General features: G+C 60.3%; 59 protein-coding genes, 1 tRNA gene and 1 pseudogene (1 of these 61 cut by a window edge). 29 read left to right on the top strand and 32 right to left on the bottom strand.

What is annotated here, in order from left to right:
• Both mgtE and EFB14_RS13710 read right to left on the bottom strand, forming a co-directional pair.
• A protein-coding gene (gene mgtE, locus EFB14_RS13715) for a magnesium transporter (protein ID WP_126826001.1) crosses the window boundary here: on the bottom strand, window positions 1–379 show its start. Its footprint begins 995 nt before the window's first position; the window shows 379 of its 1,374 coding nt (coding positions 1–379); its start codon is at window positions 377–379; its stop codon lies off the left edge, out of view.
• Between the two features lie 275 nt (window positions 380–654).
• Window positions 655–1,668, bottom strand: a complete 1,014-nt coding sequence (locus EFB14_RS13710; protein ID WP_126825999.1) for a zinc-binding alcohol dehydrogenase family protein — start codon at window positions 1,666–1,668, stop codon at window positions 655–657.
• 103 nt (window positions 1,669–1,771) lie between these two features.
• Between EFB14_RS13710 and EFB14_RS13705 the strand changes: the two genes are divergently transcribed.
• The gene (locus tag EFB14_RS13705) at window positions 1,772–2,176 is read left to right on the top strand and encodes a winged helix-turn-helix transcriptional regulator (protein WP_125846190.1); all 405 of its coding nucleotides are present in this window, start codon (window positions 1,772–1,774) and stop codon (window positions 2,174–2,176) included.
• Here EFB14_RS13705 and EFB14_RS13700 read toward each other — a convergent pair.
• A complete protein-coding gene (locus EFB14_RS13700) occupies window positions 2,135–3,364 on the bottom strand; it encodes an MFS transporter (RefSeq protein ID WP_126825996.1) in 1,230 nt (409 codons plus the stop codon). The genes EFB14_RS13705 and EFB14_RS13700 overlap by 42 nt on opposite strands.
• A gap of 300 nt (window positions 3,365–3,664) precedes the next feature.
• Between EFB14_RS13700 and EFB14_RS13695 the strand changes: the two genes are divergently transcribed.
• Window positions 3,665–4,609: a diacylglycerol/lipid kinase family protein gene (locus EFB14_RS13695; RefSeq protein WP_126825994.1), complete on the top strand. Its 945-nt coding sequence runs from the start codon at window positions 3,665–3,667 to the stop codon at window positions 4,607–4,609.
• Between the two features lie 18 nt (window positions 4,610–4,627).
• Here EFB14_RS13695 and EFB14_RS13690 read toward each other — a convergent pair whose 3' ends face one another.
• Complete coding sequence (locus tag EFB14_RS13690; protein ID WP_126826634.1) at window positions 4,628–5,980, bottom strand: glutamine synthetase family protein; 1,353 nt, start codon at window positions 5,978–5,980, stop codon at window positions 4,628–4,630.
• Between the two features lie 83 nt (window positions 5,981–6,063).
• Between EFB14_RS13690 and EFB14_RS13685 the strand changes: the two genes are divergently transcribed.
• Complete coding sequence (locus tag EFB14_RS13685; RefSeq protein WP_126825991.1) at window positions 6,064–7,431, top strand: aspartate aminotransferase family protein; 1,368 nt, start codon at window positions 6,064–6,066, stop codon at window positions 7,429–7,431.
• A 6-nt stretch (window positions 7,432–7,437) separates the two neighbouring features.
• On the opposite strand, the gene EFB14_RS13680 is transcribed toward EFB14_RS13685, so the two are convergent.
• Both EFB14_RS13680 and EFB14_RS13675 read right to left on the bottom strand, forming a co-directional pair.
• Window positions 7,438–7,644 carry a hypothetical protein gene (locus tag EFB14_RS13680; protein ID WP_125846186.1) on the bottom strand — a complete coding sequence of 69 codons (207 nt, stop codon included), beginning with the start codon at window positions 7,642–7,644 and terminating at the stop codon, window positions 7,438–7,440.
• Between the two features lie 38 nt (window positions 7,645–7,682).
• Entirely contained in the window at window positions 7,683–8,213 is a 531-nt protein-coding gene (locus tag EFB14_RS13675) for an A24 family peptidase (RefSeq protein ID WP_126825988.1), read from the bottom strand.
• Window positions 8,214–8,472: 259 nt separating this feature from the next.
• Here EFB14_RS13675 and EFB14_RS13670 point away from each other — a divergent pair, with 259 nt between their 5' ends.
• From EFB14_RS13670 to EFB14_RS13605, 14 genes are all read left to right on the top strand, one after another.
• On the top strand, window positions 8,473–8,670 hold the full coding sequence (locus tag EFB14_RS13670; protein ID WP_125846184.1) for a Flp family type IVb pilin: 198 nt from the start codon (window positions 8,473–8,475) through the stop codon (window positions 8,668–8,670).
• 98 nt (window positions 8,671–8,768) lie between these two features.
• The gene (gene cpaB / locus EFB14_RS13665) at window positions 8,769–9,686 is read left to right on the top strand and encodes a Flp pilus assembly protein CpaB (RefSeq protein WP_125846183.1); all 918 of its coding nucleotides are present in this window, start codon (window positions 8,769–8,771) and stop codon (window positions 9,684–9,686) included.
• A gap of 56 nt (window positions 9,687–9,742) precedes the next feature.
• Complete coding sequence (locus EFB14_RS13660; protein WP_126825985.1) at window positions 9,743–11,230, top strand: type II and III secretion system protein family protein; 1,488 nt, start codon at window positions 9,743–9,745, stop codon at window positions 11,228–11,230.
• Window positions 11,211–11,516: a hypothetical protein gene (locus EFB14_RS13655; RefSeq protein WP_125846181.1), complete on the top strand. Its 306-nt coding sequence runs from the start codon at window positions 11,211–11,213 to the stop codon at window positions 11,514–11,516. Before EFB14_RS13660 ends, EFB14_RS13655 begins: the two co-directional genes overlap by 20 nt.
• 94 nt (window positions 11,517–11,610) lie before the next feature.
• Entirely contained in the window at window positions 11,611–13,212 is a 1,602-nt protein-coding gene (locus EFB14_RS13650) for a TadE/TadG family type IV pilus assembly protein (protein WP_125846180.1), read from the top strand.
• A complete protein-coding gene (locus EFB14_RS13645; RefSeq protein WP_125846179.1) occupies window positions 13,209–13,688 on the top strand; it encodes a TadE/TadG family type IV pilus assembly protein in 480 nt (159 codons plus the stop codon). The genes EFB14_RS13650 and EFB14_RS13645 overlap by 4 nt, the downstream gene beginning before the upstream one ends.
• The gene (locus tag EFB14_RS13640) at window positions 13,682–14,305 is read left to right on the top strand and encodes a TadE/TadG family type IV pilus assembly protein (RefSeq protein ID WP_126825981.1); all 624 of its coding nucleotides are present in this window, start codon (window positions 13,682–13,684) and stop codon (window positions 14,303–14,305) included. The genes EFB14_RS13645 and EFB14_RS13640 overlap by 7 nt, the downstream gene beginning before the upstream one ends.
• 29 nt (window positions 14,306–14,334) lie before the next feature.
• Window positions 14,335–15,477: a response regulator/pilus assembly protein gene (locus tag EFB14_RS13635; RefSeq protein WP_125846177.1), complete on the top strand. Its 1,143-nt coding sequence runs from the start codon at window positions 14,335–14,337 to the stop codon at window positions 15,475–15,477.
• The gene (locus EFB14_RS13630; protein WP_125846176.1) at window positions 15,474–16,046 is read left to right on the top strand and encodes a L,D-transpeptidase; all 573 of its coding nucleotides are present in this window, start codon (window positions 15,474–15,476) and stop codon (window positions 16,044–16,046) included. The genes EFB14_RS13635 and EFB14_RS13630 overlap by 4 nt, the downstream gene beginning before the upstream one ends.
• A 19-nt stretch (window positions 16,047–16,065) precedes the next feature.
• Complete coding sequence (locus EFB14_RS13625; protein ID WP_125846175.1) at window positions 16,066–17,499, top strand: TadA family conjugal transfer-associated ATPase; 1,434 nt, start codon at window positions 16,066–16,068, stop codon at window positions 17,497–17,499.
• A complete protein-coding gene (locus tag EFB14_RS13620) occupies window positions 17,496–18,449 on the top strand; it encodes a type II secretion system F family protein (protein ID WP_126825978.1) in 954 nt (317 codons plus the stop codon). The genes EFB14_RS13625 and EFB14_RS13620 overlap by 4 nt, the downstream gene beginning before the upstream one ends.
• 7 nt (window positions 18,450–18,456) lie before the next feature.
• Entirely contained in the window at window positions 18,457–19,401 is a 945-nt protein-coding gene (locus EFB14_RS13615) for a type II secretion system F family protein (protein ID WP_126825975.1), read from the top strand.
• A gap of 15 nt (window positions 19,402–19,416) precedes the next feature.
• Window positions 19,417–20,721, top strand: a complete 1,305-nt coding sequence (locus EFB14_RS13610; protein WP_126825972.1) for an ATP-binding protein — start codon at window positions 19,417–19,419, stop codon at window positions 20,719–20,721.
• Window positions 20,722–20,781: 60 nt separating this feature from the next.
• Window positions 20,782–21,357 carry a hypothetical protein gene (locus EFB14_RS13605; RefSeq protein ID WP_126825969.1) on the top strand — a complete coding sequence of 192 codons (576 nt, stop codon included), beginning with the start codon at window positions 20,782–20,784 and terminating at the stop codon, window positions 21,355–21,357.
• A 116-nt stretch (window positions 21,358–21,473) separates the two neighbouring features.
• On the opposite strand, the gene EFB14_RS13600 is transcribed toward EFB14_RS13605, so the two are convergent.
• Window positions 21,474–21,995, bottom strand: coding sequence for a tetratricopeptide repeat protein (locus EFB14_RS13600; protein ID WP_125846377.1), 522 nt, complete (start codon window positions 21,993–21,995; stop codon window positions 21,474–21,476).
• A 258-nt stretch (window positions 21,996–22,253) separates the two neighbouring features.
• On the opposite strand from EFB14_RS13600, the gene EFB14_RS13595 reads away from it, so the two are divergent.
• Complete coding sequence (locus tag EFB14_RS13595; RefSeq protein WP_126825966.1) at window positions 22,254–22,754, top strand: hypothetical protein; 501 nt, start codon at window positions 22,254–22,256, stop codon at window positions 22,752–22,754.
• 76 nt (window positions 22,755–22,830) lie between these two features.
• Here EFB14_RS13595 and EFB14_RS13590 read toward each other — a convergent pair whose 3' ends face one another.
• The 4 genes from EFB14_RS13590 to EFB14_RS13575 form a co-directional block, all read right to left on the bottom strand.
• Window positions 22,831–24,315, bottom strand: a complete 1,485-nt coding sequence (locus EFB14_RS13590) for an ArnT family glycosyltransferase (RefSeq protein WP_126825963.1) — start codon at window positions 24,313–24,315, stop codon at window positions 22,831–22,833.
• Between the two features lies 1 nt (window position 24,316).
• The gene (locus tag EFB14_RS13585; protein WP_126825961.1) at window positions 24,317–25,816 is read right to left on the bottom strand and encodes a glycosyltransferase family 39 protein; all 1,500 of its coding nucleotides are present in this window, start codon (window positions 25,814–25,816) and stop codon (window positions 24,317–24,319) included.
• Between the two features lie 12 nt (window positions 25,817–25,828).
• Window positions 25,829–26,845, bottom strand: a complete 1,017-nt coding sequence (locus EFB14_RS13580) for a glycosyltransferase family 2 protein (protein ID WP_125846167.1) — start codon at window positions 26,843–26,845, stop codon at window positions 25,829–25,831.
• 148 nt (window positions 26,846–26,993) lie between these two features.
• Window positions 26,994–28,481: an ArnT family glycosyltransferase gene (locus EFB14_RS13575; RefSeq protein ID WP_126825957.1), complete on the bottom strand. Its 1,488-nt coding sequence runs from the start codon at window positions 28,479–28,481 to the stop codon at window positions 26,994–26,996.
• A gap of 171 nt (window positions 28,482–28,652) precedes the next feature.
• On the opposite strand from EFB14_RS13575, the gene EFB14_RS13570 reads away from it, so the two are divergent.
• A complete protein-coding gene (locus tag EFB14_RS13570; RefSeq protein ID WP_125846165.1) occupies window positions 28,653–29,615 on the top strand; it encodes a lysylphosphatidylglycerol synthase domain-containing protein in 963 nt (320 codons plus the stop codon).
• Here the strand turns inward: EFB14_RS13570 and EFB14_RS13565 are convergent.
• From EFB14_RS13565 to EFB14_RS13550, 4 genes are read right to left on the bottom strand one after another with little or no spacing between them, the layout of a single operon-like run.
• The gene (locus tag EFB14_RS13565) at window positions 29,583–30,824 is read right to left on the bottom strand and encodes an RNA polymerase sigma factor (RefSeq protein ID WP_125846164.1); all 1,242 of its coding nucleotides are present in this window, start codon (window positions 30,822–30,824) and stop codon (window positions 29,583–29,585) included. The genes EFB14_RS13570 and EFB14_RS13565 overlap by 33 nt on opposite strands.
• A gap of 9 nt (window positions 30,825–30,833) precedes the next feature.
• Window positions 30,834–31,193 (bottom strand): YciI family protein, encoded by a 360-nt coding sequence (locus EFB14_RS13560; RefSeq protein ID WP_126825954.1) that lies wholly within the window; start codon window positions 31,191–31,193, stop codon window positions 30,834–30,836.
• A gap of 3 nt (window positions 31,194–31,196) precedes the next feature.
• Entirely contained in the window at window positions 31,197–31,556 is a 360-nt protein-coding gene (locus tag EFB14_RS13555; RefSeq protein WP_126825951.1) for a YciI family protein, read from the bottom strand.
• 10 nt (window positions 31,557–31,566) lie between these two features.
• Window positions 31,567–31,926 carry a YciI family protein gene (locus EFB14_RS13550; protein WP_125846161.1) on the bottom strand — a complete coding sequence of 120 codons (360 nt, stop codon included), beginning with the start codon at window positions 31,924–31,926 and terminating at the stop codon, window positions 31,567–31,569.
• Window positions 31,927–32,081: 155 nt separating this feature from the next.
• Here EFB14_RS13550 and EFB14_RS13545 point away from each other — a divergent pair, with 155 nt between their 5' ends.
• Complete coding sequence (locus EFB14_RS13545; protein ID WP_125846160.1) at window positions 32,082–32,297, top strand: hypothetical protein; 216 nt, start codon at window positions 32,082–32,084, stop codon at window positions 32,295–32,297.
• A gap of 9 nt (window positions 32,298–32,306) precedes the next feature.
• On the opposite strand, the gene EFB14_RS13540 is transcribed toward EFB14_RS13545, so the two are convergent.
• From EFB14_RS13540 to EFB14_RS13530, 3 genes are all read right to left on the bottom strand, one after another.
• A complete protein-coding gene (locus EFB14_RS13540) occupies window positions 32,307–33,809 on the bottom strand; it encodes an AMP nucleosidase (RefSeq protein WP_125846159.1) in 1,503 nt (500 codons plus the stop codon).
• Between the two features lie 88 nt (window positions 33,810–33,897).
• Complete coding sequence (locus tag EFB14_RS13535) at window positions 33,898–34,077, bottom strand: hypothetical protein (protein WP_125846158.1); 180 nt, start codon at window positions 34,075–34,077, stop codon at window positions 33,898–33,900.
• Window positions 34,078–34,293: 216 nt separating this feature from the next.
• On the bottom strand, window positions 34,294–34,632 hold the full coding sequence (locus EFB14_RS13530; RefSeq protein WP_125846157.1) for a DUF2147 domain-containing protein: 339 nt from the start codon (window positions 34,630–34,632) through the stop codon (window positions 34,294–34,296).
• 445 nt (window positions 34,633–35,077) lie between these two features.
• Here EFB14_RS13530 and EFB14_RS13525 point away from each other — a divergent pair, with 445 nt between their 5' ends.
• The gene (locus EFB14_RS13525) at window positions 35,078–35,344 is read left to right on the top strand and encodes an SEL1-like repeat protein (protein ID WP_125846155.1); all 267 of its coding nucleotides are present in this window, start codon (window positions 35,078–35,080) and stop codon (window positions 35,342–35,344) included.
• Between the two features lie 132 nt (window positions 35,345–35,476).
• On the opposite strand, the gene EFB14_RS13520 is transcribed toward EFB14_RS13525, so the two are convergent.
• From EFB14_RS13520 to EFB14_RS13510, 3 genes are all read right to left on the bottom strand, one after another.
• On the bottom strand, window positions 35,477–36,592 hold the full coding sequence (locus EFB14_RS13520) for a pyridoxal phosphate-dependent aminotransferase (protein WP_125846154.1): 1,116 nt from the start codon (window positions 36,590–36,592) through the stop codon (window positions 35,477–35,479).
• 104 nt (window positions 36,593–36,696) lie between these two features.
• Entirely contained in the window at window positions 36,697–37,098 is a 402-nt protein-coding gene (locus EFB14_RS13515) for a PilZ domain-containing protein (protein WP_125846153.1), read from the bottom strand.
• Between the two features lie 206 nt (window positions 37,099–37,304).
• Window positions 37,305–37,706 carry a DUF2177 family protein gene (locus tag EFB14_RS13510; RefSeq protein WP_126825948.1) on the bottom strand — a complete coding sequence of 134 codons (402 nt, stop codon included), beginning with the start codon at window positions 37,704–37,706 and terminating at the stop codon, window positions 37,305–37,307.
• Window positions 37,707–37,867: 161 nt separating this feature from the next.
• Between EFB14_RS13510 and EFB14_RS13505 the strand changes: the two genes are divergently transcribed.
• Entirely contained in the window at window positions 37,868–38,314 is a 447-nt protein-coding gene (locus EFB14_RS13505) for a baeRF12 domain-containing protein (protein WP_125846151.1), read from the top strand.
• Window positions 38,315–38,366: 52 nt separating this feature from the next.
• Here EFB14_RS13505 and EFB14_RS13500 read toward each other — a convergent pair whose 3' ends face one another.
• On the bottom strand, window positions 38,367–39,233 hold the full coding sequence (locus EFB14_RS13500) for a LysR family transcriptional regulator (RefSeq protein ID WP_125846150.1): 867 nt from the start codon (window positions 39,231–39,233) through the stop codon (window positions 38,367–38,369).
• 91 nt (window positions 39,234–39,324) lie between these two features.
• Here EFB14_RS13500 and EFB14_RS33415 point away from each other — a divergent pair, with 91 nt between their 5' ends.
• Entirely contained in the window at window positions 39,325–39,576 is a 252-nt protein-coding gene (locus EFB14_RS33415; RefSeq protein WP_126826631.1) for a hypothetical protein, read from the top strand.
• Here EFB14_RS33415 and EFB14_RS13490 read toward each other — a convergent pair.
• Window positions 39,527–39,859, bottom strand: coding sequence for a hypothetical protein (locus tag EFB14_RS13490; RefSeq protein WP_125846149.1), 333 nt, complete (start codon window positions 39,857–39,859; stop codon window positions 39,527–39,529). The two genes, EFB14_RS33415 and EFB14_RS13490, sit on opposite strands and share 50 nt — an antisense overlap.
• 356 nt (window positions 39,860–40,215) lie before the next feature.
• Between EFB14_RS13490 and EFB14_RS13485 the strand changes: the two genes are divergently transcribed.
• Together EFB14_RS13485 and EFB14_RS13480 are read left to right on the top strand one after the other, a co-directional pair.
• Window positions 40,216–40,656, top strand: coding sequence for a glyoxalase superfamily protein (locus EFB14_RS13485; protein ID WP_125846148.1), 441 nt, complete (start codon window positions 40,216–40,218; stop codon window positions 40,654–40,656).
• Between the two features lie 86 nt (window positions 40,657–40,742).
• Window positions 40,743–42,110, top strand: coding sequence for an MATE family efflux transporter (locus EFB14_RS13480; RefSeq protein WP_125846147.1), 1,368 nt, complete (start codon window positions 40,743–40,745; stop codon window positions 42,108–42,110).
• 44 nt (window positions 42,111–42,154) lie between these two features.
• Here EFB14_RS13480 and EFB14_RS32880 read toward each other — a convergent pair whose 3' ends face one another.
• From EFB14_RS32880 to EFB14_RS13445, 9 genes and pseudogenes are all read right to left on the bottom strand, one after another.
• Complete coding sequence (locus EFB14_RS32880) at window positions 42,155–42,316, bottom strand: hypothetical protein (protein ID WP_164737525.1); 162 nt, start codon at window positions 42,314–42,316, stop codon at window positions 42,155–42,157.
• A gap of 97 nt (window positions 42,317–42,413) precedes the next feature.
• The gene (locus EFB14_RS13475) at window positions 42,414–43,250 is read right to left on the bottom strand and encodes a helix-turn-helix transcriptional regulator (protein WP_126825945.1); all 837 of its coding nucleotides are present in this window, start codon (window positions 43,248–43,250) and stop codon (window positions 42,414–42,416) included.
• A gap of 72 nt (window positions 43,251–43,322) precedes the next feature.
• The gene (locus EFB14_RS13470; RefSeq protein ID WP_125846145.1) at window positions 43,323–43,550 is read right to left on the bottom strand and encodes a DUF1127 domain-containing protein; all 228 of its coding nucleotides are present in this window, start codon (window positions 43,548–43,550) and stop codon (window positions 43,323–43,325) included.
• An 89-nt stretch (window positions 43,551–43,639) separates the two neighbouring features.
• The gene (gene iolB, locus EFB14_RS13465; RefSeq protein WP_125846144.1) at window positions 43,640–44,437 is read right to left on the bottom strand and encodes a 5-deoxy-glucuronate isomerase; all 798 of its coding nucleotides are present in this window, start codon (window positions 44,435–44,437) and stop codon (window positions 43,640–43,642) included.
• A gap of 44 nt (window positions 44,438–44,481) precedes the next feature.
• Window positions 44,482–44,577: pseudogene (locus EFB14_RS33880) on the bottom strand (endonuclease domain-containing protein); the annotation flags it as partial.
• A 30-nt stretch (window positions 44,578–44,607) separates the two neighbouring features.
• A complete protein-coding gene (iolE, locus tag EFB14_RS13460) occupies window positions 44,608–45,525 on the bottom strand; it encodes a myo-inosose-2 dehydratase (protein ID WP_125846143.1) in 918 nt (305 codons plus the stop codon).
• A 66-nt stretch (window positions 45,526–45,591) separates the two neighbouring features.
• Complete coding sequence (gene iolD / locus EFB14_RS13455; protein ID WP_126825942.1) at window positions 45,592–47,442, bottom strand: 3D-(3,5/4)-trihydroxycyclohexane-1,2-dione acylhydrolase (decyclizing); 1,851 nt, start codon at window positions 47,440–47,442, stop codon at window positions 45,592–45,594.
• Between the two features lie 177 nt (window positions 47,443–47,619).
• Entirely contained in the window at window positions 47,620–49,554 is a 1,935-nt protein-coding gene (locus tag EFB14_RS13450; protein ID WP_125846141.1) for a bifunctional 5-dehydro-2-deoxygluconokinase/5-dehydro-2-deoxyphosphogluconate aldolase, read from the bottom strand.
• Between the two features lie 92 nt (window positions 49,555–49,646).
• Window positions 49,647–50,522 carry a MurR/RpiR family transcriptional regulator gene (locus EFB14_RS13445; protein ID WP_125846140.1) on the bottom strand — a complete coding sequence of 292 codons (876 nt, stop codon included), beginning with the start codon at window positions 50,520–50,522 and terminating at the stop codon, window positions 49,647–49,649.
• Between the two features lie 210 nt (window positions 50,523–50,732).
• Here EFB14_RS13445 and EFB14_RS13440 point away from each other — a divergent pair, with 210 nt between their 5' ends.
• The 4 genes from EFB14_RS13440 to EFB14_RS13425 all read left to right on the top strand — a co-directional run.
• Complete coding sequence (locus EFB14_RS13440) at window positions 50,733–51,848, top strand: Gfo/Idh/MocA family protein (RefSeq protein WP_126825939.1); 1,116 nt, start codon at window positions 50,733–50,735, stop codon at window positions 51,846–51,848.
• An 87-nt stretch (window positions 51,849–51,935) separates the two neighbouring features.
• Window positions 51,936–53,153, top strand: a complete 1,218-nt coding sequence (locus tag EFB14_RS13435) for an NAD(P)/FAD-dependent oxidoreductase (protein WP_125846138.1) — start codon at window positions 51,936–51,938, stop codon at window positions 53,151–53,153.
• A gap of 257 nt (window positions 53,154–53,410) precedes the next feature.
• Window positions 53,411–53,501, top strand: a tRNA-Ser gene (locus EFB14_RS13430).
• Window positions 53,502–54,067: 566 nt separating this feature from the next.
• The coding region (locus EFB14_RS13425) for a porin (protein WP_164737524.1) at window positions 54,068–54,574 on the top strand (507 nt) is incomplete at its 3' end.

Genomic DNA, 54,574 nt, shown 5'->3' with positions numbered 1-54,574 from the left:
CCGTGCGCGGCGGATAGCCCATCAGGTGCTGGATGGCGATGCGCACCGGCTCGTCGAGGCTGGAGAACAGACGAGCGCGGGCCTCGCCGTCGAGTTCGAGCAGCACGTCGGCGACGCGGTCGTTGGACATGCCATGTAGCAGCCGGGCAGCGTCCTCCGCGCCCATGAGCGCAAGGATCTGTGCGGCGTTGCGAAGCTCCGGCCGGTCGAGAATGTTGACGGCATAGTCCAGCGGCATGCCCGACAGCACGCGCCCGGCGTCCTGGACGCTCAGCGCATTCAACGCATCGACGTGTTCGGCGATCGTTGCGCCGCGGCTGTTGTTGATGAAGGCACGGGCGGCATGGCCTGCCCGAAGAGGGAAGCGATTGATATTCATTTGAGGCTCGCCTTTCCGTCGATCCGCCGTAGCGTCCGACGAGCGAGCCGACAGGAGTCGGTCAGCGCACGAGGGCCGCGTACGGCAAAGGCAATCGACTGCTACTGTCGCTTGGCATCGTTAAGATGACTCCGTTGAAATCCGCGGAAGACAAGTGCCGTCCACGTGGGATGCTAGGTGGTCCCGAACGCGGAAAAAGTCAAGCGGGGTAAATGCTTAACGCCAGAATGTCGCACCCCGCGATGCGGCATTCAACACCCGCCCAGCTGGCGACCTCAGAATCCTGTAAGCACCGCTTTGCCCTTCATCTTGCCGCTTTCGATCATGGCATGCGCCTTCTTGAGATTCGCAGCATTGATCGGCCCGACGATCTCCGAAAGCGTCGTGCGGACCTTTCCGGCGTCGACGAGTTCGGAAACCTTGTTCAGCAGCTTGTGCTGCTCGATCATGTCAGGCGTACCGTAGAGCGGACGGGTGAACATCAGTTCCCAATGAACGGAGACGGCTTTGCGCTTGAAGGGCACGATGTCGAGCGTCTTCGGGTCGTCGATCAGCGCGAAGCGGCCCTGCGGCGCAATCGCCTCGACGATGTCGCCGATATGGCTGTCGGTATTGGTGGTCGAAAATATGAATCCCGGCGCGCCGATGCCGAGTGCTGCCACCTGCGGCGCGATCGGTTTGGAATGGTCGACGACGTGATGCGCGCCGAGTTCTTTCACCCAATCCTGCGTTTCCGGCCGTGACGCGGTCGCGATTACGATGAGATCGGTCAGCGCCCTGGCGATCTGGATGGCGATCGAGCCGACGCCGCCCGCGCCGCCGATGATCAGTATGGAGCGTGCCGCTCCCGAAACCGCATCCTGCACCTTCAACCGGTCGAAGAGAGCTTCATAGGCGGTGATCGAGGTCAGCGGCAGGGCGGCCGCGGCCGCGAAATCGAGGCTTTTCGGTTTGGTGCCGACGATGCGCTCGTCGACGAGATGGAATTCGGCATTGCTGCCCGGTCGGCTGATGATGCCGGAGTAGAATACCTCGTCGCCAGGCTCAAACAGCGTGACCTCCGCTCCAATCGCCTTGACGATGCCGGCAGCGTCCCAGCCGAGCACCTTGAGCTCGTCTGCAGGTGGTGCGGAATGGGCGCGGACCTTCACATCGACGGGATTGACCGAAATGGCCCTGATCTCGACCAGCAGATCGTGACCCTTGGCCTCCGGCATCGGCAGCTCGACATCGATCAGCGAGGTCTCGGCAGAAATCGGTTGTGGCGTTTTATAGGCGACGGCGCGCATGGGGAACTCCTGTGTTCGTTGCACGGAAGCTAGATGCGCATTATGTTCTGACAACGCAAGAATGCACAAATTCTGTACGTAGTACCTAAAAGGATACTGTAAAATGTCGTTGCCGCGCGCCAAGCTCGTCAAGAACTTTCCCGGCTGTCCGGTCGAGGCGACGTTGAGTTATCTCGACGGCAAATGGAAAGGCGTGATCCTCTTCCATCTGATGGAAGGTACCCTGCGTTTCAACGAACTGCGCCGTAAATTGCCGGCCGTGACCCAGCGCATGCTGACCAAGCAACTGCGCGAACTGGAAGAGGCCGGCCTATTGTCGCGCGCGGTCTTTCCGGTGGTGCCGCCGCGCGTCGAATATGCAATGACGCCGCTTGGCATGACGCTGAAGCCGGTCATTCGAGCGCTCGCCGCCTGGGGCGACGACTATGTCTTCTGCAGCCCGGAAGGCCGCGAGCTCCGCATGGCCTCAGACGGCCTGTGTGCTCCGGTCGCGACGCTCCAGACGTAGCGAGGCTGCAAAGACGAAGAGCCCGAGGAAGGAGAGCGCTGCGCCGACATAACCGGTTGCCGCAAAGCCGTAACCCCAGGCAATGACGAGGCCGCCGAGCCAGGCGCCGATCGCATTGGCGATGTTGAAGGCGGAATGGTTGGACGCAGCGGCAAGCGTCTGCGCATCGGCGGCGACATCCATCAGCCGCGTCTGCAGCGCCGGGCCGGCCGCAAAACCACAGCCGACGAGGAAAACGCAGAGGCCGAGCATGTAAGGGTTGGCCGCCGTCAGCGAGAAGGTGGTGAGTACGACGATATTATAGACGAGCGAGCCGCCGATCGTGCCGAGCAGCGACTTGTCGGCGAGCCAGGAGCCGATGAAATTGCCAGCATTCATGCCGACGCCGAAGAGGATCAGCATGGCCGGAACTGCGCTTGCCGGCAGCATCGCCACCTCGGTCGTCGTCGAGGCGATATAGCTGAACATCGCGAACATGCCGCCATAGCCGACGGCGGCAATGCCGAGGGTCAGCCATACCTGCGGCCGGCGGAAGGCGCCGAGTTCGCGCAGGAACCCCGCCTCCTCGGAAACCCTGTCCTTCGGAACGTAGAACCAGATCAGTGCGACCGTCAGCAGGCCCAGCACGCCGACGGAGAAAAACGCCACCTGCCAGTCGAGCGACTGGCCGAAGAACGTCGTCAAGGGCGTACCGACAAGCGTGGCGACGGTGAGGCCGAGCATGACACGCCCGACCGCGCGGGCGCGCCGATGCACCGGCACCATCGAGGCGGCGACGAGGGCCGCGACGCCGAAATAGGCACCATGCGGCAGGCCGCTGATGAAACGCAGGAACGTGAAGGTCTCGAAGGTCGGGGCCACGGCGCTGGATATATTGCCGGCGGCAAAAACGAGCATCAGCGTCAAAAGCAGCGTGCGGCGCGCCATCTTGGCGGCGAGCACGGCGATGACGGGCGCGCCGATGACGACGCCGAGTGCATAGGCGCTGATGACGTAGCCGGCCTGCGGTGTCGTCACCGAGAAAGTCTCGGCGACATTGGGCAGCAGCCCCATGATCGCGAATTCGCCGGTACCGATGCCGAAGCCACCACAGGCGAGCGCCAGTTGAACCAGCGCTACTGTCGTCGCCGACGGCAGCAGCTCTTCGTCCCGGCTATCGATGGAATCATTGACTGTGATCTCACTCACGAGAGCTCCTCGAGGCGGTTTTCTGCTTGGCAAAGGCCCTCTGGCGCGGGCGTGGCCGCAGGGCGATCGTAAAATAGCGGGAGGTGGAGACGATCTCTCCGATATCTGATCTATCCGTGATATATCGGCAGGCGTCGAGTGCGTTTTTCGCAGTGCAGCGTCCTGCTATGTGCATATGTCCGTTGCAATATTTGCATTTCGGCCATGTCGCGGGAGAAGCGCCGGCGCTTGAAATCGCCCATACAGCAACCATCTCAAGGGCAAGGCAGGATCTTTTCCGCGCCAGAGACGGGAGCCCTCATGAAGCTTGTAGGCTTTTTCAATCGCGACGGCGGTACCTTCAAGACCACCGACATGCTGGCCTACGAGAAGCGGGCGGAGGCGGCTTTCCGCGAAGCAGGGCACGATTTCGACGCCATCGTTTTCTCAGGAAAGGAAATCATTCCCGCCATGGAGCGGGCCGCCAAACGTGATGATATCGATGGCATCGTCGCCGGCGGCGGCGACGGCACGATTTCGGCGGCGGCGTCAATCGCCTGGAGGAACGGCATTGCCCTTGGTGTCGTGCCTGCCGGCACGATGAACCTCTTTGCCCGCTCATTGCGTGTGCCGCTCGATATCTGGCAGGCGCTCGATGTGCTCGCCTCCGGCGAGGTCGACAATGTCGATATCGCCAGTGCCAATGGCCGGCCCTTCATCCATCAGTTTTCCGCCGGTCTGCACGCCCGCATGGTGCGCTACCGCAACGCCTACAGCTATCGCTCCCGGCTAGGCAAGATCAGGGCGAGCACGAAGGCGGCCTTGGGCGTCGTGTTCAATCCACCGGAATTCGAGGTCGAGTTCGAGGCGGCAGGCACGCGGGAGCGCCGCTGGGTATCGGCGATCTCGGTCTCCAACAATCCCTTCGGCGAGAACGCGCTGCTCTACGCCGATAATCTGAGAAGTGGTGAACTCGGCTTCTATACGGCAAATCCGCTGAAGCCTCTTGGGGTTGCCCGTCTCGCCATCGATATGCTGCGCGGCAAGGTCCGCGAGAACGCTGACGTCATGGTGATGCATCCGGCCGAGGTGCATCTGCACTTCCCGAAACTGCGTTCCAAGGCCAATTGCGTCATGGACGGCGAGTTGCTGCCGCTCCAACGCGATGTCTCGATCCGGCTGCACCCGGGCGAATTGAAGGTCCTCGTCAAGCAGGGTCTCGCAGCCCAGGTGGACGCAAGCGAACGCCGCGAGCCCGCTGCCTAGGTCGCCGCGGCATAGGCTTCAGAGCCGCGGCAGATAGGTGCGGTAGTCGAAATCCGAGACCGTGCGCAGATGCGCCAGCGCTTCTTTGCGCTTGGTGTCGCCATAGAGCGCCTGGTAACGCGGGCCGAAGATGTCGGCGATGAAGGGCGAGGTGCGGAAGGCCTCGACAGCGCTGAGGAAATCATGCGTCAGCCGCGCCGTGTTCGCAGGCGTATACGAGGGCGTCGTCTCTTCGCCGGGGTCGAGTTCGCCGTCGAGACCGGAGAGCATGCCGCCGAGGATCGCAGCCAGCAACAGGTAGGGATTGGCGTCGGCGCCGGCGACGCGATGCTCGATGCGCGCGGCCGGTCCGTCCGTATCGGGTATGCGGATTGCCGTGCCGCGATGGCCGCTGCCCCAGGTCAGGTCGACTGGTGCGAAGGAGCCTGGCTGGAAGCGCCGGTAGGAGTTGGCGAAGGGGGCGAAGATCAGCTGCGCCTCGCGCATAGTATTGAGCAACCCTGACGTGACCGATTTGATGAGCTTAGGCTCGCCGCCCTTGGCATCGAGGATGTTGCGGCCTTGCCTGTCGATGATGCTCGCATGCACATGCAGGCCGGAACCCGCATGTCCGGAATAGGGCTTGGCCATGCAGGTCGATTTCAGCCCGTGGCGTCGCGCCGCTTGCTCGGCGATACGCTTGAGATAGAGGCAGTCGTCGGCGGCCGCCAGCGCGTCGGGACGGTGCAGCAGGTTGACCTCGAACTGACCGGGACCGAACTCCGCCGTCGTCGCATCCGCCGGCAGTCCCTGTGCCTTTGCATAGGCTCTCAGCGTGCCGAGGTAGTCATCGAGCGCGTCGACGGCGTTCATGTCGTAGAGCTGAAAACCGTTCGGCTCGCCGCGATAGGTGAGGCTTTCGGGCGGGGAGGGACGCCCGGTTTCGCGCCAATCCCCTGACATGACATAGAATTCCAGCTCGGTCGCCACGACAGGCGTCAATCCGCGCGTGGCATAACGTTCCAGCACCGAAGCGAGGATGGCGCGCGGGTCCATGAAACTCGGACTGCCGTCGAATTCGTGCATGGTGGCGAGCACCTGCATCGAGCCTTCGGGCGCCCATGGCATCGGTGTGAGGCTGCGCCGGTCGGGAATGAGCTTGCCATCGGGATCGCCGATCGTCAGCGACACGCCGGTGATGTCATCATTGTCGTCGCCCCAGATGTCGAGCGATTGCGTCGAGGCCGGCAGGCGGACGTCGCCGCTCCAGACCTTGTCTTCGGCGCCAGGCGGAAGCTGCTTGCCGCGCAGGTCGCCATTCATGCCGACGACCAGGATTTCGAAACGCGGGTCGCCGCCTTCGGCCTTGCTGTCCATCCTGTCGCTCACCATGACCTTGAAAATCCTCTGGGACAAGGCCAAGCTCCTACCCCATCGACAGCAGCCTTTCAATCCACGAGGGTTTTTCACCAGCCATGCCCGATACTTACCCGCTTTCGAATCTCGCCGCGATCGACGCCGCGCATCACCTGCATCCCTTCGCTGACATGAAAAAGCTGAATGCCGAAGGCACGCGCGTCATTCAGCGCGGCGAGGGCGTCTACATCTTCGACAATCACGGCAGGAAATATCTCGACGGCTTTGCCGGTCTCTGGTGCGTCAATGTCGGTTATGGCCGCCGGGAGATCACCGAAGCCGTCGCGCGGCAAATGAACGAACTGCCCTATTACAACACCTTCTTCGGCACGACCTCGACGCCGACCGCGTTGCTTGCCGCGAAGGTCACCTCTCATGCTGGCGCACGTTTCAACCATATCTTCTTTACCGGCTCCGGCTCGGAAGCGAACGACACATGGTTCCGCATGGCCCGAGTCTATTGGAGCGCCGTCGGCAAGCCGTCGAAGAAGATCGTGATCGCGCGGAAGAACGGCTATCATGGCTCGACCGTCGCCGGTGCCAGCCTCGGCGGCATGAAATACATGCACGAGCAGGGCGGCCTGCCGATACCAGGCATCGTCCATATCGGTCAGCCTTACTGGTACGGCGAGGGCGGCGATCTCTCGCCCGATGAATTCGGTCTGAAGGTCGCACGCGAACTCGAAGCCAAGATCGACGAACTGGGCGAGGAAAATGTCGCCGCCTTCGTCGCCGAGCCGGTGCAGGGGGCCGCCGGCGTCATCATCCCTCCCGAAACCTACTGGCCGGAGATCGACCGGATCTGCAAGGCGCGCAATATCCTGCTCGTGACCGACGAAGTGATCTGCGGTTTCGGTCGCCTGGGTTCCTGGTTCGGCCATCAGCATTTCGGCGTCGAGCCGGATCTCGCGCCGATCGCCAAGGGACTTTCCTCGGGCTATTTGCCGATCGGCGGCGTGCTCGTCAGCGACCGCATTGCAGATGTGCTGATCAACGAGGTCGGCGATTTCAATCATGGCTTCACCTATTCCGGCCATCCGGTCTGCGCTGCCGCGGCGCTCGAAAACCTGCGCATCATCGAGGAGGAAAGGCTGGTCGAACGCGTGCGCGACGATATCGGCCCGTATTTCGGCAGGGCCTGGGCAGCACTGGCTGAGCATGATCTCGTCGGCGCGGCTGACAGCATCGGCCTGATGGGCGGGTTGCAGCTTGCCGCCGAGAAGAGCACGCGCACCCGTTATGAAAAGCCCGATCAGATCGGTTCGCTGGTGCGCAACCACGCGCTGGCAAACGGCCTTGTCCTGCGCGCCACAGGTGACCGCATGCTGGCCTCGCCGCCGCTCGTCATCAGCCATGCGGAGGTGGATGAGATGGCGAGAATCACCAAGCTGGCGCTGGATGCAGCCTGGAAGGAACTGAAATCCTGATTTCGTTCAGCCCGGCTGGCTGATCCAGGCGTAGCCAAAACGGTAGCTGTCGCCGCCGCGCCCACAGAAATAGGGCACGTCGATCACGAATGCCTCAGGCGCGGATGCGCCGAGATTGGCCTGCCATTGAGCCATGGCTGGCTGCAGCGCTTCGCTTTCGCCAGCCGGATCGAAGATCCGCGGCCGCAGGCGCGCAACGTCCTGCTTTGGCAATGGGGCGCTTGCGAGGAAGCAGCTATGTCGATGCAAGGTCACCCTAGCTGCTGTCGGATAATGGGCAAAGCCAAGGTGAGGAGCGCGGCGAAAACCATGACGACTCCATAAGGTACTTTCCGGCTCGCCCGGATTTCCTCGACGCGTATGAAAAAGGCGAGATGTGCGACGGGCAGCGGCACCGGCAGCCGCAGGAGCAGGAGCGTCACGACGCCGAGGACGAGAAGCAAAAACGAAAACGGCAGCATTCCGTGCCATCCGACAAAAAGGCCGATCGGCAGGAAAAGCTTGGCGTCTCCTGCGCCAAACAGCCGGAACGCCCAGAGCATCACCCCAAGCATGAACATCAGCAGACCGGCCCCGACGTTGCCGCCAATTCCGCTCGAAGCAAACAGGGCAGCGCCGACATCCTCGGAGCTAAGGATCACGGCCACCGTGCGCAATGCATAAAGTGCAACGAGCGCGAGCACAACCGTGTTGGGAATCTTCCATGAGCGGAAATCGGTCCACGCGGCGTATAGAAAAAGAAATACTGAAATAGAATTAATAACATCGATCATCATTAGCATAGAATTCAACCTTTTGGGCTATTATTGCCTGTTTTCCAAGTTTTGTTCCAATAAAGCCCGACCCGTGAGTCGGTTTTTACGAATGGTACCGCGGACTTTGGTCTTAACCATAAAGTATAGATGTCGAAGCGGCACGTATAAATCAATTGACTAAATTAGAGTTAAGAGATTATTAATGTTCGCAGTCGAAGAGGCGGTCTCGACGACAAGGCGGCCGGGGGGAATTACGGCGCACAACTTATCTGGGAGGAAATTCTCGATGAAAGCCTTTGTAAATAGCGTACGCGCTTTCGCGCGAGAAGAAGATGGCGTCGCACTTACCGAATACCTCATTCTGCTTGCCTTGCTGGTTGGCGGCGTGATCACGGCGGTGACATTGGCCGGCACCAATCTTGCCACCGTTTGGAACGGCTGGGCAGGTTGGTTTACCGCCCACCTGAGCGCCCCGGCAGCCTGATATTGGCGTTCGAAGAAGCGAGGGGTTTTGTTAACCCCTCTCTTCTAAATTAGCATCAATGAATGGATGCGCTCCGTCCAGTGTAGCGAGTAACCGCGATGCGTTCTTCAACGATTTTAAGTCTCGTTATTGCATTTGTACTCGCAGCAGCAGCAGTTTTCGGCATGCGCGAGTATCTCTCCGATCAAAAGGCCCGGCTGCTGGCGATGAACGGCATGAAGGCCGAGGAACGGACACTCATTGTCGCGGCCACGCCAATGCGTTTCGGCGACCGGATTCGATCCGAAAACCTCAGAGCCATTGCATGGCCCTCCAATGAAACACCCGCAGGCTCGTTCGTCAGCATTGAGGCGGTCGTTGGCAGCGATGCCCAGCCGCGCTATGCCATGGCGGCGATCGACCCGGGCGAGCCGGTGCTATCCTCGAAAATCACTGGTACCGGCGAACGCGCCACGCTGTCGGCAGCCCTCGATCAGGGCATGAAGGCGGTTTCCATCCGCGTCAACGACGTGCTCGGCGTTGCCGGCTTCGTAAGGCCTTCCGATCGCGTCGACGTGCTTCTGACGCGGGTCGAGCGCGGGCCGGCAGGCAACGATCAGACCTTCGTTGACGTGTTGCTGCAAGGCGTCAAGGTGCTGGCGGTGGACCAGACGGCAGATGAGCGCAAGGACGAGCCATCCGTCGTCAAAACCGTGACCTTTGAGGTCACGACCGATGAGGCGCAGCGCCTTACCCTCGGCTCCAGTATCGGCACGCTTTCGCTGGCGCTTCGCAATATTGCCTCTTCCTCAGTCGAGCAGACCCGCCCGATCACCGTCGCCGACCTTGGTGGCGGGGCGATGGCGGCGGAGCTCGGCAACGACTTGGAAAAGAATAAGTTGCCAGAACCTGAAAAACAAGTGCAGATTGTGGAACAAAAAGTCGAGCCGGTGTTGCCGGTCGAGCCGAAATGGGTGACGGTAGGGGTCTGGAACACGACGAAGCGCGAGGAGCACCGAGTCGGCCTGGTCCAATGATGTTTATGCGGCCTGCCGCAGGTGCGGTCAGCCGAATGAGGGGGGCTAACGCAGGCATGGCGAATGGCAAGAGAAGAATCGCAGGGACGAAAAGCCTTGCGGCACTGGCGGCAGTGTTTTCGGCCTGTGTGTGTTTAGGGCCTGGATTTGCCGGCCGCGCCAACGCACAGGAAAAGTCGGTCACCTTAGGCAAATCGGTCCAGCATGTGACATTGCCTCCCAACGCGACGCTGACACTCAATACCGGCCAGCCCTTCGGCGATCTCGTCATCGGCAACGCCGAAATGATCGACGTGGTGCCGCTTTCCGACAAGTCGCTGTTCATTCGTGGCAAGAAGATCGGCGCCACCAATATCTCGGTCTATGGCGACGACAAGGCGCTTCTCGGTGTCATCGACATCCGCGTTGCCAGCGATTTCACCGAAGTCGCCGCCGCCATTCGCTCTGCCGCGCCCTCGGCCCGGGTTACCGTGGTCAACTCCAACGATCGCATTCGCCTGACAGGCATGGTCCGTGACGGCGTCGAATTGCAGCGGGTGATGGACGTCGCCCAGTCCTACTCCGACCAACCGGTGCTGAACCAGTTGCGCGTCAGCGACAGCCAGCAGGTGATGCTGGAGGTCCGTGTCATTGAAGCCTCACGCCAGACGGGTCGTGACCTCGGGATCGGCTGGTCCGGGCGCGGCAACAACGGCATCGGCAAGGCAACGACCAGCCAGGGTATCGGCGTGGACGATAACGGCAGCCTGGTACGTACCCTCGTTGACCCCAAGGGTGCGGCAACAGGTATGCTACCCTTCGGCCAGTTGATCGCCAAGGTTCTGGAAATTTCGGGCGGCCGCATCGACGTGGTCATCAACGCGCTCGAGCAGAAGGGATTGGTGCGTCGTCTGGCTCAGCCCAACCTCATCGCAATGAGCGGCTCGACCGCCAGCTTCCATGCCGGCGGTGAAGTGCCGATCCTGAAGACGACGAACAACGGCACGACAGTCGCCACCGAGACGGACTATCGCCCCTTTGGTGTGCGGCTGACCTTCAAGCCGGTGGTGCTTGACGACGGCGTCATCAATTTGGAGATCGAGCCTGAGGTTTCCGAGATTGATCCGTCGATCAACGTCAACGGCAATCCGGGTTTCATCTCGCGCGCTGCCAGCACCACGGTAGCGCTTCGCGACGGCCAGAGCTTTGCCATGGCGGGCCTGCTGCAGTCGATCAATGCCAAAGACATCCAGCAACTGCCTGGCCTCGGGCAGATACCGGTCCTCGGCGCCCTGTTCCGTTCGACGAGTTTCCAGAAGAAGGAATCCGACCTCGTTATCGTCGTCACTCCGCACATTGTGCGGCCGGCCCGCCCGGGTGAAGACCTCTACAGTCCGCTCGATCAGACGCGTTCGTCCAACGACGCCGAGCTTTTCGCGCTCGGTGTCCTGGAGGTCGACAAGGATATGCTCCGACGCTTTCGCAATGGCGTAGGTGTGACTGGGCCTTATGGCCATCGTCTCGACCTGAACCAGGGAGGCCAAGTTGCTCTTACAAAACGCTAAGCGCGTCCTTCTCGTCCTTGCAGCCGCCGGCCTGGCTTCGGGCTGCGCCGATTACATGAACCATCGCGACACCATCACCTTCGGGGCCGGCAACGCGATGGAAGCCAACAAGGCGATCCATACCGAGGACCCGTTCCCGCCGGAAGCTCAGCGAACCCGTATCGCAAGCGACGGCAAGGTGATCCGCAGGGTGGTCACTCAGTACCAGAACGGCGGGGCGGGCGTTATTCAGCCGCCGGCCATGGAGGCCAATGGTGCGTCCAGTGGGGCCACTGTTAGCCAGTAGCTGTTCGAAAGGCATGAACGGCGGCCGCGCGCCGGAAGGGAAAATGCACGAAACAGGGTCGTCACGGCGATAGCGCCGTGATGGGGGTATGCCAATGCTGAGCAGGGTTGTCAGACGGTTCTGGAACGATCATCGTGGCTATGTCATCGCCTTGACGCTCATCGCCATGCCAATGCTTCTCGGCTTTTCGCTTCTGATCATCGATGTCGGCCGCAGCAGCAACCTCCATACTGATCTCCAGAACGCGGTCGATGCGATGGCGCTGGCCGGAGCCCGCGAACTCGATGGCCGCGATGATGCCATTTCGAGGGCACAAACGGCGGTCGAGAAAATCGCCAATAGTGCGGCTTTTTCAGGCGGCGGGACCGGCATGTCGCTTGGCTCTTATATTACCGTGGCCTACCATGCCGGAAACGATGCCGGGAGCACGGTCACCGTGCTTTTTCTGAAGAGCATCCCGGCCGACGACGATACGCCCATCCCGTCTTCGATGGAAACGACAACGGCCAGCGAAGCTTCCTACGCCTGGGTCATCGCCAAGCCGCAGGCGATGACGACGATCTTTCCGATCCCGGTTGGCTTCACCCGCAATACGATCAACATCTCTGCCGACGCCGTGGCGGTATACCACGCCAGCGCCTGCGACGTGACGCCGATCTTTATCTGCAATCCGTTCGAGCCGGCGGGGAACACGAGTGAAAGCGCCAGCGAAACTGCAGCTGCGGCCTTGCACACCAATTTTGCGGCCGGCAATCTCTACGGGCGACAGATCGAGCTTCACAGCACTTCGGCGTCCAATCCCGGTCCCGGCAATTTCGGGTTCCTGCGGACCCCCCTGGGCAATGGTGCGTCCGTCCTGGCGGAGGCTCTTGCCACCGGCAATCCTGGTACCTGCTACACACAGGACAGCCTCGATACGGAGACCGGCGCAATGGCGGGGCCAGTCGAGGACGGCGTGAATACGCGCTTCGGCTATTACTCCTCATCCTTTAACAAGGCGAACGGAGATTATCGTTACCGACCCGCCCAAAACGTACGCTCCGCTCAGACAATCACCGGTAAGGGAAAGAAGGCCTGCGATACCTACAATCCGGTCACGGTCGGAGCCGTTGTCGGCGATGCCACCAAGGCTTTGCCGCTAGGCTACGGAGCGGCCATGACCTCGCTTTCCGGCGGCCAGATCAGCAGCAGCAACAATTGGCAGTACACGACATATTGGAACGTCGCGCAGGGAACGGCCGTGCCCTCGGTGAGCACGGTCCTGAGCAACTACTCCAGTTATCCAGCGCCGACTGGAACACCAGGCCAACCCTCCGCTTACGATGTTTATCGTTACGAGCTTGCAAACCCGTCTCTCATCAGCCATGCCTCGGCGAATGGTGAGACCGGAACACCGGCAACTGGCGGCCAGTGCTATAGCGGCCCGGACCTTTCGAACTATACGGCGGCCGAATATGGTGATCGCCGCGAGATCTTCTCAGCCATTGTCAATTGTGGCTATGAAGCCTCAGTCGGCCATCTAAACGGTCATAAGGCCACTCGCGCCGTGGCCTTCGCGCGCATGTTCCTGACCAAGCCGGCGATAAAGGATGCCGGCGAACGATACCTTTCCCTGGAGATGATCGACATCACCGGCAAGGGTGGTCGCGGTACGCTGGACGAATTCCTGCGGGAAGAAGCGGAGCTGGTCAGATGATGGCGCTCCGCAACTTTATCAGGCATCGGCTTTGCCTCGGCTTCTGGCGGCGGGAGGAAGGCGCGGTGCTTGCCGAAGCGTTGCTCGCCATTCCCTTTGTGACGTTCTTTGCGGCGGGGATACTGGAGTTTGGCAGCATCTTCTGGCAGCGTATGCAGATCGACGCAGGCTTGCGCGATGCGGGGCGTTACCTTTCGCGATGCCGACCGGCGTCGGGAACCTATGTGCCGACATGTAATCAGGCGACTGCGAAGACGATCGCCTTTTACGGAACCCAAACACCTGCGGCAGACGCTCAACCCCGTGTACCCGGCTGGACGAACGCTGCCGATATCACCATCACTGCACCCGATGCAGACGGGAACATCACCATTTCCACTGCTCATCTTTACCAGGCTTCGCCGGTGTTCGGCTTTCTGGGAATCGATGCGATCACGATCAGTTCCTCCCACGAAGAGAGATACATCGGATGGTGACCTTTCGGGCGATCAGGACATTCTGGCAGGATAGCAGTGGTGCCAGCCTTATCGAAGCATTGCTTACCTTTCCGATCGTCATGCTGGTATTCGCCGCCTTCATCGAGTTCGGCTATGCAATGTCTCAGTGGAATCAGACGGTCAAGGCACTGCAATATGGTGCCCGTTTGGCCGCTGTATCCGATCCGGTGACAACGAATTTCAATGCCGTTTTCCCGGTCGGAGCTGCCGATCCACTCAACAACGGCAAAGCGGCGCCAAACGATGCAACAATATCCTCGACCTGCGGACCGGCTCTTGCCAACTGCACGGCGGCATTGAACCGGATCGTCCTGGGGAGCGACGGCGTTTGCAGCGCGGGAACTGATCCTCACCCCGGCATTTGCGACCTCAATTGGCGCATCACGCCGGATAAGCTGATGGTCACCTATCAGCGATCGGGGCTCGGCTATTGGGGCCGGCCGGACGGGCCTGTGCTGACGATGCGGCTGGAGGTGCGCAATATCACCTTCGATCTGCCGATCCTCGGCGGGCTGCTGGGACTTAACGACGTCACCATCCCGGCTCATCCGGTGACGATCACGACGGAAGATCTAAAGACGTGCTCAACCTGCTGACTCCTTAAATTACGCGTAGGAAAGCGAAAATGACAGCTCACATGAACATTGCCGCATCTACCAAGATCCTGGTTCTCTCCGACGATGCGGCTGCAGCGAGCTTCATGCTCGATACGTTCGGGTCGCTTTCGCGTTACGATGTCCGCCATCTGGCGCTGAAGGCGCTGGGGGAAAAGGGCCGTTTCGATCCGACGAAGTTCGACCTGATCGTTCTCGACGTCGACAACGGGAATTTGCTGCACCAGCCGGAGCTTTTCGCATTTCGCACCAGCTATCGGGACATTCCGCTCGTCGTCGTTTCCGAAGACCTGCCGGATGACATGCTGCGGCTGCTCTTCCGCCTGAACGGCAATGACTGGCTGAAGAAGCCGCTCGAGCGCCGCGCACTGATCGACATGATTTCGACCCATGCGCCAGGCACTGGAGCCAGCGACAGCCGGGTGCATGCCGTGGTCTCAGCCGTCGGTGGCGCAGGCGCCAGCATGATCGCTTCGTCGCTTGCGCATGTGCTGGCCCAGCCGACCAAGAATTCCACGCCTCGGATTGACCTGTTCGACATGGATTTTTGCTCCGGGACGCTTGGCTACTATCTCAACCTCGTCAACGACTACGACTTGAAACCAGTCATCGCCAATCCTTCCCGGGTCGATCTGGAATTCATCGATCTGGTGCGAAAGCGTCATTCGGGGGGCTTTTCACTGCTGTCCTTCAAGCAGCCATCAGTCCTTTTGGCACCGAAGGGCAGGGAACTCGTGCTGCGTATGCTCGACGTGGCCGCCTTCGAGAGCGACCATACGATCATCGACATTCCCTATTATGACACGCCGTGGAAATACGAGGTGCTCACTTCGGTCAACAGCGTCTGCATCGTCACCGAAATGACGGTCCCTGCACTTTCTCAAGCCAAGGATTTGTTTGCCAATCTGGTACGGCTGCGTGGCAGTTCGGATCAGATATTCATCGTCATCAACAAATACCGCTCCAAGCTTTTCGGCCTCGGCCTGCGCCGACAACAAACGGAAAAGATATTCAAGGAGATCCCGACGCATGTCATTGCGGATGACTGGGATACTTTGAGCGAGGCGGTCAACCGCGGCGTGCTGCCATTTCAAGTGAATTCCCGGGCGCGCTTCTGCGGCGCGGTCGGTAAGCTTGGAGCACTGGTGCGATGAGGTCGATCGACAATGGGCGCATAAGGTCCTGCGCCGCCGATGTCGGCCTTGCGGTTTTGGCAATTCTGGCCGCTGTCGGAGATGCCGCGGCAGGCGGGCTTGTGCCGCGAAGCCTTGGGCCGACGACAAGCGCCGTGGTGACGATCGAAAAAAGGTACGCGGCTGGGACTATCGTCATCGTCAGCGGCAATCGTACGCTGGATCTCGTCATCTCCGAAGGACGCGCGATCCGTTACAAAATCGGCGTCGGACGAGACGGATTTCGCTGGAGCGGTACGGTCAAGGTTGGACGCAAGGCAGAGTGGCCTGACTGGCGCCCGCCTGCCGAGATGAAGGCGCGCGCGGCTGGACTTCCGGACCTGGTACCTGCCGGGCCGCTCAATCCATTGGGTGCTCGCGGGATCTATCTCTACAAGGGCGGGACCGACACGCTCTACCGCATTCATGGAACGAACGAGCAGTCGACGGTCGGCGGTTTCGCGTCATCGGGCTGTTTTCGCATGAGCAATGCCGACGTCATCGATCTCTATCAGAGGGTGAAAGTCGGTTCCACGGTCATTGTAAAATAAGAGTTCGGGGGCGGGAAACATGGCGAACGGTATCATGGGGCGTTTCTACAAGCAGCGGGAGCCGGAAAGCCGGGAACATCTGGAGGCGGCCGAACTGTCTTTGGTCGGCGCAGTTGAGAACATGCCTGCCCAACCCACGGCGAGTGGCGAAGAGGCTTCGCTCGGGCCGGACATGGTTTCCGAGCGGGTCAACCTGCACCGCTACCTGCTCGATCGCATCAACCTCGGGATCCTCGACACACTCGACAACGAGGAGATCGCCACCGAGATCCGGCCGTTGGTCAAGGACTATATCCGGACCAACAACTTTCCGCTGAATGCCAAGGAAATCAATGATCTGATCCGCGATATTACCGACGAGATGCTCGGGCTGGGACCGATCGAGCCGCTGCTGGCCGACGACACAATCGCAGATATTCTCATCAACGGCTACAACAGCGTCTATGTCGAGCGGAGCGGCAAGCTCGAGAGCACCGCCGTGCGGTTCAAAGACGAGGACCATCTCCTTCGGGTGATCAACAAGATCGTCTCGGCGGTTGGCCGCCGTGTCGACGAGTCAACACCGATGGTTGACGCCCGCCTCAAGGATGGCTCGCGTGTCAACGTCGCCATCAGGCCGATCTCGGTCGATGGGCCGCTCGTTTCCATTCGTAAATTCACGCGCAAGCCGCTGACAATGGAGCGCCTGGTGCAATATGGCGCCATGGCCGATGCGATGCGCATCCTCCTCAGCGCCGCGGTCAAGGGCAAGGTGTCCATGGTCATTTCAGGCGGCACCGGTTCTGGCAAGACCACCTTGCTGAACGCGCTCTCGTCGCAGATTTCTCCAAAGGAGCGCCTGATCACCATCGAGGACGCGGCCGAGCTTCAACTGCAGCAGCCACATGTCGGGCGTTTGGAAACCCGGCCGCCGACGCTCGACGGACGCAACGAGATCCGGCAACGCGAACTTTTGAAAAACGCCCTGCGCATGCGTCCCGACCGCATCATCGTCGGCGAAGTACGCGGCGACGAGGCGTTCGACATGCTGCAGGCGATGAATACCGGTCACGAGGGGTCGATGACGACCATTCACGCCAACACGCCGCGCGATGCCGTCGGGCGGCTCGAGCAGATGGTCGGCATGGCAGGGATGCCGATGTCGCAGTTGAGCATTCGCTCGCAGATCTCGTCCGCCATCACCATGATCGTGCAGGTCCAGCGCCTAAGCGACGGCAGCCGCAAGGTTGTCTCGATTTCCGAGATCACCGGCATGGAGGGCGAAGTCGTGCAGATGCAGGAGATTATGAAATTCAAGAAAATCAGCACCGATGAAGGCGGGCGGATCCATGGAGAATTCCGCGCCACCGGCATCCGGCCGCGGTTCGTCGAGGAATTTGCCGAACTCGGGATCGAGGTCCCTTTGACGATTTTTGATCCCGGCAAACCGCTGCAAACGGGACCCGTTCAATGACCCTGACTCTCCTTTACGCGGCTGTTTTCACCGCCGCCCTTGTTGCTGTCGAAGCGATAATGCGCGGCTACTTCAAGACATCCGAACGCCACCGCGCCGTGAACCATCGGCTGAGCTTGCTCGAGGTCAGCGATGATCATCGCAAGACCTATAACGATATGCTGAAGGAGCGCGGTGCCGGCGGCGGTTGGCGGCAAACCCCCATCATGCAGCGGCTGCTGCAGTTCTACGCCCAGTCCGGAATCAAGTTCGATGCCAGGCGATTCGCTCTCTTTGCGATCGCGGGCGCCCTTGTGACGTGGCTGGCCGTGGGGTTCCTCGTGCCGAGCACTCTGTTTAGGATCCCCGTCTTTCTCCTCGTCTGCCTCCTTATCCCGGCACTGGTCGTCTGGCGCGCACGGGCGCGCCGCATGAGGAAATTCGAACTGAAGCTTCCTGAAGCGCTCGATGTCGCCAATCGAAGCTTGGCCGCCGGCCACCCTCTACCGGCGGCGATTTCTTTGGTGGCACGCGAGATGCCTGATCCGATCGGCACCGAATTCGGTCTCCTCTCCGATGAACTCACCTACGGCGTGACGCTGGACGATGCCCTTGTCAACTTGGCCGACCGGGTCGGCGTCGAGGACCTGAACCTGCTTGCGATATCGCTGGGCGTTCAGGCGGGAACCGGCGGAAATCTCGTGGAGATCCTGCAGAACCTGTCGAAGACGCTGCGCGACCGGTATATGCTGAAGGCAAAGGTCAAGGCGATTTCCTCGGAAGGACGCATCACGGCGATCTTCATGTCGCTCTATCCGTTTCTGCTCTACGCGATGATCAAGGCGTTGTCGCCGACCTACTTCGATCCCGTCTGGGATAGCGGCCACGGAACCACGGTGGTGAGCGTGCTGCTGGCCGTCATGGCGATCGGGAATGTCATTCTCTACAAGATGGTCAACTTCGAGTACTGAGGCGGTCATGTCGAGTGAGTATGGAATTTACCTCATCGTCTTCTTTGCCGTGCTGATCTTTTCTGCAGCGGCATCGGAATTGTTTTTTCGGCAGCGCGAGGTTTCGGTTCGGGTATCGAAGAGCGCGGCGGCAACAGGCGAAGAGTTCCACCTTGGCGATACGACGATTGCCGATCTCGGCGAGGCGGAAAACCGCCTGATCCGTCGCTATTTCGAGATTACTCGACGTGACACCAATGCGAACTCCACCCAGAACCGCCTGATCCGGGCGGGGTATTTCGGTGCCGGCGCCGTGAGCACCTTCCAGGTGGTTCGCGCGGTGGTCTGTATCAGCGTGCTGGTCGCGGCGGTCTGGGCTCTAAACGGGCTCGCGCCGAACATGTCGCGGGTGGCGACGCTGATCGTTGCCATGTTTGCTGCGGGCGTAGCCTTTATTCTGGTCAACATCTATATCGACCGGCGTGGCGGCGCCAAGGAGAGGGAGTACCGCCGCCTCTTCCCCGATTTCATGGATATGCTGATCGTCTGCCTCGATGCGGGGATGAGCATCGAGGCTGCGGCGAACCGTGTTGCCCGCGAGTTCGTTGCCAAGCGGCAGGATTTCGGCCTGCATCTCTCGATCATGATGCTGGAAGTGCGGGGCGGCCGGCGATTGCGCGAGGCGCTCGCTAACCTTGCCATCCGCCTCAGGATTGACGAAGCCCGGGCCCTTTCCGTTCTGTTCCGTCAATCGGAAGAACTCGGGACCAGCGTAACGCAGACGCTGCGGGTCTACTGCAAGGAAATGCGCGACCTCCGTATTGTTCGTGCGGAGGAAAAGGCAAACGCCTTGCCGGTCAAAATGCTGCTGCCGCTCGGCGCGTTCCTTTTTCCGGTAAGCCTCATCATCGTTCTCGTTCCCGTAGTTATCCGCGTCGTCAGTCTTCTCGTCAGCATGAAACCCGGCGGTTGAGCCAAGCGAGGTCGTATGCAGTATTCGCTCGAACAGGATCGTAAGGATGCCATCATTTCCCTCGATCCGCGTATGCCGATGGCACCGGCAAGCATAGAACAAGCCGGACTGGATTTGTCGTTCCTGCTTCGGCTGGCGGTAAAATGCGCGGCCGAGCAGGATACAACCACGGCATCTCATCTGGCGGACCGCATGAGATTGCCGAAAGTGATCGTCAATATCCTGATCAAGGAACTCGTGAAACTCGCATATCTCGAGGCTCGCGGCTTGGCCGGTGAGGATGTGCGATCCGATATTCGATATGCGCTTTCCATGAAGGGGTTCGAATATGCCCACGCGGCGTCGCGTCAATGCCAATATGTCGGGCCGGCGCCGGTATCGCTGGACGCGTTCTGCCGGCAAGTAGTTTTGCAGTCCATCCATGACGAACGCGTGACCCCTGAGCGGTTGAACGACAGCCTTGACGGGCTTGTGCTCTCAAACACCTTGGTTGAAAAGCTCGGCCCGGCCATCAACTCCGGTCGCTCCATCCTGCTTTACGGACCACCCGGCAACGGAAAGACGAGCATCGCCGAGCGGACGTCGCAACTGTTTCGCCAAACAATCTGGGTGCCCTATGCCATCGAGGTCGGCGGCCATGTCATCAGTTTCTATGACGAAGCGGTGCATCACCCCGTATCGGAGGCTGGCACAGAATCCCATCCGAAAGCCGATCAACGATGGATCGAATGCCGCCGTCCGGTGATCAAGACGGGCGGGGAATTGACCCTCGATCAGCTCGATCTCACCTTCAACGAAGGACCGAATGTCTATGAAGCGCCCATCCACTTGAAGGCGTCCGGCGGCGTTTTCATCATCGACGACTTCGGGCGCCAACAAGTGGCGCCGCAGGCGCTCATCAATCGTTGGATTGTACCGCTCGAGCGCGGATATGACTTCCTGACGCTGCACACCGGCAAGAAGTTCAGGGTTCCCTTTGACGAGTTGGTGGTATTTTCGACGAATATCGCACCGAAGGACCTTTCCGACGAGGCGGGCTTGCGGCGCCTCAAATACAAGATCTTTGTGAACACGCCGTCGCGCGACGAATATATCAGAATCTTCAAATCCTATGCCAGTGGCACCGGATTGGTTGTCAGTGATCCAGACCTGAACCTGTTTTACGATCGCAAGTACAACGGCGATATGCCGGCATCTTGCTATCATCCGAAATATCTTCTGGATTTCGTCAGTTCTTACTGCAATTTCAACGGTATAGCCGGAAACGCATCGCTCGACATGCTCGAACGGGCCTGGGAAGGCGTGTTTACATCGGAATGATCGCGGACTTGGCGCTGATCGCGGCCAACGCAGATTAAATGACTTACGGGGAGTAATCGAATGACCAGCATTCCGAATATCGAGGTCGAAGCCGACCGCGCAAAACCAAGCAATTTGCGAACAATAGAGCAGAGAGGCTCAAAAAGCCCGCTACTCGTCGGTTTGCTCCTGATGCTCTTGCCTGTGAATGCTGGCGTTCTCATCTATACCGCCAAAAACTCAGCGGATGTTCGCGAGAGCCGCGAGACCATTGGCGCGCTTAAAAGGTCTATCGATGGCCTGAGAGGACAACTGGAAAAGCAGTCGCACAACATCGCGGATAATGCCAAGGCCGACGACGTCGCACTTGTCCGCCAGGAGGTGGATAGCCTGCAAAAGGCTGTTTTGTCGATGAACGAACGGATGAGTAATGACACAAGCGGCGCACGCATGGGTTCAGCTTTGGTCCTTAGCGCGCCCGGCAAGGAACCGGCACAATTTTTCGCACCGCCGCTCCCTGCCGTGCCGGCGGAAACTCAAACTCCGGATAGCACTCTTGCATCCATCCAAGCCGGGGGCATTTCAGTGAATGACCTGCCGCGTTACGAACGAACACTCTCGCCGGAAGGCCAGCTCATACTTCGCAAGGCCCGGTAAATAACGACGTCGCCGAAATCTCCAAAGCAATCGCTGCCAAGGGCGCCGCGCCGATGCTCGCGATGCGACAAAGGCGCTCCAATCTCGACGCAGATTGCCGATCGCTGAAAGGCCTATCACCGCTGAGCGTAATTTACGCTGTTCTTCATCAATTCGAGGTTACGGGCAGTGATTTCATTTCCGGGATCAAGCTCATAGGCTTTCAGGAAATACCCTCTGGCAGTGCGCAAATCACCGCGTAATAGGTGAGAATATCCGATATTGTTGTAGTAGACCGGGGTGTTGCCGATCATTCGCGAGAGCTGCTTGTAGGCGCGATCGGACGTGTCGAAGCGGGCAACCATGTCGGCGGAGGCCGCTAAGCCTAGCCAAGCGGCCGGATCCTGCGGAAAAACGTCAACCGCTCGCTTGTAAATGGCGTAGGATTTTCCGTAGTTCTTTTCCTGAAACTGCAGTTTGCCGGTGGTTATCAACTCGTCGTTCTTATAGAAGGCGACAGCGGAGTCATCCTCGACGGTCTTTGCACTATCGCCATAAGCAGCAAGGCCATCAACGCCGGATGACTGGCAACCAGCTAAAATCGCTCCAGTCGCTATCAAAAGCGCAATGCATTTAGTCCCAGCTCTGATCTGCAACATTGGCAATTTGATCCCCATCGGACACTCTTACCTAAGACTCGGATGCGTTCACCGGCAATCATCGTGAAAAAAAGCTAACAACTCAAGAATTTAAGCATATACTCACAAAAAAGCGAGAGAGACGGTCATCGCCGGAATGCGAGGGCGTGATAAAAATGCCTACTATCCAAAGTAGGCATTATGTGCCGCGTGACTCCTTGAGTGGAAATCAATCAACGTCGCCTATCCCCCTCCTCAGGTCGAAGGATGGAACGCTGCATGTGGATCGCTATTTTCACGATGATGCGACTTGGCCCATCGCTGGCCTACGCAATAGCATTGCTCTTCGTTCTTAGCATGCCGCTCTTGGAAAGCCACCCCTCAAGTGCGTTCGCCTGGTGGCTGTATATGACAATACTTCCGGTCATGCGCGAGCCCATCTATCTGCTTTTGGCTGTACCCGGCGTTGGAATTTGGAGTGCCACGGTCCTGTTGGTGCTTGCATCGATTTTCGGGATTCGAGTGGCCGTGCAGCCGCAACGACACCACCGTTCAGGGTTCATCCATGCCCATATCGCGCTGATCGCGACCGGTCTATCTTTGGGGAAGGCAGCAGTTGCACAAGCTGGCCTTTCCGACTTTGCGCTGCCTCAATTTCAACGAGGCGACTGGTCGTTCCTGCCGCTAGCCCAACCGCTTGGGACCTTCCTTTTCATATCCGTATTTTTGGCATGCATCTGCTGGCACTTGACAGTCATCAAGCGTGCAATATCGGCGTGATAGAAAAGCGTTGAACCGCCCCCGCCGGAAGCTGGCGCTGGACGCGGCCTGGAAGGAGCTGAAATCCTGATTTCGTTCAGTCCGGCTGGTTGACCCAGGCATAGCCGAAACGATAGCGGTCGTCGCCGCGCTGATAGAAATAGGGTGCGTCGATCACCAATGCCTCAGGCGCGGATGCGCCGAGATTGGCTTGCAACCATTGAGCCATGGCTGGCGGAAGCGCTTCGCTTCCGCCCCTGGGGAGGAGCCACACCAGGAGAAGCGGTCGCCGGCTGGAGAGATCCGGGTTGAAGCCGGGATAATCCATGGAAACGACTGGTACGCCGGGAATATCCTGCCTGAGATTGCCGGCAAGCAGGCTGTCGCCGGCCAGGATTGCCGCCGGTTCGGCCTGTTGGCGCAAGGTTTCCAACATCGTGGCATAGGGCCTGTTCAGCCGCTCGTAATGACCGGTGAAGCGTGCGGCTGCGACGCTGCCGTAAAGGGCTGATGGCACGCCGATCATGATGATGGCGATGACGGCTATGAACCGTCGGAACGCTCGGTCTGTCACGACGCCTGCCGCCTCGATCTTCAGGCAAAGATAGAGCGGCAGGATGAAGAGCATCGGCACCAGCCAGCGATCCTTGATGCCGGCAGCACCGCCGAAGACAATCAGCAACAGAATGCCGATGACGAAAACGAGCATCATCCGCTCGATGAGCCGCGTCCATTCCGAATGGGCAGCGAACGCCGCGCGCAGGCTCTTGCCGAAGACGGCCGCAAACACGGCCATCGTCAATCCGGCAAAGCCGATGATGGCGAGCCCGAGCGAACCGACGCCCATGGCCACCTGCATCGGATAGCTCGCATTGTTGCTCGCGGTCATCTTTTCCATCGTTCGCGCGGTCGCAAAATGGAGATTGTCCCTGAGCCAGAAGAGATGCGGCAGGGTTATGAGGAGCGCCACCGCTGCAGTCAGCGCGAGTCGCCAGTCGAAGATCCGCGGCCGCAGGCGCGCATCCGCCAGCGCCGCAACCAGGGCTGCGGCCGGCAGGATCGCGAAATTGTACTTGGCAAGCAGGCCGAAGCCAATGCCGATGCCGGCGATCAGGTAGGAGCTGAGGCTCGGTTGCTTCAGGCTGCGAACGAAACCGTAGAAGAAGACTGTGGCCGAGAAGAACACGGCGACCGTATGCGTCAGGTCTCGCTGCATTTCGAAAGCCATCTGCGGGATCGTCAGCAGCCCGAGCGTTGCGATCGCGGCAAGCGCCTTGTCGCGCAGGATGAGACGCGCGGTCAGGCCATAGAGCAGGTAAGAGGTGAAGAGCAGAAGGTTCTTCACCACCGAAAGGGCGGCAAGCGAAACGCCGGCAAACTGGAAGACCGTATACTGAAGCCAGTTGTAGAAAGGCGGCTGCGGGCCATAACCGGCGGCGAGCCATTGCGAGCGGAAGGCCTGCTCGGCCTCGTCGAGATCGAGCGAATGGGAGGTCGCGAGCCGCACGCCGAATTGAAGCGTGAAATAGGCGGCCAGCAGGATGAAAATCCATCGCATGTCGCGAAGGCTGGTTTCGGTCATTCTATCTGTTCCTCGGCCGAGCCCAGGCATAACCGAGCAAAAAATTGTCGCCCTGGCGGCCGAAATAATAGGGAAGCGACAACGAGCCGACCTCTTGCGGCGTGATGCCGGCCGCCGTCAGCGCCGATGAAAACCGCTCCGGCATGACGGCATCCGCAGCCGTCGCCGTCTTTTTGCCGCGCCAGGCGATGAGCACAGGGCCGTCGGCTGACGCATAGGCCGGAATGCCCGGCACAGGAAAATCGGGGATCACGACCGGCACATCGGGAAACTGCAGCCGCATGTTGCCGCCGACATAGGTATCCGACGCGACGATGAGCGCCGGTTCGGCCTGCCGCGTCATTTCGCGCGCGAAGCCGGCCATCGGCACGTTCGGCCTGCTGTACGTGCCGATCAGGCCGGCGCCCACGACGCGGAAGCCGAGCGCGACCAGCACGCAGGCCATCAGCACTGGCACAACGGGCCGGAAGCGGCGCAGTCCGCCCGAAAGGTCGAGCCCGGCTGCCTGCATCTTCGCCAGGAAATAGATCGGCAGCACGAGCAGGAACGGGTCCAGCCAGCGTTCGCGAACCATGGTGGAGCCGGTGAAGAGCACGATGAGAGCGATGCCGGCAAGGCTTGCGAGCATCATCCGCTCCATCAACCGCGTCCAACGGTTTCCCGCCGAGAATGCCCTGAAGAGATCTCGCCGGAAGGCGGCGGCGAAGACGGCAACGGGCAGCGCCGCAAAGGCGATGATGGCGACGACAAAGGCGAGAAGGCCTTTCCCGATGCGCAAGGTGCCGGCGGGCTCGCTGCCGGCGGCCATCTTGACCAGAGTATCGGAGGAAGCGAAGGCGAGATTGTTCAGCAGCCAGATCGCGTGCGGCAGGACGATGACGAGCGCGACGGCGATTGCGATGAGCAGACGCCAATCGAGCACCCTTCGCCGCCATTCCGCATCGGGCAGGATCGCGATCAGCGCGACGACGGGCATCAGGGCAAAGTTATATTTCGAGATCAGCCCGATGCCAGTCGCAAGGCCGAGCAGGAGGTAACCGCCGGTATCGGGCCGGTCGAGCGTGCGGAAGAAGCCGTAGAGGAACAGCGAACTGGCAAAGAGCAGGGCGGTCGTGTGGGTCAGGTCCTGCTGGGCCATGTACGAGACCTGGGGCAGGGTGATCAGTGCCAGCATGGCGACGGCGGCAAGCGCCTGATCTTTCAGTGCTTCGCGTCCCGCAAGACCGTAGAAGAGGTAACACAGAAAGAGCAGGATATTCTTCGGAACAACAAGCGCGCCCATCGACATGCCCGCCACCGAGACGATGGCATATTGCACCCAGTTGTAAAAAGGCGGCTGCGGGCCGTAGCCCGCCAGCAGATATTGCGAGAAGAAGGATTGCTCGGCTTCATCAAGCTCAAGCGAATGCGGAAGCGCGATGCGAAGCACGATGTTGAGCAGGAAATAGGCTGCAAGCAGCAGGCCCGCGGTTCTGATCGTCTTCGTCGCGCGCTCCAGCATCGTGCCGCCGGCTTATGCTTTGGTCTGGTCGTCGAAAATCTGCCGCACGATATAATTCGGAGAAGCGTCGTCACGGTAATAGGTCCGCGCGATCATTTCCGCCAAGATGCCGGTGGTGATCATCTGCACCGAGGACAGCAGAAGCACGACGCCGACCATCAGCATCGGGCGCGTGCCGATATCATTGCCCAGGATGAACTTGTCGAAGCCGAGATAGATGAGGATCAGCATCGCGATCGCGCCGAGGCCAAGACCCAGCGAGCCGAAGAAATGCCCGGGCCGCGCCTTGTAGCGCATGAAGAACATCACCGAAAGCAGGTCGAGGATGACGCGGAAGGTGCGTGAAATGCCGTATTTCGAAACGCCATGCTCGCGGGCATGATGGGTAACGGCCATCTCGCCGATGCGCGAGCTAGGGACGACGCCGGCAACCCAGGCCGGGATGAAGCGGTGCATTTCGCCCATCAGCTTCACTTGCTTGATGATCGAGGCACGGTAGATTTTCAAGCTGCAGCCGTAATCGTGCAGCTTGACGCCGGTGATGCGGCCGATCAGGTAGTTGGCGCACCAGGAGGGGATCTTGCGCAAGAACAGCCCGTCCTTGCGGTTCTTGCGCCAGCCGACCAGGAGGTCGAGTTCACGCCGTTCCAGTTCGGCGACCATCGCAGGAATGTCCTTCGGGTCGTTCTGCAGGTCGCCGTCCATCGTCGCAATCAGGCGGCCCTGGGCGGTGTCGATACCGGCCTGCATTGCGGCGGTCTGGCCGAAGTTGCGCTGCAGCTCGACGATTCTGAGCGTCAGTCCCTCGCGTCCGACGAACTTGCGGGCGTTGACGAGCGTCGCATCCGTGCTGCCGTCGTCGACGAGGATCAGTTCCCAGCGATGCGGATAGGCGGCCATCGCAGCCACGACACGCTCTACAAGCGGGCCGACGCTTTCCTCTTCGTTGAAAATAGGCACGACCAGCGACAGTTCGAGCGATTGTACCGGATCATTCGCACCGCGAATGGTTTCTACCGTTGTTTGCAACTCTTATCTCCAAAAGGCCGTCGGGCGGAACGGCTTTCATAGCCGCCGCAGCACTTGGGAAAGCCTACTACATGAAGTGTTCGCCTGTTGCCAGCGGCCAATGCCGGTTTCCCCGTAATCGGCTAATATGGCGCCGTCCGTCCCTATCCTATTTCGCGCCGCCCTCGACCCAGGAATAGCCGATCGAGAAGAGGTGTTTGTCGTCACCAAAGAGATAGGGCAGCGTCAGCGTGTTCAACTCTTGCAGATGAATGCCCGATGCTTCGAGATCGGCTGCGAAGTCTGGCGGGATGGCTTTGTCGTCAGGCGTTTTGCCGCGCCAGACGACCAGCACCGGCCCTTTCGCCTGTGCATATTCGGGAACGCCGGAACCGGCGAAGAACGGCATTGCGCTGGGAACATCAAGCTCCAATCTCAGATTGCCGGCAAGGTATTTGTCCGATGCCACGATGAGAACGGGCTTGCGGTCGGCGGTCAATTCGGCTGCGAAGCCGGAAATGGGAACGTTCGTTCTCGTGTAGCCGACATATTGCACGCCGACGATCCGGATCAGCAGGATCAGCAGGATGATGACCATGAAGACCGGCACCACGGGCCGGAAACGCGCAAGCCCGGCGGAAAGGTCGAAGCCCGAGCTTTGCAGTTTCAGGAACAGATAGAGCGGCAGGACGAGCAGAAACGGGTCGAGCCAGCGCTCGTGGATATCGCTTGCGCCGCCAATGAAGACCAGGCTGAGGACCGCGAGCAGGCTGATGGCCATCATGCGCTCGATCACCCGTATCATTGGACTGGAGGAGGAGAGCGCACGAAAGAAGTCCCGCCGGAAGGCTGCCGCGAAGAGAACGACCGGCAGCGCGACAAAGCCGAGGACGGCGATGATGAAGGAGAGCAGTCCCTGTCCGATGCGGGGAAGGCCGGCGGCCGCTTCGTCCTTGGCGGCCATCCGTTTCAGTGTCGAGGCGGAGGCGCGGGCGAGATTGTCGGGCAGCCAGAGCGCATGCGGCAATATGATGAGGATGGCGACGACGATCGCCACCAGCAAACGCCAGTCGAACAGACGGCTGCGCCATTCCCGGTTCGGCAGCACCGCCATCAGGGCGGCGAACGGAAGGATGACGAAATTATACTTCGAGATCAGGCCGATGCCGGTGGCGATGCCGATGACGAGATAGCTTCCGAGCGTCGGTCGTTGCAGCGTACGGAAGAAACCGAAGAGGAACAGCGAGCTGGCAAACAGCAGCGCTACCGTGTGAGTGAGTTCCCTCTGCGCCAGGAAGCCCACCTGCGGCAAGGTGATGAGGCTCAGCATGGCGACCGCGGCGAGGGATCGGTTTTTCAGCACTTCGCGGGCGGCAAGGCCGTAGAAGAGATAGCAAGAGAATAGGAGGATGTTCTTTGGAACGGAGATCGCCCACATCGATATGCCGGTCACCGAGACGACGGCATATTGCATCCAGTTGTAGAAAGGCGGCTGCTCGTTATAACCGGCGAGCAGATATTGCGAAAAGAACGACTGCTCCGCTTCGTCGAGATCAAGTGTGTGCGGCAATGTCAGCCGGAGCGCGATATTCAGCAGGAAATAGCATGCAAGAAAAATGCTTGCGCCGGTAATGCCTTTGGTAATCCGCTCCAACATCGATCTCCACGTCAAGCCGGCAAGGCGCCATCGTCTACCTGTCGGTCGCCGGCGCGGAAGAGCGTTCGCCGCCGTCGCCCATCAACTCCGACGTTGTGCGCAACTTTCATTTCTCTTAAAAGCCGACGGGACCGGGGCCTGTGCCGACGCCAAGTGAGGATTGCCTACTACATGAAGAGTTCGATCGTTGAAAGCCGGCAGTCCTGGTTTATGCGCAATCGTATGACCGTGCTGACGATCGTCATTGTCTTAGCCTATGCGCTCTTCGTGCAATGGTTCTGGGGCTGGCCTGTCATCATCAAGCAATGGGCCGATGTCGGCGCCGGTCCCGTGATCGGCGCGCTGATCGCTCTGACGAGCACCTATTTCCTACGCACCTGGCGCATTTACGATTATTTTCCCAAAGAAACGGCGGGCCGCTTCGCGACGCTCTTCCGCGTCACGCAGATCCACAATCTTCTGAACATCATGCTGCCCTTCCGCACTGGCGAGACCAGTTTTCCGCTGTTGATGCGCACTGAATTCGGCATTCCGCTGGCGCGGGGAACCTCCGCACTCTTCGTCATGCGGCTGCTGGACCTGCACGCGCTTTTGGCCGCTGCCGGCATCGGCTTTGCGCTCGCCGCCGCAAATATGGTTGTCGCCTGGTTGCTCTGGGCAGCCTTTCTGCTTTTGCCTGTCGCGTGCTTCGCCGCCCGCAAGCCGCTGCTGCGCCTTGCCGCCAGGCTGCTGCCCGCCAAGGCGCAGAAATTCGTTGCGGAGATCGAAAACGGCTTGCCGCTCGATGCCGTCGCCTTTGCGCGCGCCTGGGCGATGACCATCGTCAACTGGCTGGTGAAGGTGGTGGTACTTGCCTGGGCACTCGGTCTAATGGGCGTGCTGCCGATGGCGGCAAGCTTCGGCGGTGCGCTCGGCGGCGAGCTCTCCTCCGTGCTGCCGGTGCATGCGCCGGGCGGCGTCGGCACCTATCCTGCCGGAATCACCGCCGGCGCGATTGCTTTCGGCGCCTCGAGCGAGCGGCTGGCCCTTGACGCGCTGGCACAGGCGAGCGTCAATGCTCACCTGCTGATCATCGTCTCGGCGCTCACCGGGACGGCGATCTCACTGCCGCTCGGACGTCGCGGCAAGCTCTGAAATCCGCTTCCTGAGAAAGGCCCGCTCCGGTTCCTGCCGGCAGAGCGACAGCGCCGTTTCATAGGCCGCGATCGCCTCTTCTCTCCGGCTGAGGCGGCGCAGGAAATCGGCGCGGGCCGAATGAGCGAGGTGATAGGCCTGCAGCTCCCTGCGTCCCAGAATGGCGTCGATCAGATCCAGCCCTTTCGCCGGCCCGTCCGCCATAGCGATCGCCACAGCGCGATTGAGCTCGACGATCGGGGAGGGCTGCGCCGCCAGAAGCAGATCGTAATAGAAGGCAATCCGTCGCCAGTCGGTTTCTTCGGCTGCCGATGCCCGGGCATGTTCGGCGGCGATGGCCGCCTGCAGCGTATAGGTGCCGATCTCTCCCGCCCGCATCGCCTCGGCAAGCAGGGTCAGACCTTCCGCGATCTTCGCATTGTCCCAGAGCGAACGGTCCTGATCCGCAAGCAGCACTAGCGATCCCTCGCCGCCGCAGCGGGCATTGCGGCGGGAGTCTTGCAGCAGCATCAGGGCCAGCAGGCCGGAGACGTCGGGGTGCGGCAGCAGCGTCAGAAGCAGCCGCGCCAGCCGTATCGCCTCCGCGGTCAGGTCGGCGCGGACCACCTCATCGCCGGAGGAGGCGGAATAGCCTTCGTTGAAGACGAGATAGATGACGTGCAGCACCCGGTCGAGCCGCTCCGGCAGCGCCTCGCGGCCAGGCACCTCGTAGGGGATTTTCGCCTCCCGGATCCTGCCCTTGGCGCGCACGATCCGCTGGGCGACTGTCGGCGCCGGAATGAGGAAAGCATGGGCGATCTCTTCGGTGGTCAATCCGCAGATTTCCCGAAGCGCCATCGCCGTCTGCGCATCGGCAGGAATAACGGGATGGCAACAGGTGAAGACCAGCCGCAGCATGTCGTCTTCGATTGCTTCCATGTCGCCGATCTCCGTTTCGTCGACCGTGTAGAGACTGTCCTCGATGTGCTGCTGCGAGGCGTCGAAGCGGGCCCGGCGCCGGATCGTATCGATTGCCTTGAAGCGTCCCGTCGAAACGAGCCATGCGAAGGGGTTGCCGGGAATGCCGTCGTGCGGCCATGTCCGCGCAGCCGCGGCAAAGGCATCGTGGAGCGCTTCCTCTGCCCGGTCGAAATCGCCGAGCAGGCGGATCAGCGTCGCCAGCACCCGGCGCGACTGCGTTCGGTAGATTTCCTCGATCACGCTTTCCAACGGCGCACCTCAATCCGGCTGGGTCAGTATCCGCACCGGCCTGAGTTCGACCGCACCGAAACGCGCCGAAGGGATCCGCCCGGCAATCTCCCTTGCCGTCGCCACGTCGGGGGCTTCGATGACATAGAAGCCGGCCAGATACTCCTTCGTCTCGACATAGGGCCCGTCGGTGGCCGAAAGCGTATTGTTTCGAACGCGCAGCACCGTCGCCTTGTCAGGCGTCTCCAATGCGTCGGAATGGATCATGATGCCGTCGCGGAGCAGTTCCTCGTCGAAGGCGAAATGGGCTTTGATCAGTTCATTGGTTTCATCAGGCGTCAGCGTGCCGTCGGTGTCGGTGGAATTGTAGATCAGGCAGATGTAGCGCATGGCTCAGCACTCCTCCTTGATCGAATAGGCCGGCCGCACCTCGATGGAGCCGTATCGCGCTACGGGAAAGGTGGCGGCGATATCAGTCGCCTCTTCCATGTCTTTCGCCTCGATCAACACGAAGCCGCCGAGATGCTCCTTGATTTCGGCGAAAGGGCCGTCCGTTGCCGTCACCGCATTGTTGCGAACCCTGACCGTCATGGCCGTTGAAGGTTCGCGCAGGGCCAACGCCACCAGCAGGTGGCCGCTGTCGCGCAGCCTGTCGTCGTTGACGATGGAATCCTTCGTCAGCTTTGCGCCCTCCTCGGCGGAAATGGCGCTGATCTTTGCGGTTTCGAACCAGACCTGACACAGATATTTCATCGCCGTCTCCTCACGCGTGCTCGCCGAAGGAATGAATGGGCCGCACCTCGATTGCGCCGAGCTTGGCGAGCGGGATGCCGGCGGCAATCCGGATCGCCTCGTTGAGATCCTTGGCCTCGATCAGGATGAAGCCGCCGAGCGCCTCCTTGGTCTCGGCAAAGGGGCCGTCCGTCACCGACATCTCGCCGCGACGCACCCGGACGGTCACGGCCGATTTCGGCGACTGCAGCGCCTGGGCGACGATCATATGTCCGCTTTTGACGAGATCTCTGTCGTAGTTCAAGGAATTCGCGTCGAGTTCGGCCTTCTCCTCATTCGTCATGGCGTCGAGTGTCGCGCCATCGAACCAGACCTGGCAGAGATATTTCATCGCGGACAGTCTCCCTTGCCGTGTTCCAATAACCCTAGACGAACGACCTTCGCGCCTTTCGACAACCGCGAGAAAAATCTTTGTGCCGGTCCGGTGTCGAAATCGCAGGGCAGCACTCGACAAGGCATCGTTGAAACCTGTCGAGGAGAATGGCAATGAGTATTCTTGAAATCGCGGTGGCAAGCCACATCTGGGCGCGCCGCCATGAAAAGCGTGAGCTGGAGTTCCTCGAAAACGATGGGTTGAAGATTCTCCAGCGCGTCGCTGTCGCTTTCCTGGCCTTCACCCTGTTGATCGCAGGGCTGAACATTGCCGCCGGCAGGCCGCAGACGCTTGCGCAACAGTCGGTGCCTTTTGTGGCAGACCGATGAGAAAACGGCCTATTGGAAGGCCGTTTCGAAGAAGCTGCGCAGCTTACGTGAATGCAGCGCTTCCTTCGGCATGGCGGCAAGCTTCTGCACGGCGCGGATGCCGATCTGCAAATGCTGGTTGACTTGCGTGCGATAGAACGCGGTTGCCATGCCCGGCAGCTTCAGCTCGCCATGCAGCGGCTTGTCTGAGACGCAGAGCAGCGTGCCGTAGGGCACGCGGAAGCGGAAGCCGTTGGCGGCAATCGTTGCCGACTCCATATCGAGCGCGATGGCGCGCGCCTGTGAAAGCCGCTTCACTGGCCCGCGCTGGTCGCGTAGTTCCCAGTTGCGGTTGTCGATCGTACCGACGGTGCCGGTGCGCATGATGCGCTTCAGCTCGAAGCCTTCGTAACCAGTGATTTCGGCGACGGCCGCTTCCAGCGCCACCTGCACTTCGGCCAGCGCCGGGATCGGCACCCAGATCGGCAGGTCGTCGTCGAGAACATGGTCCTCGCGCATATAGGCATGGGCAAGCACATAGTCGCCGAGCCGCTGGCTGTTGCGAAGGCCGGCGCAGTGGCCGAGCATCAGCCAGGCATGCGGGCGCAGCACGGCCACATGGTCGGTGATCGTCTTGGCGTTGGAGGGGCCGACGCCAATATTGATCATGGTGATCCCGGCATGGCCCTTCTTCTTCAGATGGTAGGCCGGCATCTGCGGCAGGCGGGCGAGGGTCGCATCCGTTTCCGGCGCGCTCGAACCGGGCAGGGTGACGACATTGCCCGGCTCGACGAAGGCGGTATAGCCGTCGCCGCCCTCCGCCATCAGCTTGCGCGCCCAGCTGCAGAATTCATCGATATAGAACTGGTAGTTCGTGAACAGAACGAAATTCTGGAAGTGCTCGGCATGCGTCGCCGTATAATGCGACAGACGGGCGAGCGAATAATCGATGCGTTGCGCCGTGAATGGCGCAAGCGGCGAGGGCTCTCCCGGCGGCGGGATATATTCGCCGTTGGCGATCTCGTCATCGGTGGTGTTGAGATCGGGCGTGTCGAAAATATCGCGCATCGGAATGTCGATGAAGGCGTTGGTCGATGCTTCCACATGCGCGCCCTCGCCGAAGGCGAAGTGCAAAGGGATCGGCGTCGTCGATTCCGAGACGATGACAGGAACATTGTGGCTCTTCACCAACAGCGCCAACTGCTCCTTCAAGTAATGCTTGAAGAGCTTCGGCCGGGTGACTGTCGTCGTATAGATGCCCGGTGCCGTGACATGACCGTAGGAAAGGCGGGAATCGACGTGGCCGAAGCTTGTCGTCTCAATGCTGACCTGCGGATAGAAAGCGCGGTAGCGCGAAGAGATCGGCGCCCCCTGCGCAAGCTCGGTGAAGCTCTTGATCAGGAACGCCGTATTACGGTCGTAAAGCGCTGTCAGCGCTTCCACGGCCTTGGCGGGATCATCAAAGCTTTGTGGCTGGAAAAGGGGTGGTGAGGATATGTCGAGCGGCGACAAAGGGGAGATTCGTTTGTTCATGACGCATTATAGAGAGTTGTTTTTGACAAGCAAACGACGCGCGCCGACGGAATCCGATTATTTTATCCTCTTCCGTGTCGGATGCCGGTCACTGCACCGCTGGCGCGCAGAAGTTGCCGTTTCTCTCCAGGCAGGTATAGCTTGCCCCGAAATGCGACTGCGCACCGCCGCCGCCTTTGTGCACCACGACCGCTGAAAACGTGATCGCGAAGATCGCCGCAAATAGCGTGATGATGCTAAAGCGTCTTGCCAGAATATACATGTTCATTGCCTTGCCCCCGATACGCAACTCGATCGTGACAAGAGTTTTGCCATAGGGCGGCTGAATGAGTGCTGAGATGCCGGTTCATCCGCCGTTCAGCTTGCCGGCCAGGCTGGGGCGGGGTTGTGGAGAATATCGGGAAGCCTTGAAGAGCTTCGAAGCATGCCGATGTGCCGGCACGCTTCTGCGTTTCGATGATCGTGAAGTGGGGTCGTTGCAGCGTCAGAGCCGCGTCCAGGTTTGCGTCTTGCAGAGAACCTTCATCACGCAGCCCTGCATCCTCAGCGAATTGCCGGAAACCTTGCCCGAGCCGCTATAGGTCTTATCGGCGGCAGGGTCGGTGATCTCCCCGGCATAGCTGCCCGCGGTTCCCGCAAGCGTGCCGATCTTCCGGCCGGCATATTTACCGGTCTTCAGTGTCACGCAGTAACTGCCGCCGCAGGATGCGATCACCGCCGTATCGCCGGCGGCCGTCTTCCAGTTGCCGACGATCGGCTCTTCTGCATGCGCTATGCCGGCGATCACTGCGATGGCGGCGGCGAGAGCGAGGCTACGGATCATCTATTCCTCCTTGATGTCCTTGGTCGGTCGCGAAAATAGCTGACGCGAACGTAAAGGTAAATAAGCGTGATCGCGATCCTGCCGGCCATGGAAGGCAAGCCAGAAAAAAAGCGTTCGGCAAGCCCATAACGAAATCGCCTGCTGATTTCATGATGAACGATCCCTTTATTTTCAAATCTGAATCTTTCGTAAAATCCAAGCGAAAATCCTTAAAACGCAAGGAATCCGATGTTTAACAAAAACCCAATTTTACCAAGCATTTGCACTTTGTTTGTCTCAAATTAATCATGCATTTTAGGCGTTTTTTGAAAGCCGTTTGGCATAGTGAACCCATCAAACGAGCGGGGCAAACCCGCCGGACCGGAAGGGCCGAAAGCCGCGATAGACGGCAAGGCCTGAAGGTAAAACAGGGTAAGTCATAAACAGGCTAACAGGGATAAAACCGATGGCACGCTTTGAAATGCACAATGCTGAAACGGCCACCATGGGTGGCGACAATAGCGCCGATGTCTTCTGCGAAATGGGTCTGATGTATGCGACCGGCCGCGGCTGCGAAGTCGATCTCGTCGCTGCCCACAAGTGGCTGAACATCGCCGCAATCAAGGGTAACGACCGCGCCGCCGAGCTTCGCGCCGACGTGGCCGCGTCCATGGACAAGATGCAGATCGTAGCAGCGCTGCGCGCTGCCCGCGAATGGATGACGGTTCACTGAGACCGTCTCCAGTTGAGAATTCGACCGGAATAACAACCTCGAAAGAGGGGGCTGGCGGGGCGCTTTTGACGGGGCCGATGTCAGGAGAAGGGAACCGCGGCCGGATCCTCCACCGGGCGCGGTTCTTCTGTTTTATCGGCTGATTTTCTTCAGCACCTGCGGCAGCGCTTCTTCGAGGAGCGCTATATCCGCCTCGGGGCCGACGCTGACACGGATGCAGCGGTTGAGCGGCGCCACGCCGGGCATGCGAATGAAGACGCCGTGCTCCATCAGGCCATCGACGATCGCCCTTGCGTATATGCCATCACGCCCAGCGTCGATCGCCACGAAGTTCGTGGCCGAGGGCAGGGGCTGAAGTCCGTTCGCCCGGGCGATGCCGGCGATCCGCTCCCGCGCCGCATGGATTTTCCCGACCACCTCGACGAGATAGTCCTGGTCCTTGAGGGCCGCGAGGGCTGCTGATGTCGCCAGCCGGTTCATGCCGAAATGATTGCGGATCTTGTCGAAAGCCTGCGCCGTGCCTGGGGTGGAGATCACATAGCCGATGCGTGCGCCGGCAAGCCCATAGGCCTTGGAGAAAGTGCGGGTGCGAACGACGTTCGGCAGGTCGATCAGCGAGGAGATCGATGGCAGCGAATCCGCGGGCCCCGTTTCACTATAGGCTTCATCCAGCACCAACAGCGTCGTCTCGGGTAGTGCCTTGGCGAAGGCGATGATCCGGTCGGCATTCCACCAGCTTCCCATCGGATTGTCAGGATTGGCGAAATAGACGAGCGGCGCGTCTTCGCGCTTCACCGTCTCAAGGAGCCCGTGGAGATCCTCGCGGTCGTTTAAATAGGGAACGGTCACCAGCCGGCCGCCGAAGCCGGCGACGTGGAAATTGAAGGTCGGATAGGCGCCGAGAGAGGTGACGACCGGCGCGCCCGGCTCGATCACCAGCCGGACGATCTGGCCGAGCAATTCATCGATGCCGCTGCCGATGGCGATATTGGCGGCAGTCACGCCGAGATGGGCGCTCAGCGCTTCCCTGAGCGCGAAATTTTCCGGATCGTTATATTTCCAGATGTTGCCGGCCTCCTCACGCATCGCTGCGAGAACGGAAGGGGCGGGGCCGAAGCCGTTCTCATTGGCGCCGATGCGGGCCAAAACGGCCAGTCCGCGCTGACGCTCGATCGCCTCTGGACCGACGAAGGGAACTGTGGAGGGCAGGGCGCTGGCAAGGGGCGTAAAGCGCGAAAAGGCGGACATGCGAAGGCAATTTCCCGGGCACGGTGACATCAGGCGCAACAATAGGCCCGGGCACGGCCAAGGCAAGCAAGATTATTCCGCAACCGGACGATCGCCAGTCTATATCACGCGCGGAAGATCGGTGCGCGCCGGGCGTTGATCGCTTCCATATTGCCGACAAGGAAATCGGTACGAACGACGCGGCGCAGAACCTCAGGATCCAGGATGTTGATGAACCGCACCCCGATGCGTTCCTTGTTGCGGTAGACCTCGGCGCAGCCGATGCGATAGGCGAGGCCGAGAATGTTGAGATAGTAGTGCTTGGGCAGCCCGGCAGTGGTCGACACGATGAAGGTGGCGCCGCCCTGCGAGATATCGATAATCTCGGCGCTTCGCATCGAGACGCCGGTGAGGCATGGCCGGACGGCGACGATACGGGCGGGCCGTTTAACGTTGAATTCTTCCCAGCGCAGGTCGTAGACAGCGGATTTGACCGTGGCAAGGTGTGTAGCGCGGAGCATAGTCATCTCACATTCTCCGTCAGACAGGGCACATTCGGGGTCTTAATGTCAAACAGAGCCGTCTTGATCGCATTCAAGCTGGCCTTGCTCGAACCAAGGTCACATGAATGTTTTGCGCATTCGTCAAATATAAAATTACCATTTTAACGAGTTTAAACTTTGTTCCCAAGCGGGACGCCCGGATGTCCATTATCGGGACGCGGGCTCTCGCTTCAGCCGATGAACCTGACGGCGAAATATCCGCCGGCAGCGGTCAGCGCCGTCAGAGCCGTGCCCCAGACCATGTCGATCAGGCTCATGGTGAGCGGCCAGTTCCGGAGCGTGGCGAGATTGGTGAGGTCGTAGGTGCCATAGGCCGCCAGTCCCAGAATGGCACCGTGGAGAAGTCCGGTTGTGATCGATTCTGCCGACAGCGCCGGCAGCACGGCAAGCACGACCACGGCGGCGGTGAAGAACAGATAGAATAGCGCGGCGACCGTAAGATTGGGCGAGGGCAGCATCAGTGCTCCCAGCTGCTCGCGATAGAAACTGCGGGCGATAAGGCCGAGCCATACCCCGTCGCAGACGAGAAGAGTGAGAAAGGCGCCGGCATAGGCGAGCAGGGCTGTCTTCATTGTCAATCTCCAGAAGATGCCTCTTCTACGCAGCAAAGGCCGGCCGGATCGCCACCCGTTCGATTTCGGCGCAATTTTCCTGAACTCTTTCAATGGCCGGGCGTTCTGCCTTGATCGATGAAGCACGGCGCGCTTCGAATGACGACAGCGAGGAGTTGAAGATGAACGACGTCAGAGTCCCATGGAAATCATGGGTCGTGGTCTGCAATGGAGCCAAGGCTCTGATCATGCAGAATGCCGGCGATGCCCAACTGATGAACCTGAAGGTGCTGGAAACTCTAACGCAGCCGAGCGAGCCCGATCGCGAAATTGGCACCGACAAGCCCGGGCGCAGCCATGCCGCCGGCGGCTTCAGCGGCAGCGCTGTCGAGGAAACCAACTGGCAGGATCAGGCCGAAGCCCAATTTTTGAAACAGGTAGCCGAAAAGCTCGACGAACTGGCGCAGGAAAAGGATACCCGCCACATCGTCCTCGTTGCGCCGCCGAAGGCGCTCGGCACGCTGCGGCCGGCACTCAGCGCCGATACGCAGGCCGCAATCTCCGCGGAATTGGCGAAGGACTATACCAATATGCCGGTTGACGAGATCGAGCGACATCTCGCGGCCTGAGCTGTGAGCACCAACCAAAGGAAACGCGGGTCGAGAGGCCCGCGTTTTCGTGTCACACCGATGGTCTCTGCCCGGCAAACAGGTCTTCATGATCGGCAAAGAGCGCCGCCAGACGATCGATAACGATCCTGACCTCCGGCCGTTGCCGTTCGTCGTCATGCGCGACAATCCACATTTCGTAAGTCAGGTCGTCGATCACAGGGCCGGCGCGAATAAGTGCGCGCTCCTGATCGCCGATGAAACAGGGAAGCACGCCGCGACCGGCACCGCCGCGGATGAGGTAAAAGAGCATATGCGGCGTGGTCGTCCAGCTGGTGATCCAGTAATCCGGCTGTTCGAAAGTCCATTTGTCCGCCGGCGTAGTGGCGGTATCGGTGCCGAGCGAGATCCAGTTGCAGTTGGTCTCGTCGTAGCCGGCCGACTGATAAACCGCGTGCGCCACCTTGACCGAACGGCGGATCGCGACATTGCCGCTCTCCGGCCGACTGTGGCGAATGGCGATATGGGCCTCGCGATAGGTGAAATCGACGCTCGCGTCACAGGTCTTGTAGCACATGCGGAAGCTGTCCTTCGGCGTCCAGACGCTGGCCAGATGGTCGGCGATGAAGCGCGAGGTCCAGCTGTCGGCGGCCGTCGAGACGATCGGCAGCGTCAGCACCTCGCCGCGCCAGTCGGAGATTGCGCGCGCCGCCTCCTGCATCAGTCGGACCCGATCGAGCAGCTCCTGCCCGTCCTTCGCCAGCAGATAGCCAGTCGGACCGCGACTGAACAAGGAGCGGCCGGTCACCCGTTCGAGCGCCAGCATGCGCCGGCCGATCGTCGGCGCGCTGAGCCCGGTGCTCGCCGCCGCTGCCGAAAGTCCGCCGCCGGTCGCGACATAGAAGAAAAGTTGAAGGTCGTCCCAGCTTGCATCTTTCATGGATGAAAACCCCCTTTCCCCAGCGTCTCTACATCTGAGCGGCGCGAGGACTTAGCTCAAGTGCTCCAGGAAATAGATGGAGGATGAAGCAATGGATCTCAACTGGGTTGTTCTCTTCATGGAAGTCGAAAGCCGCAAGCGCCGGATTCGTCACGATCCCTTTGCCGATCCGCTCGAGCAGCCGGAATGGTGCGGTCTCCGCTGGGCCGTTCTGATCATCGCACGTCTGGTCGCGAGAAGGAGCGCCGCTGCAGAGGCTGCGCGCCGCAAGGGGGAGAAGACTGGAGAAAGCCTCAGGTTTCGAAGCTCAGCCGCAGCACGTGATGCAGGAATTCCGGGTTGAGCAGCATATTGAAGCTGATCGTCACCAATTCGCCTTCGCGTTTGACCACGGTAGCGCCGATTTCGTCGTGGATGCCGAGAATTTCGAGGAAGAAATGGCTCGGCATCTCAAGGCTCGGGCTCACTTCGAGCAATGCGCCGGCAAGCGTGATCGTGCGGATCAGGCAGCGCACCTGCGTTCCGGTGCTGAGGTGATGGCCGACGAAGATGATGTTGCCGGGTCTGTCGAGATTGAATTCCCTGTAAGCACGTTCCGGCTTGGGGTGTTCTGTGTCGAGGTGCATCTGAAAGGCCCTTTTAGCCTCCGCTTATTGTACGACAGAATAATAACGCAGGAGTGCTGACAATTGCTGAAGAGCATCGTTAAGATTGAAGCCTTCCGCAAAACCTGCGGGGGAATCGCGCCGATTTCGTGCAGATTTGCTCCAAATCTGCTCATTCATTGCCGTACATGCGCCATTCTTGACATGCCGGCGGTGTTCGCGCATACAAAGAGCCGGTTCGAGGCACCGGCCGCTCGCGGATGAAAATCCATGGTGAAGTCCTCGCGATCATGGTCACAGCCCCTTGTGCATGCTGACTGGCGGCAATGCGAGCTCCCATCTGCAGTCGAAGAGCATGCCTTTCGAAGGCTCACTCCATGATGACCAGTTATCCCGGTATTAAAGAATTGAAGGCCCAGGCCAAGCGCCTGCGCCAGGCGATGAACGATCGCGGCACCGCTCTGACTCACAGCGCGGCCCTGGAATTGATTGCCCGCCAGCACGGCGCGCGCGACTGGAACACGCTCGCGGCCCTGGCGGCAAAGCCCAATGCGGCTGCGAAGACGCCGCTCTTCGTCGGCGCCCATATTCGCGGCCGTTACCTCAACCAGCCGTTCACAGGCGAGATTCTGGCACTTTCGGCCTTGCCGGGCGGCGATCTCCACAGGATCACCATCCATTTCGACGAGCCGGTGGATGTCGTGACCTTCGAGAGCTTTTCCGCCTTTCGCCGACGTGTGACCGCCCAGATCGACGCCGATGGCATTTCGCCGAGGAAAACCTCGAACGGACTGCCGCATCTGGTGCTCGACCTCTAAATTGCTTCTCCTCTTCTTTTGAGGCCGCCCGATCCGGATGATTTCAGTCGGATCCAGGCCCTTCCCGATTTTGCACGGATTTCTCCATGACCGATCTTTCCGCAGGCAATAGTTTTCTTACCGGCTGGCTGCCGGGCGTCTTCATCAAGACGGCGGCGCCGATCGTCGCGATTACCACAGTTAACGGCCTTTTCACCGTGGTCGACGCCTATTTCCTGGGCGCCTATGTCGGCCCCGACGCGCTCTCTGCCGTCAGTCTGATTTTCCCCGGCCTGATGCTGCTGGTCGCGCTGCAATCGCTCGTCTCGAACGGCATGGCGAGTATCCTCGCCCGCCGGCTCGGCGCCGGCAGTCGCGAAAGTGCACGCCAGGTATTCGCTGGAGCCCATACGCTGGCGCTTGCCGTGACCTTGATCCTCAACATCGTCTATTGGGCCCTGGGCCGACAGATCATCGAAACGGGCGCAGCCGGAAACGCTGCTGTCGGCCATGGCGCCATGTTGTTCATGGGTGCGATGATCACCTTTGCGCCGGTCAGCTTCTTCCTGTCGCTGCATCTCGACGGGCTGCGCTGCGAAGGCAAGATCGGTTTCATGACGCTGGTGACGCTGTCGGCCTCGCTGCTCAACATTCTTGCCAACTGGCTGTTCATGGCAGTGATGCATTGGGGTGTGCTCGGTTCGGCGGCGGGCTCCATCGCATCGCAATTCGTCTGTCTCGCAGCCGTGCTCGCCTACCGCTGGCGCCGGTCGGCGGCACTCAGGCCTTCAGCGGGGTTGGCTCTTGCCGAATGGCGCGGCATCGTCGTCTTCGGTGCGCCGATGAGCCTCGGCTTCATCGGCATATCGCTGGCCTCGGCCGCCATTTTGATCAACGTTTCGCTCTGGAGCGTGCGTGATTACGCGGCAACGGTTGCCGCCTATGGCATCATCACCCGGATCATGACCTTCACCTATCTACCGCTACTCGGCCTCAGCATCGCGCTGCAGACGATCGCCGGCAACAATCATGGCGCCGGTCTCGGGCTTCGCGTCGGCCGCAGTCTACAGATCGCCATGCTTGCCGCACTTGTCTATTGCACACTGGTGGAAATCGCCGTCGAATTGCTGGCAAGCCGCCTCGGCGCCGTCTTCGTCGCCGATCCCGCCATTATTGCCGAAGTCAGGCGCATTCTGCCGTGGACGATCGGCGCATATTTCCTCTTCGGGCAGATGCTGATTTTCTCGTCCTATTTCCAGTCGATCGGCGATGCACCGCGCGCAGCGATCTTCGGTCTGTCCCGGCCTTACCTGCTAACCCTGCCGCTCACCTTCCTGTTGCCCTTGCTCTTCGGCGAGCAAGGAATCTGGATGGTGCCGGTCTTTGCCGAGGCGGGAATGCTCGTGCTTGCCTTCCTGGTGCTGTCGCAGAACGCCAAACGGCGCGGTTGGCGCTACGGGCTTCTGCCCGCCTGAAATGGAAAAGCCGCGCTCCAAAACGCGGCTTTTGCCTGGTTCGTCTATTTCTGGCCTCTCGAAGTCGCTGATGCCGCCGCTTCCGCCTCGTTCAAGGCCTCAGCGCATTCCTGGCAGCAGACCTCGACGGTCTTGCCGCCGAGCTTGACGGTGATGGTCTCCGGGCCGAGTTCACAATCGCAGGCAGCGCATGTGGTCTTTTTCATCTGATGATCCTCCGGTTGATGTCCCGGGATTGGGACAGGCTCATAAGATCATCGAGACCGCATCGCCGCTGTCGAAATCTTTAGCGATCGACCGGCGCTATCTGCGCCGCAATTGCGCCGAACGCTGGTATTCGGCCGGGGTCTGCCCGTAGGCTTGCTTGAAGGAAGCGCTGAAATGGCTGTGGCTGGAAAAACCGAGATCGAGGCCGAGCGCGGTCAGGTCGTCGTACTGGCCGAGAAGATCGAGCGCGCGGGCAAGCCGCAGCCGCAGCTGGTAGCGGTAGAGAGGCGTCGCCTCGACCTGCTGGAAGACCTGGGTGAGATAAACAGGTGAGACACCCACCTCGGAGGCGATTTCCCCGAGTGTCCAGCGCCGCGCCAGATCGGAGGAAAGCACCAGCTTTGCCCGATCGACGAGCTTCTGCCGGCCAACGCTGGCGCCCGCCGCATGCGAAGTGCGCTCGCCGAGCGAGCGGCGCACGAGCGTCAGCGCCAATGTTTCCGCCTCCAGCGTTTCGGCGACGTTGCGGACGAGACCATGACGCAGGAGAGCGACCAGCGCCTGCGCACGCGGATCGATCCGCCGGCGCTGGCGACGGAATGAAAAGGCGGGGTCTCGCTGCACCTGCTCCTTCGGCGCCAGCTCTTCGAGCATGGATTCGTCGATCGCCAGATCGATACAGGCGTCGCCGCCTTCAATGGGATGGCTGATCCGATATCCCTGGCCGGCGTTGAAGAACAGCATCTGATTGGCTTCGGCCACCGTATCATTGCGGCCGACATGCCGCATGAAGACGCCTCGATAGGGATAGACGAGACTCGTCTTGTGGGTGCATTCCTCGTCGCTCTTGTGACGGCACTCGCCATTACAGACGACGTCACGAATCGTGACGGTCTTCGTTTTCAGGAGCAGTGCTGTTGAAAACTGCGACATCGTATGTTCCGGGGTTGGAAAGGCCGCCCGGTAAGGCGGCCCGGGGCACAATATCACAACTAACGCTCGTGTTCAGTAGCGACTGTAGACGTGAACGTCGCTTTCCGTCTGGCCCCTGGAAAGGCCTATATCCTTCAGCTGATCGTCGGAAAGTTCCATCAGCGCATTGCGGTTGCGCCGTTCGCTGATCTTCCGGGCCAGCCAGCGGACGGCCGTGATTGCGGCCGGAAGCAAGCCCGGCTGTATCTCGCGCAAAGAGCGAATATTGCGGGCCGGTATCGTGAAATTCGTGCTGTGCATGATGATCCTCCATCCTTGTTTGGATGGAGGCAGTGAACCATCAGTGACGGCTTTGCGCTGTCAGATTATTTAGCGATCGAACGCTGCTCTCACGCTTTCAGCAACCACTCGTGCTCGGGCGCGTTGTGGAATTTCCAGATCCGCTTCGGCCCGGCCATGACGTTGAGATAATAGAGATCGTAGCCATGTGTTGCCGCGCAAGGGTGATAACCCCTAGGCACCAGCGTCACGTCGCCATCCTCGACCGCCATTGCCTCGTCGAGCGAGCGATCGTCGGTGTAGACACGCTGGAAGCCGAAACCTTGCGGGGGGTTGAGGCGATGGTAATAGGTCTCTTCCAGGAAGCTCTCGTTCGGCAGATCGTCCTGGTCGTGCTTGTGCGGCGGATAGGAGGAGGTGTGGCCGCCCGGCGTGATCACCTCAACGACGAGCAGCGAATGCGCCGAGCTGTCGTCTTCCGGCATGATATTGTTGACATAGCGTACATTCGTGCCCTTGCCACGCGTCACCTGCGGATGCGTGCCCGGCGGGATCGCCTTCGCCTCATAGGTGCCGCCGCCAGGGGCGGAGCAGACAGCAAGTTCCAGATCGGTTTCCGCCGTGACCGACCAAGTCGATTCCATCGGAATATAGAGCGCATGCGGCGCGCCGTCGAAGGGGTTCATGCGCTCGCCGAGCGTGCCGAAATCCCTGGTTCCGGCGGAGGCCTTGCCCTTGCCGCTCACCCAGACGAGGCAGACTTCGCGCTCGCCGGTCTCGCCGGAAATGCTCTCGCCGGGCTTCAGGCGATGCAGATCGAAGCCGACATAGGTCCAGCCGGCGCTTTCAGGGGTGACATGCGTGACGCGGCCATGCGTGCCCGATGGTTTCACCTTGAGGTTTGGCATTGATGTTTCCTCGTAAGTTAGCGGGTGCGGCCCCCTCTGGCTGCCGCCACCTTCCCCCGAGGGGAGAAGGGATATGCCGCACCGTCTATGTTTCCCTTCTCCCCAGCGGGGAGAAGGTGCCCGGAGGGCGGATGAGGGGGCTTCTTGCTCCTGAGTCTGGGGGCGTTCCGTTATCCCTTCGGGAAGCCTTCCGTTTCCACGGTATAACCCGCGGCCGTCATAACGCGCATCAATTCAGCGTGGCCGATCTCGGCCATTTTCTGCGGGGGCGCCTTACGCGGATCCTGTTCGGCTTCGACGACGAACCAGCCTTCATAGCCGTGATCGGCGAACCGCTGGACGATGGCGCCGAAATCGAGCGAGCCGTCGCCCGGAACCGTGAAGGCGCCAAGCGCCACCGCGTCGAGGAAGGACTGCCGGCTGCGGTCCAGCCCGTCCACCACAGGCTTGCGGATGTCCTTGACGTGGACGTGGTTGATCCGGGCATGGTGATTGTCGATGGCGCGCAGCACATCGCCGCCCGCAAAAGCCAGGTGCCCGGCGTCGAGCAGCAGCGGAATGCCTTCGCCCGAATAGCGCATGAAGGCGTCGAGTTCCGGTTCGGTTTCGACGACCGCCGCCATGTGGTGGTGATAGGAGAGCGGCATGCCCTGTTCGGCGCACCATTCGCCGAATTCGGTGACGCGGCGCGCATAGGCCTTCATCTCGTCATCGGAAAGGCGCGGCTTGGTCGCGAGCGGCTTGGAGCGGTCGCCCTGGATGGAGCGGCCGACTTCGCCATAGACGATGCAGGGCGCATTGACCGCCTTGAAAAGCGAAATCATCGGCGCGATGCGGTCCTTGTTAGCGGCAAGTTCTTCATTAACAAGCGTGCCCGAGAACCAGCCGCCGCACAGCGTCACGTCGGCGGCGCGCAGGATCGGGAGCATCTCTTCCGGATTGCTGGGGAAGCGGCGGCCTTGCTCCATGCCGGTGAAACCGGCGCCACGGGATTGCCGCAGGCATTCTTCGAGGGACACGTCGTCGCTGAGCTCAGGAAGGTCGTCGTTCCACCACGCGATGGGCGACATGCCAAGTTTGGCTTTCATCAACATTCTCCTTAAAAATATTACGGAAGAGCCGCTCCGCTCTTCCGAAAAAATAACGGCAATCGTTTAACCGATGCGCTGGGCGGCACGTGCCTCGACATAGCCCTTGCGTGCCTCGTTGACCTCTTCGCGCGGGCTGACTTCAGGCACCGCGACATCCCACCAGTGGCCGCCGGCTTCGGTGGTAATAAGCGGGTCGGTGTCGATGACGAAGACCGACGTGCGGTCGTTCTTTCTGGAATCGACGATCGCCTGCTCGAGTTCTGCGATAGAGCTGACCTTGACGGCGATGGCGCCCATGCTTTCGGCATGCGCGCGGAAATCGATCTCCGGCATCACCTCGTAATAGGAGTCCTTGAGCAGATTGTTGAAGTTGGCGCCGCCGGTTCCCATCTGCAGCCGATTGATGCAGCCATAGCCGCGATTGTCGAGCACGACGATATTGAGCTTGAGGCCGAGCATGACCGAGGTCGCAAGCTCGGAATTCATCATCATGTAGGAACCGTCGCCGACCATGACGACGACATCGCGCTCCGGACGCGCCATCTTGGCGCCAAGCCCGCCGGCGATTTCGTAGCCCATGCAGGAAAAACCGTATTCCATGTGATAGCTGCCCGGGGCTGTCGCCGGCCAGAGCTTGTGCAATTCGCCGGGAAGGCCGCCTGCAGCGCAAAGAACCGTCGTGTTCTCGCCGCCGATCGTGCGCGCTACCGCGCCGATCACCTGAGCATCGGAGGGCAGGGCAGCATTGGTCGTCGCCATTGCCTTGGCGGCAGCTTCCATCCAGACCTTTTTCTCCGCGGCAGCCTTTTCGGCAAGTGCCGCCGGCGCCTTCCAGCCGGAAAGCCCCGATGAAAGTGCTTTCAGCCCTTCACGGGCATCGGCCACCAGCGGATGGCTGTCATGTTTGACCGCATCATAGGCGGCGATGTTGAGGCCGATCATGCTGAGGCTGTCGTTCTTGAACAGCGCCCAGGAGCCCGTGGTGAAATCCTGGCAGCGCGTACCGACGGCGATGACGAGGTCCGTCTCTTCGGCGATCGCATTCGCCGCCGAAGTGCCGGTGACGCCGACCGAGCCGAGCGCCAGCGGGTGGGTTTCGTTGATCGACGACTTGCCGGCCTGGGTGACGACGACAGGAATGGCATGGGCCTCGGCAAAGGCGGCAAGTTCCTTCGTCGCCTGCGAATAAAGCACGCCGCCGCCGGCAACGATCACCGGCTTCTGCGATGCCTTGATCAGTGCGATGGCATTTGCCAGTTCGTCCGCATCCGGCTGCGGCCTACGCGTCGTCCAGATCTTTTCCTGGAAGAGGCTTTCGGGATAATCGAAGGCTTCAGCCTGAACGTCCTGGCAGAGCGACAATGTCACCGGTCCGCAATCGAACGGATCGGTCAGCACCTGCATGGCGCGCTTCAGCGCCGTGATGATCTGCTCGGGCCGGGTGATTCGGTCGAAATAGCGGGAAACCGGGCGAAAGGCGTCATTGGCGGAAACCGTGCCGTCGCCGAAATCCTCGATCTGCTGCAGCACCGGGTCGGGCGCGCGGTTGGCGAAGACGTCGCCGGGCAGGAAGAGAACCGGAATGCGGTTGACATGCGCCACGCCGGCGGCCGTCACCATGTTCAGCGCGCCCGGACCGATCGAGGTCGTGCAGGCCATGAAACGCTGGCGGAAGCTCGCCTTGGCATAGGCGATTGCGGCATGCGCCATGCCCTGTTCGTTATGAGCGCGATAGGTCGTGAGTTCGCCGCGCACCTGATAAAGAGCCTCGCCCATGCCGGCGACGTTGCCATGGCCGAAGATCGCCCAGACGCCGCCGAAGATCGGCACTTTCTTGCCATCGACGATCGTCATCTGAACTTTGAGGAAATGCGCGACAGCCTGCGCCATCGTCAACCGTATCGTCTTGCCCATCGGGGCCTCCCGCAATTTTTCTTTTCGCGTTTTCCTCTCTCCAACCCCTCCCACAAGGGGAGGGGTTAACCCGCGACGGCTCGTCCAAAGGACGCTCGCTCATAGCGTGAGGCGCTGCCTCAAGTTAAGTCCCTCCCCCTTGTGGGGAGGGGTTGGGGAGGGGTCTAAATTCCATTCTTACTGAAGCCCACGCGTCTTAAGCCAGGCCTCTGTCAGTTGCCGGAAGCGGCCGGCCATGTCGGCGATCGCCTCCTCGTCGTTCATTTCGCCCGAGAGCCATGCGCGCGCCGGATCGGCAAAGATCGTCCGGCCGACGGCGAAGCCCTTCACGGAGGGAGCCGCCAGCGTCGCCTCGAAGCAGGAAATCAGTTCCTCGGCGGGTGCCTCTAACCCCAGGAGCACGATACCACGGCACCATGGATCATTTTTGGCGATAACGGCATCGATCTTTTTCCAGGCTTCGCGGGAGGCTTGCGGCTCCAGCTTCCACCAGTCCGGCTTGATGCCGAGCGCATAGAGCTCTTCCAGCGCGGTGGCGATCGTATCGTCGGTGAGCGGCCCGTTCTTGCCGGCGATGATCTCCACCAAGAGCTCGCGGCCGACCTTGCGCGCGGCCTCGAAAAGCGTGCGCAGCTTTTCCTGCTGCTCCGTCTTCAATTCTGAGGGATCATCGGGGTGATAGAAGCACAGGCACTTGATGCAATGACCGAGCGGCCATTCCACAAGCTGTGAGCCGATGTCCTGGCTGAACTCGAAGCGCAGCGGCTTCGAGCCCGGCAGTTCCACCGGTCGGCCGATCCAGGAGAAATTCTTCGTTGCCGCATCGAAGAAGGCGTCGCGGCCGAAGCGTTCGTCGATCAGCATGCCGTAGCCATCGCGGCCGTTTGAAACCCGGGCCGCTGCCGCAACCGCCAGCCGCTTGAACGCAACGATCTTGTCGTGGCCGACGCCGAGTTCATCGGCGACGCTGACGAGCTGCGAGCGGTGATCGATCGCCAGCGCCATCAGCAGCGGGATTTCGCCTCGCCGGGTCGATGCCCAATGAATATGGTTGATCGCCTCGTCCTTGCGAAGTGCGCGATGCTTGCTGCCGGTCTTGAGGAAGAAATCGAGTTCTGCCCAGGTCGGATATTCCGGTGAACAGAGCAGGCGAGAGACGGCAAAGGCGCCGCAGGCGTTGGCCCAGGTGGCGCAAGTCTTCAGCGGCTCATCCCGGAGGAAGCCGCGCAGGAAGCCGGACATGAAAGCATCGCCGGCGCCGAGCACATTGAACACCTCGATCGGGAAGCCCTGGCCGACGATGCCGGCTTCGAGGTCGTCGGCGATCGGCCCGTCATAGACGATGCAGCCCATGGCGCCGCGCTTGAGCACGATCGTCGCGGGCGTCAGGCGGCGGATCTCCTTCAGTGCGCCGAGCACGTCGTCTGCGCCGGAAGCGATCAGGATTTCCTCTTCGGTTCCGACGATGAGGTCGCAATCCGGCAGCGTCTCCTTCATCTTGGACGAGACGCGGTCTGATTTCACGTAGCGCTCGAAACCTTCCGCATGGCCGGCAAGACCCCAGAGGTTCGGCCGGTAATCAATGTCGAAGATTACCTTGCGGCCGTTCGCCTTGGCGATGCGAATCGCCTTGCGTTGGGCGGCCTCGGTGTTCGGCCGCGAGAAATGGGTGCCGGAAACGAGAACGGCGCGCGAGGATTTGATGAAATTCTCGTCGATATCGCCTTCCTCGAGCGCCATGTCGGCGCAGTCGGAGCGATAGAAGATCATCGGCGACACACCTTCGGCCTCGACCGCAAGCAGCACCAACGCCGTCAGCCGTTCCTTGTCGGTAATAATGCCATCTGTCGCTACGCCTTCGCGCGCCGCCTGCTCGCGGATGAAGCGCCCCATCTGCTCGTCCCCGACGCGGGTGATGAGGCCGGACTTGAGGCCGAGCCGCGCCGTGCCGATCGCGATATTTGATGGGCAGCCGCCGACGGACTTGGCAAATGAGGCGATATCCTCCAGTCGCGAACCGATCTGCTGGCCGTAGAGATCGACCGAGGAGCGGCCGATGGTGATTACATCAAGCGCCGGCTCCGGCTGTATACCCGGATTCGATTGTACCATGATGTCCTCCCGCTAGATTTTGCGCGGCTTCCAGTGCCAGCGAATTTTCAATAATGAAACATTGGTTCCACAAAATTGTCAATTCGGAATATTTATTCCATTTTCACTTTTGTGGGTTTTGAATGCTGGCGCTTGCGCCGCCGCTCGGCGATAGCGACCGGTAGCGCCATGGCGAGCGCCATCGAGGCGGAAAGCGAACGGAAGCCAGCGAAATCGGCCTCAGCCACTTCAAACCAATGGGTGGCGCAGGCGGCAAGCGGCGAGAAGGCCGAATCGGTGATTGCGATGACGGGCACGCCGCGATCGGCAAGCTCCTGGCTCTGGTTGAGGCTGTCAGCCGCATAGGGTGAGAAACTCGCCGCGATCGCCGCATCCTTGGGTGTCGCGAACTGCACCATTTCAGGGTCGACGCCATTCGGCGAGGCGACGATCTGATGGCGGATGTTGAGCTTGGAAAAAGCGTAGGTCATATGTGCCGTCAGCGGATAGGAACGCCGCTTTGCGATCAGATAGATCGTCTCGGCGCCAGCAAGGATGTCCACCGCTTTCGTAAAAGTGTCGGTCTGCACAGTCGCGGCCAACCGGTTGACCGATTGGTTTGCCGCGGCAATGAAGCCCGAAAGCAGATTGGCGTCCTCATCGTCGCCGCTCGATTTTTCCAGAGTGACCAGCCGCTCTTCATAGCTTAGCGTCCGATCGCGCAGCCTTTCGCGGAAGATGCTTTGGAGGTCGGAAAAGCCTTCATAGCCCAAATGATGCGCCAAGCGCACCAGTGTCGAAGGCTGGACGTCGGAAGCAGCCGCGATACTTGCGGTTGTGCCGAAAGCGATCTCATCGGGATTGCCGAGCGCAAAGGCGGCAACCTGCGCCAGCCGCTTCGGCATGTTCGCCTTGCGCTCGATGATGGTGCTGCGCAGACTTTCGAAATCGCGCGGCACGCGCGCGTGCCTCGGGGAATCGTTATCCATGCTTGCGGCTCTCGAGATGAAACAAATATTCCATAATTGCCGAGCATAGACGATTTCAAAGGGCGCGCCTAATTGTTTTTAATGCCATGTAATTGAAGGAGTTTAGACAAAATATCCGATAGCAAGCCGGAAAAGACAGGCCGGTGGTCCCTTGTCAAAATGATCCAAATATTCCAAAAATCCGCCGCGCAGCTCTTGAGGAGACAGAAAATGAGGCCACTCGGCATCGGGTTGATCGGCACCGGATATATGGGAAAGTGCCATGCATTGGCGTGGAATGCGGTGAAGACGGTATTCGGTGATGTCGAGCGTCCGCGTCTCGTGCATCTTGCGGAAGCCAATGCCGGGTTAGCTGAGGCGCGTGCTGGCGAATTCGGCTTCGAGAAGGCCACAGCCGACTGGAGGGCGTTGATCGCCGACCCTGATGTCGACGTCGTCTCCGTCACAACGCCCAACCAGTTCCATGCCGAGATGGCGATTGCAGCCCTCGAGGCAGGCAAGCACGTCTGGTGCGAAAAGCCGATGGCGCCGGCCTATGCCGATGCCGAGCGCATGCTGGAAACGGCGAGGATGTCAGGCAAGGTCGCCGCGCTTGGCTATAATTACATCCAGAATCCGGTCATGCGCCACATCAAGACGCTTGTCGGCGAGGGCACCATCGGCGCGGTCAATCATATCCGCGTCGAGATGGACGAGGATTTCATGGCCGATCCCGATGCTTTCTTCTATTGGAAGAGCGAGCTTTCCGCCGGCTACGGCGCGCTCGACGATTTCGCCGTGCACCCGCTGTCGCTGCTCTGGTATCTTTTCGGTCATGTCGAGGCAGTCATTACGGATATGGCAAAACCCTATCCGGATCGCCCTTTGAGCGAGGGTGGCCGCCGTGCGGTCGAAAACCATGATGCCGCCAACGTGCTGATTCGGCTTGGCGGCGGCATTTCCGCGGTATTGATGGCGAATCGGGCCGCCTGGGGGCGCAAGGGCCGCATCGTGCTGCAGATCTTCGGCTCGAAGGGCTCGATCGTTTACGATCAGGAGCGCATGAACGAATTCGAACTTTACCAGGCCGACGGGCGCGGCTCGGAACAGGGCTTCCGCAAGATACTGGCGGCACCTGCCCATCGGCCTTATGATCGCTTCATCCCGGCGCCTGGCCATGGGCTCGGCTTCAACGACCTGAAGATCATCGAATGCCGCGAGTTGATCCGGGCAATTTCAGGTGAACCGTCGTCGATCGTGACATTCGAAGACGGTCTCAGGATAGAGAAGTCGGTGCATGCCATGGCACAGTCCTTCCACGAGCGTCGCTGGATCGAGATCGGCTGAATGTAAGAAGCCGCTTTCCGTTGACGGCGCACGGGGCAGGGGATAGGCCTTGGCGTAATTGTCGGGCGCAGTTTCAGGAGTGAGATCGTGACGGATAGATTGGTGATCATCGGCGCGGGCCAGGCCGGTTTCGCATTGGCAGCCAAGCTGCGTGCGTTGAAGGATACGCGCCCGATCACCCTCATCGGCGCCGAGGACGTGGCTCCTTACCAGCGCCCGCCGCTTTCGAAGAAATACCTGCTCGGCGAAATGAGCTTCGACCGTCTGCTGTTTCGTCCGGAGCACTGGTATCCCGACAATGACGTCGATCTTCGCCTTTCGACTTGGGCCGAGCAAATCAACCGAGACAGCAAGCAGGTTCTGCTGCAGGACGGCTCTGTTCTCGATTACGGCACGCTTGTGCTCGCCACAGGCTCGACACCGCGCCGGCTGCCGGCCGCGATCGGCGGCGACCTTGAAGGCGTCTATGTAGCCCGCGACAAGCGCGATGCCGATCTGCTGGCCGATGAGATGCGCCCCGGTCGCCGCGTCCTCATCATCGGAGGCGGATATATCGGTCTTGAAGCGGCAGCCGTCGCCCGTCATCGCGGCTTGGAAGTCACTGTCATCGAGATGGCTGACCGCATCCTGCAGCGCGTTGCAGCGAAAGAAACCGCCGACATCATGCGCGAGATCCATCAGGCCCATGACGTTGTGATTCGCGAGAAGACGGGCCTCAAGCATCTGATCGGCAAAGATGGCCGTGTTGCCGGTGCGGCACTTTCCGACGGGTCTGACATCGACGTCGATTTCGTTGTCGTCGGCATCGGCGTCGTGCCGAACGACCAGCTTGCCAAGGAAGCCGGCCTCGAAGTCGCCAACGGCATCATCGTCGACGACTTTGCCCGCACCTCCGATCCGGCGATCTTCGCGGCGGGCGATTGCGCAGCACTTCCCTGGCAGGGCGGCCGCATCAGACTCGAATCCGTGCAAAATGCCGTCGATCAGGCGGAAGCGGCGGCAGCCGTCATCGCCGGCGGCAGCGAGCCTTATGAACCGAAACCGTGGTTCTGGTCCGACCAGTACGACGTCAAACTGCAGATCGCCGGCTTCAATCTCGGTTATGACGAGACGCTGCAGCGCCCCGGCGCCCGAGAAGGCGCTCATTCGGTCTGGTACTTCAGGGAGGGGTTGCTGATCGCTGTCGATGCGATCAACGACGCGAAAGCCTATGTAACAGGCAAGAAACTGCTGGAATCCGGGACCAATCCCGACAAATCGATTCTCGCCGACCCCTCCGCAGACCTAAAGAGCCTATTGGGCTAAGACGGGAATCGATCGTTGCAAAAGGATTGCTGCCGGTAGGAATGCCGCCTCAGGCTTGCCAATCCTTCCTTGCCGCCCGCGGCAAAGCTCTTCTTCTTTATTGCAGAGAACGAAGCGCGATCAAATTCTCCATAGATCGCGGTGTGAAACCAGGTCCGTTTTCACAACCATCAGAAATGCCGCCCAGCGTATTTCTTCTGGTGAAAGCTCAAAAAACCCTTGCATTCACAGACCGGTCACCATAGTTAGGCCGCACCGGAGAGGTGGCCGAGTGGTCGAAGGCGCTCCCCTGCTAAGGGAGTATACGTCAAAAGCGTATCGTGGGTTCGAATCCCATCTTCTCCGCCATTTTGATTTCCCAGCATATATCGGTCTTTAGCACTCGGCGGGGAGTCATGTTCGCTTAGTCGGCTACGGCTGACGGTCAAATGGTGCAAAAATCTTCCGTTTCGACTGAGAGAATCGCCTGCGGGAATCACCTTTCGCGCCCCTAGCCAGATGGGCCGGTGAAAGCGGGTCCGTGAACGTTGGGTTACGCTTCCACTGATTGCGATCTCGACCCCAAAGACCGGATTTTGTCTGAAAGGTGTCATAAATGTGTCAAGAAGCGCATGTCCAGCGCCTCTTCGATCTCGCCTAAGCAGCCACAAAATCAGCGTTTTCTTAACAAAGCATAAAGGAAATCAGGCCCGCCTGCCCGACTTGTGTCCTTTCAGCAACAGAATGTCGGGAAGGCTCTAGCAAACCCCCCATCGGAGTAAGTTGGTGATTGCGTGACGGCGCCCGTCTTGTATTTTCAGCCTCGGAAGCGAGGGCGACTGATCGTCCACTTCTTGAAACACGGGGATGGGGCAGGGAACGCTGCTCAGCGAAAGATCCCAAACCCGATCGAAACTTTGAATTGGAGGTCATTTATGAACATCAAGAGCCTTCTTCTCGGCTCCGCTGCTGCTCTCGCAGTAGTTTCCGGTGCTCAGGCTGCTGACGCTATTGTTGCTGCTGAGCCGGAACCGGTTGAATATGTTCGCGTCTGCGACGCTTACGGCACCGGCTACTTCTACATCCCGGGCACCGAAACCTGCCTCAAGATCGAAGGCTACATCCGTTTCCAGGTTAACGTTGGCGAAGACGTCGGCGGCGATTCTGACTGGGATGCAGTGACCCGCGGTCAGGTTCAGTTCACGGCCAAGAGCGACACCGAGTATGGTCCACTGACTGGCGTTATCGTCATGCAGTTCAATGCTGACAATGCGTCGACTCAGGAAGCCAAGCTCGACTCCGCTTATCTCGACATCGCGGGCCTCCGCGCTGGTCTGTTCTACAGCTGGTGGGACGATGGCCTCTCGGGTGAAACCGATGACATCGGTTCGGTCGAAACGCTGCACAACTCCATCCGCTATCAGTATGAAAGCGGCGACTTC

Source organism: Rhizobium fabae (assembly GCF_003985135.1).
Classification (GTDB): Bacteria; Pseudomonadota; Alphaproteobacteria; order Rhizobiales; family Rhizobiaceae; genus Rhizobium; species Rhizobium pisi.
Note: the sequence above shows the minus strand (reverse complement) of the source record. Positions and strands in the feature narration are given on the sequence as shown.

Excerpts from the sequence above, each read along its gene's own strand:
- EFB14_RS13650 (WP_125846180.1), top strand. The coding sequence starts at position 11,611 with ATGCTGAGCAGGGTTGTCAGACGGTTCTGGAACGATCATCGTGGCTAT.
- EFB14_RS13505 (WP_125846151.1), top strand. The coding sequence starts at position 37,868 with ATGAACGACGTCAGAGTCCCATGGAAATCATGGGTCGTGGTCTGCAAT.
- EFB14_RS13660 (WP_126825985.1), top strand. The coding sequence starts at position 9,743 with ATGGCGAATGGCAAGAGAAGAATCGCAGGGACGAAAAGCCTTGCGGCA.
- EFB14_RS13640 (WP_126825981.1), top strand. The coding sequence starts at position 13,682 with ATGGTGACCTTTCGGGCGATCAGGACATTCTGGCAGGATAGCAGTGGT.
- EFB14_RS13675 (WP_126825988.1), bottom strand. The coding sequence starts at position 8,213 with ATGCTAATGATGATCGATGTTATTAATTCTATTTCAGTATTTCTTTTT.
- EFB14_RS13710 (WP_126825999.1), bottom strand. The coding sequence starts at position 1,668 with ATGCGCGCCGTCGCCTATAAAACGCCACAACCGATTTCTGCCGAGACC.
- EFB14_RS13610 (WP_126825972.1), top strand. The coding sequence starts at position 19,417 with ATGCAGTATTCGCTCGAACAGGATCGTAAGGATGCCATCATTTCCCTC.
- iolE (WP_125846143.1), bottom strand. The coding sequence starts at position 45,525 with ATGAAAGCCAAACTTGGCATGTCGCCCATCGCGTGGTGGAACGACGAC.
- EFB14_RS13470 (WP_125846145.1), bottom strand. The coding sequence starts at position 43,550 with ATGCACAGCACGAATTTCACGATACCGGCCCGCAATATTCGCTCTTTG.
- EFB14_RS13530 (WP_125846157.1), bottom strand. The coding sequence starts at position 34,632 with ATGATCCGTAGCCTCGCTCTCGCCGCCGCCATCGCAGTGATCGCCGGC.
- EFB14_RS13555 (WP_126825951.1), bottom strand. The coding sequence starts at position 31,556 with ATGAAATATCTGTGTCAGGTCTGGTTCGAAACCGCAAAGATCAGCGCC.
- EFB14_RS13520 (WP_125846154.1), bottom strand. The coding sequence starts at position 36,592 with ATGTCCGCCTTTTCGCGCTTTACGCCCCTTGCCAGCGCCCTGCCCTCC.
- EFB14_RS13510 (WP_126825948.1), bottom strand. The coding sequence starts at position 37,706 with ATGAAGACAGCCCTGCTCGCCTATGCCGGCGCCTTTCTCACTCTTCTC.
- EFB14_RS13590 (WP_126825963.1), bottom strand. The coding sequence starts at position 24,315 with ATGACCGAAACCAGCCTTCGCGACATGCGATGGATTTTCATCCTGCTG.
- EFB14_RS13535 (WP_125846158.1), bottom strand. The coding sequence starts at position 34,077 with ATGAACATGTATATTCTGGCAAGACGCTTTAGCATCATCACGCTATTT.
- iolD (WP_126825942.1), bottom strand. The coding sequence starts at position 47,442 with ATGGGCAAGACGATACGGTTGACGATGGCGCAGGCTGTCGCGCATTTC.
- EFB14_RS13480 (WP_125846147.1), top strand. The coding sequence starts at position 40,743 with ATGACCGATCTTTCCGCAGGCAATAGTTTTCTTACCGGCTGGCTGCCG.
- EFB14_RS13570 (WP_125846165.1), top strand. The coding sequence starts at position 28,653 with ATGAAGAGTTCGATCGTTGAAAGCCGGCAGTCCTGGTTTATGCGCAAT.
- EFB14_RS13445 (WP_125846140.1), bottom strand. The coding sequence starts at position 50,522 with ATGGATAACGATTCCCCGAGGCACGCGCGCGTGCCGCGCGATTTCGAA.
- EFB14_RS13620 (WP_126825978.1), top strand. The coding sequence starts at position 17,496 with ATGACCCTGACTCTCCTTTACGCGGCTGTTTTCACCGCCGCCCTTGTT.
- EFB14_RS13490 (WP_125846149.1), bottom strand. The coding sequence starts at position 39,859 with ATGCACCTCGACACAGAACACCCCAAGCCGGAACGTGCTTACAGGGAA.
- EFB14_RS13560 (WP_126825954.1), bottom strand. The coding sequence starts at position 31,193 with ATGCGCTACATCTGCCTGATCTACAATTCCACCGACACCGACGGCACG.
- EFB14_RS13515 (WP_125846153.1), bottom strand. The coding sequence starts at position 37,098 with ATGACTATGCTCCGCGCTACACACCTTGCCACGGTCAAATCCGCTGTC.
- EFB14_RS13625 (WP_125846175.1), top strand. The coding sequence starts at position 16,066 with ATGGCGAACGGTATCATGGGGCGTTTCTACAAGCAGCGGGAGCCGGAA.
- EFB14_RS13600 (WP_125846377.1), bottom strand. The coding sequence starts at position 21,995 with ATGTTGCAGATCAGAGCTGGGACTAAATGCATTGCGCTTTTGATAGCG.
- EFB14_RS13475 (WP_126825945.1), bottom strand. The coding sequence starts at position 43,250 with ATGTCGCAGTTTTCAACAGCACTGCTCCTGAAAACGAAGACCGTCACG.
- EFB14_RS13670 (WP_125846184.1), top strand. The coding sequence starts at position 8,473 with ATGAAAGCCTTTGTAAATAGCGTACGCGCTTTCGCGCGAGAAGAAGAT.
- EFB14_RS13545 (WP_125846160.1), top strand. The coding sequence starts at position 32,082 with ATGAGTATTCTTGAAATCGCGGTGGCAAGCCACATCTGGGCGCGCCGC.
- EFB14_RS13705 (WP_125846190.1), top strand. The coding sequence starts at position 1,772 with ATGTCGTTGCCGCGCGCCAAGCTCGTCAAGAACTTTCCCGGCTGTCCG.
- EFB14_RS13695 (WP_126825994.1), top strand. The coding sequence starts at position 3,665 with ATGAAGCTTGTAGGCTTTTTCAATCGCGACGGCGGTACCTTCAAGACC.
- EFB14_RS13645 (WP_125846179.1), top strand. The coding sequence starts at position 13,209 with ATGATGGCGCTCCGCAACTTTATCAGGCATCGGCTTTGCCTCGGCTTC.
- EFB14_RS13550 (WP_125846161.1), bottom strand. The coding sequence starts at position 31,926 with ATGAAATATCTCTGCCAGGTCTGGTTCGATGGCGCGACACTCGACGCC.
- EFB14_RS13450 (WP_125846141.1), bottom strand. The coding sequence starts at position 49,554 with ATGGTACAATCGAATCCGGGTATACAGCCGGAGCCGGCGCTTGATGTA.
- EFB14_RS13635 (WP_125846177.1), top strand. The coding sequence starts at position 14,335 with ATGACAGCTCACATGAACATTGCCGCATCTACCAAGATCCTGGTTCTC.
- EFB14_RS13615 (WP_126825975.1), top strand. The coding sequence starts at position 18,457 with ATGTCGAGTGAGTATGGAATTTACCTCATCGTCTTCTTTGCCGTGCTG.
- EFB14_RS13630 (WP_125846176.1), top strand. The coding sequence starts at position 15,474 with ATGAGGTCGATCGACAATGGGCGCATAAGGTCCTGCGCCGCCGATGTC.
- EFB14_RS33415 (WP_126826631.1), top strand. The coding sequence starts at position 39,325 with ATGGATCTCAACTGGGTTGTTCTCTTCATGGAAGTCGAAAGCCGCAAG.
- EFB14_RS13690 (WP_126826634.1), bottom strand. The coding sequence starts at position 5,980 with ATGGTGAGCGACAGGATGGACAGCAAGGCCGAAGGCGGCGACCCGCGT.
- EFB14_RS13585 (WP_126825961.1), bottom strand. The coding sequence starts at position 25,816 with ATGCTGGAGCGCGCGACGAAGACGATCAGAACCGCGGGCCTGCTGCTT.
- cpaB (WP_125846183.1), top strand. The coding sequence starts at position 8,769 with ATGCGTTCTTCAACGATTTTAAGTCTCGTTATTGCATTTGTACTCGCA.
- EFB14_RS32880 (WP_164737525.1), bottom strand. The coding sequence starts at position 42,316 with ATGAAAAAGACCACATGCGCTGCCTGCGATTGTGAACTCGGCCCGGAG.
- iolB (WP_125846144.1), bottom strand. The coding sequence starts at position 44,437 with ATGCCAAACCTCAAGGTGAAACCATCGGGCACGCATGGCCGCGTCACG.
- EFB14_RS13500 (WP_125846150.1), bottom strand. The coding sequence starts at position 39,233 with ATGAAAGATGCAAGCTGGGACGACCTTCAACTTTTCTTCTATGTCGCG.
- EFB14_RS13485 (WP_125846148.1), top strand. The coding sequence starts at position 40,216 with ATGATGACCAGTTATCCCGGTATTAAAGAATTGAAGGCCCAGGCCAAG.
- EFB14_RS13575 (WP_126825957.1), bottom strand. The coding sequence starts at position 28,481 with ATGTTGGAGCGGATTACCAAAGGCATTACCGGCGCAAGCATTTTTCTT.
- EFB14_RS13525 (WP_125846155.1), top strand. The coding sequence starts at position 35,078 with ATGGCACGCTTTGAAATGCACAATGCTGAAACGGCCACCATGGGTGGC.
- EFB14_RS13440 (WP_126825939.1), top strand. The coding sequence starts at position 50,733 with ATGAGGCCACTCGGCATCGGGTTGATCGGCACCGGATATATGGGAAAG.
- EFB14_RS13685 (WP_126825991.1), top strand. The coding sequence starts at position 6,064 with ATGCCCGATACTTACCCGCTTTCGAATCTCGCCGCGATCGACGCCGCG.
- EFB14_RS13540 (WP_125846159.1), bottom strand. The coding sequence starts at position 33,809 with ATGAACAAACGAATCTCCCCTTTGTCGCCGCTCGACATATCCTCACCA.
- EFB14_RS13605 (WP_126825969.1), top strand. The coding sequence starts at position 20,782 with ATGACCAGCATTCCGAATATCGAGGTCGAAGCCGACCGCGCAAAACCA.
- EFB14_RS13595 (WP_126825966.1), top strand. The coding sequence starts at position 22,254 with ATGTGGATCGCTATTTTCACGATGATGCGACTTGGCCCATCGCTGGCC.